Source organism: Streptomyces sp. NPDC057623 (assembly GCF_042800355.1).
Classification (GTDB): domain Bacteria; phylum Actinomycetota; class Actinomycetes; order Streptomycetales; family Streptomycetaceae; genus Streptomyces.
The window spans coordinates 1-49,266 of record NZ_JBHVGZ010000073.1; the positions used below are offsets into that span (position 1 = coordinate 1).

Consider the following 49,266-nt stretch of genomic DNA (forward strand, 5'->3'; position numbering starts at 1 on the left):
GAGCCCGGCGCTCTTCAGCCCTGCGACGGCGGTCTTGGCGAGCGCGTCGAGGTCGTCGGTGGTCAGGGTGCGGTCGCCGCCGCCGACGAGGGTGAGCGTGCCGTCGCCGTAGACGACCTTCGTGGTGAGCCGGTGGTCCGGGCCGAGCACGGTCAGCGCGGCGGTGGAGGTGGCGAGCTTGGTGTTGGAGGCGGCCATCAGCGCGGTGTCCGCGTCGTGTCCCCACACCACCTTGTCGGACTTGGCGTCGATGACGACCCCGCTGAGGGTGCTGCCGAGACGGGTGTCCTGGCTGCGGGTGTTCAGGTTGTCCGCGATCTTCTGCTCGGCGGCGTCGAGTTCGGTGACACCGGCCTTCGCGGTGGCCTTGCCGGCGGCGAACGCGGACGGGCCGGACAGGACCGCTCCGGCGACAGGTGCGGTCACCGCGAGCACGGCCGCCCGGCGCAGCGCCGGGTTCGGCGTGCGGGCCTTGCGATGACGACCACTGCTGCGGACTGCGGAGGGGAGATGCATGAGGTGCCTCGATACGTGTGTCATGTCGGGTGGGGTGACGGGGTGATGACGCCAGTGAGTTCGACTCGGCGGTTCGCCGTACGGACGGCGCCAGTTGACGCCGCTCGGCCTACTCGCGGTAGTAGGCGTCGTAGATCGAGATCACCGATGTGTTGCCCTTCTTGTCGGTGACCTCGGCCCGCAGTGAGACGGACTTCCCCCGGGCCGGGTTCTTCACGGTGACCTTGCCGTGGGTGACCGTGGCCTTCTTCCAGATGCGGCCGTGGTCGTACGACGCCCACACCACGAGGGACTTGAGGTTGCGGCCCTTGGCGGGCCCCTCGACGGTGACCGGGAAGGTGGCGGCCTTGCCGGTCACCCTGCCGTCCAGGCCGGTGGCCGGGCTGAAGCGGACCGTGGAGGCCGGGAGCCGGACGCCGTCGGCGCCGGTCTTCTTCGAGCGGAACGTCCAGGTGGCGTCGGTGCGGGTGGAGACCGCCGACAGCCGGGCGCTGCGCCTGACCGAGGTGGTCAGCCGGTAGGCGGCCTCGCCCGCCGGGACCTTGAAGGTGGTGCCGGTGACGAGCGGGGCGCGGCGGGTGGCGAGCTTCTTTCCGTCGCGGTAGAGCGTCGTCGTCGCGGAGGTGGTGTCCGAGTCGCCGGAGTGGCCCGCGCCGTCGGTGAACGGGGGCAGCACGCCCGCGATGGTGTTGCCGTCGCGGCGGACACCGCTGTCGCTGCCGGACGGCATCCGCGGGCCGAACACCGCCGTGTTGAAGCGGAACCGGTACGTGCGGCCCGCCTCGGGCGTCAGATAGTCGTCGACCGAGGAGACCACCTCGGGGACCGGGTTGCCCTCGGAGTCCTTCTTCCCGGAGTACTGGGAGAAGTCGGGCCGCCACTGGGCGCCCTCGACGGCCGACACGTGGTAGGTGCGGGTGCCGGGCAGCTTCTGCGGGACCGCGTCGGCGAAGCCGGACCGGTAGCCGAAGCCGTCGGGCACCGAGGCGGTGAGGGAGACCGCGCCGGTCTTCCCCGGCACCGAGGAGCCCATGCCGACCTTCAGGGTGGCGAACTCGCCCGCCGTGTAGTGGTGGACGTACGCGCCCTTGATCTCCTTCACCGGTGCGGCGGCCACGATGTCGTACTCGGTGTTCTTGGCGGTGGTCCACTGCCCGGACCAGTTCTGCGACAGGCTGTCGACCTTCGGGCCGATGTGCGCGAGCCGGATGTCGGCGAAGGAGCGCAGCATGATGCCGGTGCCGTTCTGCCCGCTCGGACCCCCGTAGTTCTTGTACGACACCCACGCGTTGAGCGGCCTGGCCTTGGGGTCGGGCACGGTGATGTCGGGTGACTTCGCCTTGTTCAGGTCCAGCGTGAGCGTCATGTCCCTGGTGACGGTCAGCCTGGGCGCCACCAGCCAGTCGAGGCCGCCCTCGTAGGTCGCGAGGTTCCTGGAGCTGGCCGACTCCAGCATGTACGTGCCCGGCGCCACCCGGAGGGTGGTGGTGTCGTCGGTGTGCTCGGGAGTGAGGGTCGCACTCTGTTCCGGGCTGTCGACCGACAGCAGGTAGGCGACGTGCGCGGAGGTTTGCCCGGGGCGGTCGACGTACCTGAGCGTGAGGTCGTAGTGCTCGGTCTCGCGGATGACGCCCAGCGGTGTGGTGACGCTCTGGCCGTCGCCCGTGGCCGTGACCCGCGCCGACCAGCCGCCGTCGAGCTTGCCGCCCGGCCGGGTGTTCACGGTGACGTCGACCGACGCGCTGCCGTCGGCCGGCACGGTGACCTTGCCCGCGCCGAGGGTGAGGAAGGCCGCCGGGGCCGCCTTGCCCTTGGGGTCGCGGGCGGCTCCGGAGAGGCTCAGCGTGATGTCCTTCGTCCCGCTGTTGCGGTAGGTCAGGCGCCGGGTGACCGGGGTGTCGTCGGTGTGCGGCCACTGCTGGAGGGGGAGGTCCAGCGAGGCCGGCTCGGCGACCACCGTCCCCGTGACGGCCCGACCGACGCGGATCCGGCCCGCGCCGCCCTGGAACGCCGTGTACGAGCCGCCCTGCGCGGAGGAGACGAGCGCGGTCTTCAGCTCGGCGGACGTCCAGTCGGGGTGCTGCTGCTTGAGCAGGGCGGCGGCGCCCGCGACCTGCGGGGTCGCCATCGACGTCCCCGAGAGCGTCACATAGCCGGCGGGCTTCTCGCCGACATCCCTGGCGACCTCACTGCCCCTGGCCGAAGCCGCGGTGATCTGTACGCCGGGTGCGGTGACGTCCGGCTTGAGCCTGCCGTCGACGGTCGGGCCCCGGCTGGAGAAGTAGGCCAGCTTTCCCTTGCCGTCGACCGCGCCGACGGTGAGCGCGTCGGCCGCGCTGCCCGGGGAGTCGACGGTCGAGTCGCCGGCCTCGCCCTCGTTGCCGGCGGCGATGGCGAAGAGGATGCCCTTCTCCTCGGACAGCTTGTTCACCATGGCTTCCAGCGGGTCCACCCCGGGAGTGTCCTCGCCGCCCAGGCTGAGGTTGACGATGTCGGCGCCCTGCGCGGCGGCCCACTCCATCCCGGCGAGGATCGAGGAGTCGTCGCCGCCCTCGTCGCCCAGCACCTTCGCGTTGAGCAGCTTCGCGCCCGGCGCGACTCCCTGGTACTTCCCGTTGGATCCGGCGCCCGTGCCGGCCACGATCGACGCGACATGCGTGCCGTGTCCGACGCGGTCGGCGGTGTCCTTGGAACCGGTGAAGTCCCTGGCCGCGATCACCTGGTTCTTCAGGTCCGGGTGGGTCGTGTCGATGCCGGTGTCGAGCACGGCGACCTTCACGCCCTTGCCGTCCAGGCCCTTCGCATGCGCGGCCGGGGCGCCGATCCCCGACACGGACGTGTCGAGGGCCGCCTTGCGGATGCCGTCCAGCCAGACGTGGGAGACACCGGGGGCGAGGGTGTCGCCCCGGGTGACCGCGCCACCGTTGGTGACGGCGTCCCACAGCTCCGGCGTGTCCTGCCGGGGCGTGCGGACGGCGTCCGCGTTGAGGGTCCGGAAGGCCGAACGCAGCGTTCCGGTGTCCCGGACGTCGGCCTTGGCCGTCCTCGCCGTGCCCTGGTAGCCGACGATGACCTTCAGGCCGTTCTGTCGGCTCCCGCGGCCGGCCACGTCGCTCAGCTCGGTGACGTCGAACAGCCGCTGGTCCAGTTTGCCGTTCGCCACCAGCCGGGCCGCGTCCATCGGCACGACCAGGGTGTGACCGCCGACGGTCCGCACCTGCACGGGCACGCGCTCGCGCCCCTTGGCCCGCTCCACGCCGACGACCTGGTTCCGAGTGTCGAGGATCACACGGTCGCCGGTGATGAGGGGGATACGGCGGGAGCCGCCGCCGGCCGGGTTCCCGGCAGTGCCTTCGGCGGCCTTCCGGGCGGTCGGTACGGCGGCGGATCCGGTGGTAGTACCGGCCGGCGCCGCCTGGGCCGCGGCGGCCGGGCCCGCGACGGTCAGACCGGTGCTGAGCGCCACCGTCGCCGCCGTGGCCGCGACAGCGGCGTATCTCACGCGCTGGTGCAAGGCTCCCCCTCTTGGAGCATGTCGATCGATCTGCTGGGATGTGCTGGGCGGCGGAGATCCGCAGGGTCCTCCGGGTCTTCCGGGCCCCCTGGGATCCGCCGACGACACCGAGGCTGGCAAGCGGAACGTTGATGCACAGCCCCCTCCACCAGGTGAAACAACTCGGAACCCGTCGTACTGGTCGGCCTCAACCCGGGTGAGCCGTCCACAGGAAGAGGTTGACCCTTGGCACGTCCCGAGAGACCGCTCGACCCGGAGTCCGGGCCCGTGCAGCGGCTCGCGCACGGCCTCCGTGAACTGCGCCGTGCCGCGGGCAGCCCGTCGTACCAGGTCATGGCCAGGACGGCCGGCTGCTCGGCGACAACGCTGTCCCGGGCCGCGGGTGGCGCGCGGCTGCCGTCGTTCGACGTCCTGCGCGGCTACGTACGGGCCTGCGGCGCCATCGAGGAGCTCGCGGAGTGGGAGACACGCTGGAAGGAGGCCGAGGCGGCCACCACAACCGCGGTACCGGCGGCTGCCGAGGAGGCCACGAGCGCGCCGTACCGGGGGCTCGCCCGCTTCGAACCCGCCGACCGGCATCTGTTCTTCGGGCGCGACCGGGCGGTGGGGGAGTTGAGCGGGCTGGTCCGCGACCACCGGCTGGCGGTGCTGTTCGGGGCGTCGGGGAGCGGGAAGTCGTCGCTGCTGCGGGCCGGGCTGATTCCCGTACTGCAGGAGAGGGCCGGGCGTCACAACAGCGACGGTGGGCCGCCGGTGGCGCTGCGGATCCTCGCGCCGGGGGCGCGGCCCGCCGTCACCCACGGTCATCTGCTGGCGCCCGCCGAGGGCGAGCCGGAAAGCTGGGTGGTGGTCGACCAGTTCGAAGAGGTGTTCACACTCTGCCAGGACCAGGCCGAACGAGCCCGGTTCATCGACCTGCTGCTGGCGGCGCGGGACCCGGACAGCCGGCTGCGGGTACTGATCGCCGTCCGTGCGGACTTCTACCCCCGCTGCCTGGAACACCGTGGCCTCGCCGACGCGCTGCGCGGCGCCGCGCTCGCCCTCGGCCCGATGACGGCCGACGAACTGCGCGAAGCCGTCGTCAAGCCGGCCGCGACCGCCGGTCTGCTGGTGGAGCGGGAGCTGACCGCTCACCTCGTCGACAAGATCCTCGACGAACCGGGCGCGCTGCCGATGCTCTCCCACGCCCTGCTGGAGACCTGGCGGCGCCGTCGCAGCCGGATGCTGAGTCTGGCCGCGTACGAGGCGGCCGGTGGGGTCCGCGGTGCGATCGCGGCGACAGCCGAGGAGGTCTACGGCGGCCTCGACCCCGACGAGCAGGCCGCCGCGCGTCGGCTGCTGCTGCGGATGGTGGAGCCCGGGGGAGAGCCCGCCGGTCCCCATGGCCGGGAGTCCGGCGGAACCACCGCCGACACCCGGCGCCCGCTGAGCGCCACCGAGCTCGCCGAGTGGGCCGACCCCGAGGTGCCCGGCGTCGTCGAGCGGCTGGCCGGGGCACGGCTGCTCACCGTCGACGAGGACGGCGTCCAGCTCGCCCACGAGGCGCTGATCAGCTGCTGGCCGAGGCTGGCCGGGTGGCTGGCGGAGGACCGGGAGCGACTACGCCATCACCGGCGGCTGGCGGAGGCGGCCCGCGCCTGGCTGGAGGCCGACCGGGACCCCGGCGCCCTCTGGCGCGGCACCCGGCTCGACCTCGCCCGCGAGGAGTTCACGCACGACGACACGCTCACCGCGGCCGAGCGGGGCTTCCTCACCGCCGCCCTGGAGGCCCGCGACGCGGAACACCGTACGGCCGTCCGGGCCGCGCGCCGCTCCCGGCTGCTGCTCACCACGTTGTCCGCCGTTGTCGCGGTGGCCATGGCCGTCGGCCTGGTCGCGGTGACACAGGCCCGCGCGGGCGAGCGGCAGCGCACGGAGGCCGCCGCCCGCCGGGCCTCCGCGGTCGCCGACTCCCTGCGGACGACCGAACCGCGCACCGCGATGGGGCTGAGCGCCGCCGCCTGGCGGCTTGCCGAGCTGCCCGAGTCGCGCCGCGCCCTGCTCGGCGCCCTCGCCCAGCCCGAAGTGGACACCTTCACCGCCCCCGAGCCGGGCGCCAGGTCCGCGCACTACCTCGTCGACGCGGGCCGGTCCCTGCTCGGTGTGGAGGGCCGGAACTGGCGCACCTGGGACGTGGCCACACACCGCCGCACCGCCTCCGGAACCCTGCCGGCCGACGCCGAGGTGTTCGCCACCGGCCCCGACGCCCGCACGCTCGCGCTCACCGTGGACGACGGCATCCGGCTGTGGGACACCGCACGGGACCGCTGGGTGGGCGAGCCCCGGCCGCGGCCGAGCGGCACTACGTATCTCGCCCTCGGCGGCAGCGGACGCGGCTATGTGGTGGGCGACGTCCGGGCCGACGGCGCCGACGGGGTCGACGGGCAGGTGCAGCTGCGTTCCGTCGCCGACGGTCGGCTGCTGTTCGCCACGCAGGTGCCCGGCGGTGCCCAGGTCGTCCCGAGCCCCGACGACCGGTACATGGCCGTCTGCCCCGCCGGGAAGGCGCCACGGCTCTGGGACACCCGGGACGGCCGGGAGATCAGCGGGGCCTGGCAGCAGGCGGACGGACTGTGCGGCGACGGCGTACGGCTGCTGTTCGGCGGCGGGGCCCGCGGTACCGCCCAGCGGTTCGCCGCCGTCGACGCGAACGGTGTGAGCGTCTGGGACACCGGGACCCGGGGCGAGGTCGCCACCCTCTCCGACCCGGAGGTGACCTCCGCCGTGTTCAGCGCGGACGGGGCGTTCCTGGCGACGGTCAACGGCACCGGGATCACGGTCTGGCGGGCGGCGTCCCCCGACGCGCCGGTGTTCCACCAGCCCCTCGACGAACAGCAGGACTACGGCACCCTCGCCTGGGATCCGGACCACAGCACGCTGCGCTACCTGGACGTCGACACCGTCCACTCCTACGACACCACGACCGCCACCACGGCGGCGTGGCGCGAGGAGGCCCTGGCCGACGCGCTGCTCGCCCCTGACGGCGGCACGGTGGCCACCGCACGGCTCACCGGCGGCGGCTACCGCTTCGAGCTGCGGGGGACCGCCGAGGACACCGGTGCCGGTGCCGGGGACGGCACGCGCCGCGGCTCCGGCACCCAGGCCCTGCCCGCCGTGCCGCTGCCCGGCCCGGCCGACCCCGAACGGCCCGTCGTGGCGGGGGAGACGGCGCCGTTGATGGCGTTCAGCCCGGACGGCGAGATGTTCGCGTACGGGGTCTCGGCCCTCGCGCAGGACCCCGCCGAACAGCGGATCACCGTCTGGGACGTGGCCCGCGGCCGGGTCCTGGCCACCCTGGGGACGGCCCCGGCGCGGCAGTCCGCCGACAGCGTGCTCTCGATCGCGCTCGGCCCCGGCGGCCACATCCTGTACACGGCCCGCCAGAACGCCGAGGGCGGTGTGGTGAACGAGGTGTGGGACGTGACCCGGGGCCGCCGGACGGGCACGGTGGCGAAGCCGGCGGGCTCCCTGCTCGCGGTCCGCCCCGACGGCTGGCTGCTCGTCGGCGACAGCCGTGCCGTCCGCGTCCCCTCCGGCCGGCCCACGGAACTGGGCCCGGCCCCGGACGACGGGATCACCGCGCTCGCCTTCACCGCCGACGGCACCCGTCTCGCCGCGGGCGACCGCACCCGCCGCGTCACCCTCTGGGACGGCGACCTCGGCGACCACGCGGACATCCTGCGCGACGTCTTCCCCGACTCCCCGGCCGACAGCCCGGAGGAGATCGGCGCCGTCGCCCTGAGCCCCGACGGCCGCACCCTCGCCGTCGGCGGCGACGAGGGCACCCTGCAACTCTGGGACACGGACGCCCGCCAGCCCCTGGGCGGGCCCCTGCCCACCCCCGGCGAGGCGATCACCTCCCTCGCCTTCACCCCCGACGGCCACACCCTGTACGCGAGCGGCACCCACGTCCCCGTCCAGCCCTACGACCTCGACCCGGCCCACGCGCTGCGACGCGTCTGCGCCCGCGCGGGGGACCGGGGCCTGACCCGGACCACCTGGCGGACGTACCTGCCGGACGCCACGTACCGGAAGGTGTGCGACGACCACTAGCCCCTCACCAAGTCAGACGCCCTGTCGGAGCTGATCCCGTGGACGCGCCCTGGAAGAGGCTGCCCAGCGCGGTCGTCCCGCGTGTGGTCGATGCCGAGCCGCTCTCCGGCGGCTGACCGTAGGGGCCCTCGTCGCATCCGGTCTCGCCTTGTCCCGCGGGTGCGGGTCGGTGGCGCCGCCGTGCGGTGCGTTCGGTCATCTGAACGGTGGCCTTCGACCGCGGGGCGGGAGGGGGCGTCAGGAGTGCGGCAGCCAGGGGGTGAGTGCCGTGTCGACGGCGTTCGCCACCATGTCGCTGTCCAGGTGCACACTGAGCACGAACCGTTGGAAGAGCAGAGGGCCGACCGGCCTGGGCGAGGAGCTCCCGGGCATGTTCGACGACTCCGGGCCGGAGTTCCCCGCGTGCGACCGCCGCCGCGAGCGCGTCACCGAAGTGTGCGTCGGCGCGGCCGAACGTCTCCTCGCGGATGCGGCGTAGCGTGGGACGGTCGGCAGCGACTTCGTCTACGGGCAGAGCGGTGACACGGTCTACGCCAGCGTGAGTTGCCACATCCCGGACTGAGTTCCACGGGCGCAGCCATGGCCGGCCGAACAGTGTCTGTCGGACAGCTTCACCGGCCATGGCTGCGCGTGCAGGAGGGCCTCCCGGGTCGCCTCTTCCTGGACAGCCAATCTTCGAGACAGATTGACTCACACGCTCACTCTAATACATGCTGTCTCATAGATCGGGCGGGCAGCCACCCGAGCTGGTCGGGACTGCCACGTTCCTCGACGATGACGATCCAAGGAGAGAGCCCATGACTGCGCGTATGCAGGAAAACGTCGTTGTCCTCCGCTTCGCCGACCGGGACGCCGCCTACCACGCCCTCGCCGGCCTCAGCTTGCTCGACTCTGCCGCGGTCAAGGTTCGGGGCGCCGTCCTGATGGAGCGCATGGAGGACGGCACGATCCGTGTTCCCGTGGCCATGGAAACCGGCGTGCGGGGCGACGCGGTCAACGGTGGGCTGACCGGTGCGCTCCTCGGCGTCCTCGGCGGCCCTCTGGGGATGTCGCTGGGGTGGGGTATCGGCGCGATCATCGCCTCGGGTCATGACTGCACGCGGAGCGGGGCTACGGCCATTCTCGCCGAGGTCGGGGAGGCCGACACCGATGCCCTGGACCTGCTGGCCATGGGCCACGACGCGATTCTTGAGCGCTCCCCGGCCGGTGTCGTACGAACCGAGCTGAAGACCATGGAGGAGGCGGCCGACCGGATCAGGAAGGGCACGGCGGCAAGCGACCTCGGCAGCGCGTATGCCGTGGTCGGACAGTCGGCCGAGGGCTCTCTCCCGTGACGCGACAGCATAGGCTTGCCGCGTGAGGGATCCGAAGGTCCCGGACGCCGCCTGGTGATCGGACGGGATTCTTCGACTGCTATTGCCCAAGACCGGGAAATGCGGCGGCGCGGCTGCCTCCCCGCCGGGGAGTGCCGATGCGTGGCGCGGTCTGGTCTGGGCGGAGGTACCTGACACACCCCCACCCCCCACCGGGTGTGCTCCCTCCTCCGCGGGATCTGTCCCGTGTGCGCGGAGTCGTGCGCGCGTACGGCAGGCGGATTCGACGGCGGGAGGGTCTGCAATAGCCCTCTTTCGCGGGCGGTCTGAAAAGCCCGTTCGCCCCAACTGGAGATCCGGCACCGTGATTCAGCCCCCCACCCTCGGAATCATCGGCTGCGGAAGGGCCGGCAGCGCGCTTGCCCGGCTCGCTGTCGCCGCCGACCTGAACGTCGTGGTCAGTAATTCGCGTGACCCTGGGTCGCTCGCCGCCCTCGTGGCGGAACTTGGCGCACATGCCTGTGCCGCAACGTCGTGCCAGGCCGCCCGTTTCGGCGACATGGTCGCCCTTGCTGTTCCTCTGAACGCCTACGATCGGCTCCCCGCTCCGGAATTGCGGGGAAAAACCGTTGTCGACCTCATGAACTACTACCCGGAGCGACACGGCAGGATCGCCGAACTGGACTCGGGAGAAGAAGCGACGTCCAGTCGTCTCGTCCAGAACCATCTGGTCGACTCCCGCGTGGTGAGAGTGTTCAGCGACATCGACTTCCGTCTCCTGCAGCCCGATCCGAGACGGGGCCCCGCGGACCGGAGCACTCTGCCGATCGCCGGCGATGATGCGGAGGCCAAGGCCGAGGTGACCCGGTTGCTCGACCTCCTCGGCTACCACGCGTTGGACGTCGGGACCTTTGAGAGCAGCCGAGCCCTCACAGTCCTGGCGATCGCCACCGAACAGGCCAGGGCTGTGACCCGGGTGATGGCCGAGAGGCTGGATGTCATTGCCCCGGGCGCTCCCGGATACGTGAACTGGCCCGCCGCTTCCTGGTCCGCCTCCACAAGGATCTGCCTGGCACCTCAAGAGCAGCGGATCATGGCGCTGGCGGCCGCAGGTCGGTCGGTGACGGAGATGGCCCGGGAGATGTACCTGTCGGAGAAGACGGTCAGGAACTATCTGAGCCGCATCTACAGAAAGCTTGGGGTGCGAACCCGAACCGAGGCGGTTCTCCGATGGCTTGGGCGCACCGATTCCCCTACGGCCGTCGCACCCGCACGAATGTGTGGGTGAGCGGACTGTCTGACAGGTGGAACGTGACCGGGGCATGCGGATCAGTCGAGGCCGCGTCCGCTCCTGGTCAGGGTGCGGGCGAGCCGGTCCAGATAGGCGCGGTGGGCGCCGAGGATGTCCCGCTGGCGGTCGGAATGATCGAGCGCAGCCGGGCCACGCCCTGCGCGCGGTCCTGGTACTCGATCGGTTCCGTGGTGAAGCCGCTGGAGATGTGGGTCGGCCCGTTCTTCAGGTGCGCGACGACGAGCCCCCCGCCAGGGCCGAAGTGGAAGCCCTGCTGAAGGTCCAGCCCGTCGCCGTGCACCATCCAGCGCAGGCTCATCCCGCCCACGTAGCGGGGCTGGTAGCGCTCGCCGAACACGTGCCGACGGACGGTCGAGCGGATGCCGTCGGCGCCGACGACCAGGCCGTAGTGCGCTTTGCCGCCGTCGGTGAAGGTCATTTCCACACCGGAGGGACCGTTGGCCAGCGCGGTGACCGTGAGCCCGAGGGGCAGCAGGTTGACACCCTCGCGGCGCGCGGCATCCGCCGGCACGCCTGCCAGCTCCGGCCGGTAGAGCACCATGCCGGCTGGCCGCAGACCCGACGAAGGGCCCTGGGAGGTCTGTGGACGCGGGCGCGCCCGGCGCGGGGAGGGTGTCGGGCGCGCCCGTGGGCGGGCGGCGTCAGGTGTGCCGCGGGTCAGGTCGGCTGATGAGGATGCCGCCGTGTCTGCGGGGCACGCCCGCCATGCGGAGTGGGCAGCGCGTTCCTGGGCTGCCGAGCATCGCCCGGCGTGAGCGCGCGGCAGGCCGACGACTCGGTCCGGCGCGGCGACGAAGCAGCGGAGGCGGGACGGAGGGGCGCGCGTCGATCGGCCTCGCGGTCCTGTCGGCAGACGTGACGAGGCAGTGGGACTGCGCTACGGGCTGGTGGGGATGCCTGGACCCGGTTGGGCGTCGCTCCCCGCCGCGAGCACGTGCGAACGGCGACCGCCACGGCAGCGGCGCGGCGCGCTGACAGCCCACGCAGGTTGGCGTCGCCCGGCCGTCCATGACGGAAGGAGGTGAACGGTCGGCTGTTCTGAGTCGTCGAGAGCAACCAGAACGCTCACGGACCTCCGCGGCCGCGCCGGCCGAGGAGGTCCGTGAGTCGCGGAGAGAGGGCTCCGGGCGTACGCGGCCGGGGACCTCTCAACGCCTGCAGTCGTATGTGCTGCCGCTGCTGACCAGTTGGGAACCGCCGTCGGCGAAGCACTGCCCTTCCAGAACCGTCCGCACTCCAGAGCGGTCGCGCCACACAAAGGCGCCGTCCCCCCGTCCGGCGAACGCGGAACCGGCCCCCGCGATCTGGAGGCCCACCAGGACGGCTGCCGCGGCGGGTACGGTCCAACGGGCGCGACGGCTGCGCTTCGACACGATTTCAGGCATGGTCTGTCTCTCTCTTTGGTTCATCCGTACCGCACTTGCCGATTCTCGGAGCGGTGCAATTGACTTCCCCGTTGCGTCTGGACCGGCAGCGCGGAATCTCCGACTGGGGCCCTTGCGCTCTGCACAGGCGTACCAGCTGTCGCCTGACTCGATTTTCGCAGTGACTGTCGGGTGGCGCGTAGAGGCAAATGTCCTCAGTTCCGGTGCGGAGGTGCCATCTTCGACGCGCCGACCCAAATGAATGCAGGACCATCACGGAATCTCCTCGCAATTGTTCACCGGGCGCTGTTGGCCTGCAGAATCATCGAGATGTGACTGCCGTAACTCGTAGCAGACGAGCGTCACTTGAACGGTGCTCGGCATTCACTCGGCGGCACTTCCCGAAACGGAGCGGTCATGTCGGGCCTGCTCTCGGCCCACGGTCGTGCCCTCGTTCCTTTCTCGACAGCAAGGATTTCCATGCCCACCATCACCCCCCACAACGGCCCGATACCGGGCGTGAGACGAGTGGCCCGCGCGACCGCGGCCGTCGCGCTGACCGCCGCGCTCTGCGCGTTCGGTGCGCCGTCCTCCGCGTTCGCCACCGACGGTTCGTCCCACGACGCCCCGGCTGAAGGCACCCCCAAGTCATCGGCGGACAAGCTCGGTTCTGCCGACGCCGCGCTGCTCGCCGAGGCGAAGGCCACCGGCGAGAAGTACGTCACGATGATGATCGCCACCGCACCCGGTCGGACCGAGCAGGTCGCCAAGAAGTTGGACGCCGTCAAGGGTGGTTCCGTCGGCCGCGCTTACGACAGGCTCGGCTACGTACGGGCCACCGTGCCCACCTCCGGGGCGGACGCGGCCATCACGGCCGCCGCGAAGCTCTCCTCCGTGCACGCCGTCGATCTGCGGCACGAGATGCGCGTCGACGACCCGCGGCAGGGCGTCGGCGCCGCCGGGCGCGATGGGGCGCAAGCGAGTTCGGACCCCTATCCCGGGCCAGGGAAGGACACTCCGGCCGTCAACCCGTACAACCCGTCCTTCGAGACGGGCGCCGTCGCCTTCGTGAGGGACCACCCGAAGGCGGACGGCCGCGGCATCACCGTCGGTGTCCTGGACACCGGTGTCGACGTCGACCACCCCGCGCTGCGGAAGACCACGACCGGCGAACGCAAGATCGTCGACTGGGTGACCGCCACCGACCCGGTCATCGACGGCGACGCCACCTGGCGCTCCATGAGGACCGAAGTGTCAGGACCGGACTTCACATATGACGGAAAGAGCTGGAAGGCACCGGCGGGCTCGTACCGCGTCAACGTCTTCCGCGAGTCCGCGACGGAGGTCGGCAAGGTCGAGGACGGCCTCCCTGACGGCGACGTGAACCGCGACGGTGACACCACGGACGACTGGGGCGTGCTGTACGACTCGGCGGCCGGCACGGTCACCGTCGATGTCGACGACGACGGCGACTTCACCGACGACACGCCGATGAAGCCGTACAAGGACGGCTTCCAGGTAGGGTACCTCGGCACGGACGACCCCGGGACCGGGATCGCCGAGCGCCAGCCGTTCGTCGTGGAGATCCGCGAGGACGTCCCGTTGGACCCGCTGGGCGGCTCCGACGTCGGCAAGAAGGCGGACTTCGTCAACATCGGCGTCGTCTCGGAGTCCCATGGCACCCACGTCGCCGGAATCGCCGCGGGGAACGGGCTGTTCGGCGGCGAGATGGACGGCGCGGCCCCCGGTGCGAAGATCGTGTCGTCCCGCGCCTGCGCGTTCGGGCCCACCAGCTGCACCAACATCGCCCTCACCGAGGGCATGATCGACCTCGTGGTCAACCGCGGCGTCGACATCGTCAACATGTCCATCGGTGGGCTGCCGGCGCTGAACGACGGCAACGACGCCACCTCCGAGCTGTACACGCGGCTCATCGACACCTACGGTGTCCAGCTCGTCATCTCGGCCGGCAACTCCGGCCCCGGCGCGAACACCATCGAGAATCCGGGCCTGGCCGACAAGGTGATCTCCGTCGGCGCGGGAGTCTCCAGGGAGACCTGGGCCGCCAACTACGGCTCCGAGGTGGCCGACGAGTACGGGCTGTTCACCTTCTCCTCGCGCGGTCCGCGCGAGGACGGAGGGTTCACGCCGACACTGGTCGCACCCGGCTCGGCGGTCTCCACCATCCCGTCCTGGATGCCCGGCAGCCAGTTCTACGGGGAGTACGCGGGCTGGAACCTGCCCGCCGGCTACGCCATGTACCAGGGCACGTCGATGGCCTCCCCCCAGGCCGCGGGTGCGAGCGCGCTGCTGCTGTCCGCCGCGAAGCAGCAGGGCGCCGACCTCAGCCCGGTGCAGCTGCGCACCGCACTCACCTCCACCGCCGTCCACATCAAGGGAGTTCAGGCATACGAGGAAGGCGCGGGCCGTATCGACATCCCCGCCGCGTGGAAGGCGGTCGAGAAGGGCGCGAGTGCCCACGACTACACCGTCCGGGCGCCGGTGGACACCGTCCTGGACCAGCAGCTGGAGATGCCGGGCTTCGGTACGGGCGTCTACGACCGCGAGGGCGGGCTGAAGGCCGGCCAGAAGAAGACGTACGACGTCACCGTCACCCGCACCTCCGGCCCCGACGGCCCCGTCCGCCACGAACTGCGGCTGGAGAACAACCAGGCCGACACCTTCGCGATCCTCGGCTCCCCGACGGCCGAACTGCCGCTGAACGAGCCGGTGACCGTCCAGATCCAGGCCGCGCCCGCCTCCGCGGGCATCAAGAGCGCCCGCCTCGAAGTCGACGACCCGGCCACCGAGGGCGTCGACCGGCAGATCCTGACGACCGTCGTGGTCTCCACCCCGGCCGAGTACACCTACTCCGTCCCGGGCTCGGTACAGCGCAACAGCGCGAACAGCTACTTCGTGACGGTCCCGGAAGGCGCCAGGACACTGGAGGTCAGGCTCGGCGGCCTGAAGGACGGCAGCTGGACGACCGCCGACGCACTCCAGCCGTCCGGGCTCCCCGCCGATGACGACGACCCCACGACGTCGGAGGTCGCCACGTACCCGAACCCGCAGGCCGGAGTCTGGGAAATCGTGGTCGAGTCGTACTACGCCACGGAGCCGCTCGACAATCCGTACACCCTCGACGTCGCCGTCTACGGCGCGTCCTTCGACCCGGACCCCGTGACCGTGCCGGAGGCCGAGGCGGGCACCCCGGCCGCCGTCTCCTGGACCGCGACGAACGGATACGCGGCCGTGGACGGGACGCTCAAGGGAGGCACACTCGGTTCCTCGAAGACCGCCCGCCCGACCATTGCCGACGGTGCGACACAGACCACCACGGTCGAGGTCCCCGAAGGCGCCACATCGCTGGACGTGGCCATCGGCTCGCCCGCGGACAACGCCGCCGACCTGGATCTCATGGTGTACGACGCCAAGGGGGACCTGGTCGGCTCGGACGCGGACGCCGATGCCGAGGAATCCGTCTCCGTCGCCGACCCGGCCGCCGGTACGTACACGATCGAGGTGCTGGCCTACGACGTGCCGTCCGGTTCGACCGCCTTCGACTACCGCGATGTCTTCTTCTCGACCGCGCTCGGCTCGGTCACGCCGGACGGCTCGGGGTCGGTGAGGCTCGGCACGGGCGCCGCGACGACCGTGTCCGCACACGTCACAGCCACGGCGACCGTACCGGAGGGCCGCGACCTGTTCGGCGAGGTACACCTCGTGAACGACCGCGGGACGGCCGTGGGCGAGGGCACCGTGACCATCGGAAAGGTCACGCAGTAACCGCAGGCCCGGGCCACCGCCATCTGCCCATGCGGTGGTGGCCCGAGCAGACCTGATCCCGGTGGCCCACGTGACGGCGGGCCGACAGCCGTGTCTCCGGCCGGACTCGGGTGCGCCGCGACTCCGGGTCTCAACGGTCCGCGAGCCCGAGGCGCCGCTCGCGGGTCGAGGCAAGCCGAACGGCCCGCCGGAAGTCCGGCGGGCCGTAGTCGGAGCAGGGGATCCTCGTGAATCGGGCCGTGAGGCAGTGATGTCACATGCGGACCGCGGGAGCGGCCTCGGAGTCCTGCTGCGGTGCGCCGCACCAATAGAGGACCAGGCTGATGACCAGGCCGACGACGAAGAGGGCGGCGGACCACCAGTAGGCGGTGGCGTAGGCCTCGTCGAGGCCGGCCTGGACCTGGACGGCCGGGTCCCTGGGGTCCTTGCCGACGAGGTAGTCGGTGGCGGCGCCGGTGGCGAGGGTGTTGAGCAGGGCCGTACCGATCGAGCCGCCGACCTGCTGCATGGTGTTGACGGTGGCGGAGGCGACGCCGGCGTCTGCCGGTCACCGTCGGAGAAGCCCAGGTCCTGCTGGGCCGAGGGGAGTGCGATGTTCACGATGGTGCCGTCCAGCACCACCATGAGCTGGGCCAGGCCGACGTCGCCTGGTCGCCCAATCCTTGGCCGAGTCGCGAGCCGAGTCCGATGCTCGCCACCCGGTCCATTCATGGCCTCAGGTCAGCAGCATCCCCAGGGCTGTGCATGGTGAACCTCGCCTTGGCTGTCTGATGAGCGACCTGTGCTGGTCATCCCGCTCAGCTCAGCGTCAGGTGCACGAGATCGATCTCCTGGCCCCGGGCTCGTGCGAAGCACCGGCTGAGCCCGGTCACCATGAACCCGCATTTCTCCAGTACACGGATGGATCCGGCATTGTCAGCAGCGGCGTCGGCGTGCAGCGGCCGAGTCCTCTCCAACTTGATCAGCTGAGCAAGTGCCTGGCTGGCAATCCCTTGCCCCCAGTGGGGTCGCCCGACGACATAGGTGACTTCACGCTCGGAGCGCGGGCCGAATATCGCGCCATGCCCCACGACCAGGCCGTTAGCCAGGACAGTTCGCAAGATCACTGCTGGATCGGACCGGACCTTCGCCCAGTGCTGGTCGAAGTGGCCCCGGTCGTAGTGATATTTCCTGGTCACAGCCGCCATCTGCTGCAGTTCCGGATCGGTCAACTGCTCCCAGAAGACCAGCAGGTCGCTGTCCTGAAGTTCGCGCAGGTATATTTTCATGGGCTCGGTGCCAGCCTCCGCGAGATCGTTGTCGAAGTGATCGGCTCAGCCTAGGGCCAGCTCACACCTACGGAACAACCTTTATGGAGGCCAGCTGTGATCGTCAGTCAGCAGCCTGCTCGGCCCTGGCCCGGGTCTGAGCGAGGCGGTAGGAGTCCGTGCCGGTCTCGATGATGTTCCCGCCGAAGGTGAGACGGTCGACGATGGCCGCGCAGAGCCGGGGGTCGGTAAACGTTCTTGCCCCCCCTCCGAACCTTCGTTGGAGGCGATGGCGACGCTGTTCTTTTCCACCCTTTCGGTTAGTACCTGGAACAGTAACTCTGCGCCGTGTTTGTCGAGTTCCATGTAGCCCAGCTCGTCGATCGCGAGGAGATCGGCGCGTCCGTAGCGGGCGGTCGTCTTGGTCAGCTGCTTCTCGTCGGCGGCCTTGACCAGCTCGTTGACCAGCTTGGTTGCCAGGACGTACTTCACCCGGTAGCCGACCGTAGCGGCTTCGGTGCCCAGCGCGATCAGCAGGTGGGATTTTCCTGTTCCGGAGTCTCCTATGAGGCAGAGCGGGAGTCCCTTTTTCACCAATTCGCAGGATGCGAGGGTGTGGATCACGGCCGGGTCGATGTTCAGGTCGGCGTCGAAATCGAATTGCCGCAGGGACTTTTCCCGGGGGAATGAGGCGGCCTTGATCCGGCGCTCGGAGCGTCGGCGGGCCCCGTCGTCGCACTCGGCCAGCAGCAGTTCCGCGAGGAACCCGCGGTAGGTCATCTGGCCTTTGGCCGCGTCGGTGGCGATGTCGGCGAACTGGCTCCGGATCGTGGGCAGTCGCAGGGCCCTGCAGGATGCTTCGATGGCCGCGTGTCGGCGTACACCCGTATCTACTCGGGGCGGTACAGCCGAAGGTGCTCAGCCTCGTCAGCCGTGACGGGGATGCTCGGCGTAATCGGGAGGCGATGCGGGCGGTCCTGGAGGTACGCACAGTTGACGGTCTCGACCTCTGGCCTGTCGCTGAGGTCGAGCCGTTCAGCTTCCTGCCTCTCAGCGGGGAGCTGTCATCCGCTGAGGTGGGGACGGTGGTGATGCGCATCGCCGACTACAACAACGTCGACTCCGATGGCGAGCAGGCGCCACAGCCAGCCAACGCACTCGGCTCTTTCTCGCACGGACTGCTCAGACTTGAGGACGATATCGTCGCTCCCGGCGGTCTGGGAGTCATCGATACCTCCACCAGCGTCACCTTCCTGCCCGGCTGCTGTGACGGGCTGGAGAGCCGGCGCGACTGGCATCGGTTCGTCGACGACGGCGATCTGCTCGGGTTCGGCCACGATCCCGTGTCACCCGTTGCGGAGCGCTTCGGAGACATCGTCAGGCACCGACTGGACATCCGAGCACGTGCCTGACTACCGCACTCCCGTCACAGCTGCTCTCGCCTGTGTTCTCGACCTGCCCGATCCGGCCGTGAGACCGGAGCCATAGGGCGATCGGCTCGGCTCTTCCAGCAGCCAAGGTGGGGCCGGGCAAAGCCATCGTGCGTGACGTAGTGACCATGTTCGCCCGTACCTGCCCGGGTACTTCGATGTGCACGCCGACACGGAACGCGGTCCACCGTTCGGTCTCCACCCGGGCCCGGTCGAAGCCAAGCACCTGGGCGACAGCCGAGTTGAGGTTGTCGCAGCGGACCCTGCCGGTGGGCACACCTGCGAGCACGCTGAAAGCGTGGACGTGCCCTTCGAAAAAGGCCTCCTGGCCGCCGGAGGCGGAGACCCGGTGCACCGCCTTGCCGGAGTACGACAGGCGGAAGGAGAACAGGCTGCACTTGACCTGCTGGCCGGCCAGACGGATGGTCACGTCCCCGAAGCCGACCTCCGCTTCGGCGCCCGGACGGTGGGACTGCGGCACGAATGCCTTCGCGATGCCCCGGCCCGCAGCGATCCGGATCTCGTCACGACGTTCCGCGACGTAGGCGCGGACGATCCCGTATGCAAGGTCGACAGCGCCGTACTCGGCGACCAGCCGGTCGAAGACCCGCTTGGCCGTGTGCTGTTGCTTCCGCGGAGCGGTGGGGTCCGCCCGCAGCATCTGATCGACCAGACCCTTGTAGGGGTCCAGGCGGGTCTTGCGCACCGTCCGGAAACCCACCCCGTACTTGTGCTGCAGAGCACGGTTCGACAGCCCGGCCCGAGAATCACGGCGGAGCGCCGCGTGCAGATCGACCTTGGACATCGGCGGCATACACGCCCCCTCATCACCTGGAGCACTTCGATGCTCCCACCGCAAGCACCCCGCTGGTGGTAAAACTCAGCGATACCGATCCCAGACGAGACCGGGTGCTGTCGCCGCTGACCGACAGGCGGTGCCACCACTCACCCGCACAGCCAGTCGAGCGATGCGTGAACAAGTGGAAGCAGTTCCGAGCCGTGGCCAAGCGGTATGACAAGCGCGCCTACATCTTCAACGGCACCCTCACCGTCACAGCGATCGTCATCCTGCTCCGCGACACCGTCCAAGAGCCATCAGAAACGGCCTAGTACTGCAACGGTTCTTGTTCTGAGTGCTGGGCAGTTTTCAGGGGCTGTGTCCGCGTTGTTTGTAGTGGCTGGTGCGGGGACATCACTGTGACGCCGCTCGCCCGGTACCCGTCGGTGATCGGCTGGCTCCCATGGCCGGTCGGGTCGCGGTGATGCGGGAGATGGCATCGAGGGTCAAGTCATACGGGTGCGGTTCGGTGGCCAGGGCACGGTGCAGCGTCAAGCCCTCGATGAGAGCGTCGAGTTGGCGGGCTGTGTCCGGGTCGAAGTGCTTCTCAAGATGGACTCGGCTGCGGCGCATCCACTCGTGGGTGAGGTGCCGGTAGATCGGCTGGCGAGCGGCGAGCGTGTACAGCTCCTGGGTGAGTACAAGATTGCGTCGGCTGCCCTCGGACAGAGCGTGCACGAGGTCCGCCACGGCCACACGGGCCTGGTCGCGGTCGGCCGCGGCGGCGAGGTGGGCATCGAAGACCGCGACGATGTGATCGGCGAAGTGACTGAAGGCATCCTGGAGCAACTGGTCGATCCCGCTGAAGTGGTACGTCATCGATCCCAGGGGCACGCCGGCCCGTGCGGCGATCTTCCGGTGCGAGACCTGCGCGATGCCCTCTTCGGCGATGAGGTCGAGCGTCGCGGCGATGATGCGTTCACGTCGCTTCGGGTCCGTGTGTCCGGTTGCCATGGTGTCAGGATCACAGGTTCCGGACGGGTCGCGCGGGGTTGCCCACGGCGACGACATCGGCCGGTACGTCCCGGGTGACGACGGCACCGGCGCCGATGGCGGAGTTGTCTCCGATGGTCACGCCCGGCAGGACGACGGCCCCGCCCCCCAGCCAGACGTTGTTGCCGATGGTGATCGGTTTGGCGGCTTCGAGTTTGTCGCGGCGAGGTTGAGGAGCCACGGGATGGGTGGGGGTGAGCAACTGGACGCCGGGCCCGATCTGGCAGTCGTCGCCGATGGTGATCGCCGCGACGTCCAGCGCGGTCAGGTTGTAGTTGACGAAGGTGCGGGCACCGATCGTGATGTTGCTGCCGTAATCGACGAACAGCGGTGGCCTCACATGCGTCCCGTCTCCCACGGAACCGAGGAGTTCGGAGAGGATGGCCTGGGCGGCAGCGGCGTCCTCGATGTAGGCAGCCTGGTAGCGGGCCGCCAGCAGCCCGGCCCGCCGCAGCTTACGGGCGATCTCGGGGTCGTCGGCGATATAGAGGTCGCCCGCCACCATGCGTTCCAGATTCGTGCGCGGGTCCAGCGCGAAGTATTCCTCCGACATGTACGCAACATACAGCCCAAGCGTACGAACGTACATCCCGGGCTGTCACGGGACCCGGCAAACGAGGTCCGCCGGCCTGGGGACTCATGCGCGCCGGGTCTGCAGAACTCCCGCGAGCAGCATCACGAGCAGTCCGGCGAGTGGTATCACCAACAGCCCGGTCCGAAGGCCGGCCGCATCGGCGACGAGCCCGACGACCGGCGGGGAGAACAGGAAGCCCAGACGCATGAGCCAGGAAATGATCGTGAGCCCTGATCCTGGCTTGAGACCGGGGAGTTCGTCGGCTGCCTGAAGTGTGGCAGGCACCAGGGTCGCCACTCCGAATCCGGCCGCGGCGAAACCGAGGACCGTCCCGGGGACGGTAGGCACGGCGAGGGCCAGGCCCATGCCTGCCGCGGCGACGAAGCCGCCGACACGGGCCACGGAGCGCTGGCCGAACCGGTCGACGAGCCGGTCGCCGATGAGGCGGCCGACGAACTGAGCACCGACCAGGGCGATGTAGCCCCAGGCCGCCTGCGCCGCCGTCGTACGCAGGGAGTCGGCGAGATAGACGGCGGCCCAGGAACTGCCGGCCTCCTCGACGAGTGTGCCGGCCACGGCGATGAGGACGAGCGCGGCCAGCACGAGACGGGGGTGCGTGCCCGTCGCGGCTCGCCGTGTCCGCTGTGGTGGGCGGGCTTCGGCGTCAGGGTCCGCGGCCGGCTCGGTTTCGGGACCGGGCAGGCAGAACCGCAGGGCGACACAGGCCACGGTTGCGCACAGCGTCGCCGAGATCAGCAGGTGCTGTCCCCGGGAGAGTCCGAGCGCGATCGCGCCGGCCCCCATGGATCCACCGACTACGGCTCCGATGGACCAGACGGCGTGGAAGGAGTTGATGATCGAGCGTCCGTAGCGGCGCTGTACACGCAGGCCTTGGGCGTTCTGCGCGACATCGGTGATCGCGTCCGTCGCTCCGGCCAGGAGCAACGCTCCCGCGAACACCATCACCGAGTCCGCCATGCCGGCGGCGAGTATTCCCATGCCCGTCAGCGTGGTACCGATGACCGCCACTCGTGCCGAGCCCATCCTGCGGATGAGGATCGAGGCTGCCATCCCGGCCGCGATGGCGCCTGCCGGGAAGGCCACCACTGCCAGTCCGTAGGCCGCGTTGCCGATGCCGAGATCCTCCTTGATCTGCGGATACCTCGGCAGAAGATTGGCGAGCAGGGCCCCGTTGGTGAAGAACAGCACGGCAACGGCCACACGGGCCTGCCGTGCGGCCTGGGCAGGTCCGCGCAGTGCGTCAACAGTCATGCGGGGACCTTACAAGCAGAGCGTACGAACGTACACTCTGCCTCTGCCCGGAGCCCGGGGAGGAGGGGGAGTGCCCGGTGCCCTGCCGTTTCTTCGGCAGGGCGTCGACGAGGTCGGCTACCGGCTGCCGGCTACCGGCTGCCGCGCCTGGCCGAGGCCGTCCGGTGCGGCGAGGCGCGCTTCACGGTCGGGCGCCGAGGGACGAGCCGTGGTGCGACGTCGGCCTCGGTGAGAGCCACCAGGGCGGCGTGGTCGGGGGAGAGGGAACAGGCCGGGTCGGTGCGGGTGGCATCCCCCGTCAGGGCGTGGGCCTGGCACCGGCAGCCGCCGAAGTCCTCGGTGCGGCGCTCGCAGGAACGGCAGGGAGAGGGCATCCAGTCGGTACCGCGGTAGGCGTTGAAGGCCGGTGACTCCTCCCAGATCCAGCGCAGCGACCGGTCGGCGACGTTCGGCGGGTCCAGGCCGGGCAGCGACGCCGCGGCCGGGCAGGGCAGGGCCGTGCCGTCGGGCGTGACGGTGAGCGATACGGCACCCCAGCCGCCCATGCACGGCTTGGGCGTGCCGGAGAAGTAGTCGGGCACCACCCAGGTGATGTCCAGGGTGCCGTCCAGACGCTTCCGTTCGCGCTCCACCACCTCGCCGGCCGCCCGGAGTTGTTCCCGGCTCGGCATGAGCGCGGCCCGGTTGAGCAGGCCCCAGCCGTAGAACTGGGTGTTGGCGAGTTCGACGCGGTCCGCCCGCCAGTCGACGGCCAGGGCGATCAGGTCGGCCACGGCGTCGAGGTTGTGGCGGTGCAGGACCACGTTGACGCCGAGCGGGAGGCACCGCTCCTTCACGAGCCGGGCCGCCGCCAGCTTGGCGTCGAAGGACCGACGGCCGGCGATCTCGTCGGAGCGGCCGGGATCGGCGTGCTGGACGGACAACTGCACACTGTGCAGACCGGCGTCGACCAAGGAGTCGATCCGTTCCGCGGACAGACCGTCGCCGCTGGTCACCAGCTGGGTGTACAGCCCGGCGTCCACCGCGGACCGGGTGATCTCCTCCAGGTCCCGGCGCAACAGGGGTTCGCCGCCGGAGAGATGGGTGTGCAGTACGCCGAGCTCCGCTGCCTGCCGGAAGACGTCGGCCCACTGTGACGTGCCCAGTTCCTGTGAACGTCGGGTCAGTTCCAGTGGGTTGGAGCAGTATCCGCACCGGAGCGGGCAGGCGTGGGTCAGTTCGGAGAGCAGGGCCCAGGGCGGAGCGGGAACGGTCATCGCAGACAGCCTTCCGTGCGCAGCCGGTGCAGGAACGAAGTGACCTCATGGCGTACGCGGGACTCGCCGCCAGCGCCAGCGCCAGCGCCAATGTCGGTGTCGGCCGAGAGGCGTGCGGCGATCTCGTCGACGGTCCGGCTGCCGTCGCACAGTTCGAGGACGGCCCGCCCGGAGCCGTGCAGGACGACGACCCGTTCGGGGAGCAGCAGGACATCGGCCCCCCGCACCCGGTCGTGGCGCAGCACCGCCGCCGGGAGGACACGGGGCCGCCAGAGCTGTGGCTCGCCCATCACGGTGTCTCCCGCCGCTCCGCCCCCTGCACGCTGTCGAGCAGGCTCCACAGCACGTCGCACTTGAACGAGAGGGCCGCGAGCGCGCGGTCCTGCTGGTCGCGACTCACCGCCCACTCCTTCACCCAGGCCAGTGCCTCGCTTCCGTCGCGGCGTCCCTGGGGGACACGGCCGCGGAAGTAGGACAGACCGGCGGAATCGATCCAGGGGTAGTGCAGCGGAAACGTCTCCAGACGGGTCAGCATGATCGATGGTGCGCACAGTTCGGTCAGGGACGAGGCAACGGCTTCGAGTCTGTCGTTGTTGCGGCAGAAGTTGACATAGCCGTCGACGGCCAGCCGGACACCGGGCAGCAGATGCCGGTGAGTCAGCAGTTCATGTCGGGCGAGACCCACCGCCTCGCCCAACCGGAGCCACTTCTCCAGTCCTCCGTCCTGGTCGGTGAGCCCGTCGTGGTCCTGGATGCGCCGGAGCCAGGAGCGACGCTGGGCGGGCAGGTGGAGCTTGGCCAGGATGTGGGCGTCCTTGATGGGGATGTTGCACTGGTAGTAGAAGCGGTTCGCCACCCAGAGCCGTAGTTCGGCGGGGCTCAGTTCGCCTTGGTGCATACGCCGGTTGAAGGGGTGGCGGTCGTGGTAGCGGGCCGTGGCCAGCTCGCGCAGCCGGGCCTCCAGTTGCTCCTCGTCCCACGCGCCGAGGCCCGGGCTGCCCGGGTCGGCCCCGCCCGGCTCCGGCCGTGTGGCGAGGGCGGTCTCGAAGCCGGTCGTGGTCACAGGGACACCACCATCCTGTCCTCGGCCACGCGCAGGCCCAGGCCGGCGAGCCGTTCGTGTGCGGGGTCGCCGGGGTCGACCAGCGGGTTCGTGTTGTTGAGATGGGTGTAGTAGACCCGCGCGCCGACCCGGCTCAGGCGTCCGGCGGTGCCTTCGGGACCCTCGATGGGCAGATGCCCCATCCCCGAGGCGGTGCGTCGGGAGATGCCGAGGCGGCGCGGCTCGTCCTCGTCGAGGAAGGTGCCGTCGAGCAGCACGCAGTCGGTTCCGGCGATCTCGTCGCCGACGGCGTCGCTCCAGGCGGCGAGGGCCGGCGCGTACAGCGCGCTCCTGCCCGTTTCCGGGTCGTGCACGTTGAGTGCCGTGCTCCAGGCGGGGTGGGCCGGTTCGTCCGCCGCGTAGCGCGGTCGTTTGTCCGACAGGGGCAGGGCGCTCACCCGCAGTCCCGCGATCTCGGCCGGTTCGCCGACGCCGGTCAGTGGGAGTTCGTGCCAGGTGAGGGTGGTGTAGGGGGAGAGGATGTCGGTGAGCGGCAGCCGTGCGGTCAGGGCCTTGTGTACGGGTTCCGTGCACCAGACATCGATCCGCGCGGCCTCGCGCAGCCGCAGCAGCCCGAGGGTGTGGTCCAGTTCCGCGTCGGTGAGGACGACCCGGATCACGGGGGTGCGTTCCTGTCCGGCCCCGGGCCGCAGCGAGGGGTGGCCTTCCAGCTGTTCGGCGACGTCCGGTGTGGCGTTGGCGAGGAACCAGGCGCCCGGGTCGGCCGCGTGCACGGCCAGGCCGTCATGGAGCCGGCGGCGGGAGGGGTGCCGGCGTGCCCCGGCGCAGCCGGGGCACGCACAGTTCCACTGGGGTAGGCCGCCACCGGCTGCTGTCCCGAGAACGCGCAGCAGCACGGCCGGCGCCTACTTCTCGCGCAGCGAGTAGGCGGTGACCTCCAGGGCGGTGTCGACCACCGTGAAGTCGGGGGTCTGCCAGTCGGCGGACGGCTGCCCGGACGGCTGGGGCTGCTGGTGGAGCTGGGGCTGCGGTTCGTTGTGCATGACGACCTGCCTTTCGAGTGGGTGACGTAGGTGTGGCGGTTGAGATGGATGTGGTGGGTGTGGAACGGATCGCGGGTCCCGGGACCCGCGATGCCCGGTGGCCGCCGCCCGCCGACGGCGGCCACACGTCATGTGCAGAACGGCTTCTTGCCCATGGCCGACTCGATGCCGCCGAGGATCAGCTTCTGGAACTCGGCGGCTCCCGGGAAGGATCCGTCGGTGCTGAAGGCCTTGGCGTCGTGTCCGAGCGTGGTGAGCCAGGCGCGACCGCCGTCGTAGTACTGGCACCAGGCGACCGCGTGGTCGTCCCCGTGCCCGGGGTGGTGGTAGTTGCCCTTGACGCCCCTGGCGAGGGTGGTCTCGTCGACCTCGGCGAGGACACGGACCCGGGTCGGGGCGGGTACGAGGTTGTACCACTCGTCGGAGAACTCCCACCTGCGCGGCAGCGACTTGGTGGAGGCGTCCTTGCTGTTGACGGTGCGGACCGTGCCGGGCTGCGCGGGACCGTGGTCGTAGAAGTTCGCGTTCCCGAGCAGACCCTCGTACCAGGGCCAGTTGTACTCGGTGCCGAAGGCGTTGTGCACCCCGACGAAGCCACCGCCCCCGCGGATGTACTGTCGCAGCGACGTCTGCGCCGCGTCGTCGAGCGTGTCGCGGCTGGTCGAGAAGAAGATGACGGCGTTGTACTTGAACAGGGCCGCGGCCGAGGCGAGTTGGGTGACGTCCTCGGTGTAGTCGACCTGGAAGCCGTTGTCGGACCCCATCCTCAGCAAGGCCTTCTGCACGACGTTGGCGTCGCTCACCGGAGGGTTCAGCCCGGTGCCCAGGGCGGGGCCGAGGTTGGCGTGCCGGGGGCCGGCGGTACGGGTGTACAGCAGGACCTTGAACCCCTTGGAGGTGTCGAAGTTGCCCCAGTCGTGGTAGCAGCGCACGTCCACACCGCGGCACACGCCGTAGTCGGGGTCGCCTAGTTGCCGGGCCCCCCGGTCGCCGCCGCCCTGAGCGACGCTGAGTGTGCCGGTCGCCACCAGCGCGACCGTGATGCCGAGGGTTCCGGCGACACTGGTGAGAGCGGCGGTGAGAGGTCGGATACGGCGTCTCGGTCTGGCGGTTGTCGTCATGCGGTGGTCCTCACGGTGTCTGGTGGCGGGTGAGGTGGTGCCGGGCAGCGGTGCGCTACTTCACGACGACCTTGCCGGTGCTCTGCGGCGCGGCCGGGTCGTTGTAGAAGTACTCGCCGGGGGTGTCGAACGTGTACGTGTAGGACTGGCCCGGCATGAGCAGGCCGGTGTCGAACTCGGCGTCGAAGAAGGCGACCGCGCCGTGCGCGGACCTGTTGTCGGCCGGGTTGACGAAGGTGACGGCGGTGCCCTTGGCGATGCTCAGGTGCTGCGGCGACATGGCGTTCTGGACCACGAGGTTCTCGGTGGTGCCGGGGGCGTTCTTGGCGCTGTCCCAGACGCGGCCCAGGGTGATCGTGTTCTGGGCGGTCTCGCCGGTGACGGCGGCGGTCCGGATCTGGTTGCGCCTGGACGGCGGTGTGGGTGCCGCCGCGGGCTCCACGCTCCCCCCTATCTTGAACGCCCACAGATGGTCGCCCTTGGGGATGTCCGGGTAGGGCAGGCCGTTGCCTCCGGCGAGTACGGCGACGTACTGCTCACCGTCGATCTCGTACGTCAGCGGACTGGTGTGGACGCCCGCTCCGCACTGCCAGGTCCACAGTTCGCTGCCGTCACGGTCGTCGAGGGCGGTGAGCACACCGTCGGGCCGGCCCTGGAAGAGGACACCGCCGGCCGTACTGAGGATGCTGTTGCCGTGTGCCAGGGACCAGTCGCCCTCCTGCCGCCAGGCGACCGTGTTGGTGCGTGGGTCGACGGCGACGAGGCCGCCGGCGAAGTACTCGCCGAGCGGGCGCGCGGTGTTGACCCGGCCGCCGTGCGTGTTGGAGTAGGCGGAGTTGATCAGGCCGTAGCCGACATAGACCAGGCCGGTGCGGTGGCTGAAGGAGGGGAAGGACCAGTCGGCGGCGCCGCCCGCGCCGGGGAACAGGATCGTGGCCCGGTCCCAGTGGACCTCGAACAGGCCGCCGGTGGGGTAGAAGGGCACCGGCCGGGTGGCCTTGTCGAAGCGCGGTGCGGTGTCGACGAAGGGCTCGCCGCCCGGGAAGGGCTGGGTGGGTGAGGTTTTCTGCGCCTTGTGCTGGGGCACCGGCCGTTCCTCCATGCCGTGCACGGGTTCGCCCGTCGCGCGGTCGAGGATGTAGTACATGCCGGTCTTGCTGCCGTAGACGACGACCCGGTGCTTCTTTCCCTTGATCAGGATGTCGGCGAGCACCGGGGACATGACCCCGTCGTAGTCCCAGATGTCGTGGTGGACGGACTGGAAGTGCCAGCGGCGCTCGCCGGTCTTGGCGTCGATGGCGACCAGACTGTTGGCGAAGAGGTTGTCGCCGCCCCGGGTGGAACCGTCGGTGCGGGGATAGGGGTTGCCGAACGTCCAGTAGACGATGCCCAGTTCGGGGTCGACCGCGGGATGGATCCAGCACACCGCGCCGCCGGTCTTCCAGGTGTCGCCCTCCCAGGTGTCGTGACCGTACTCGCCGGGACCGGGGGCGCCCCAGAAGACCCAGGCGACCTCGCCGGTGGAGGCGTCCAGCGCGTACGCGCGGCCCCGCGCGCCGCCGGTGCTGCCCTGGGTGCCGATGTACACCAGCCCGTCCCAGTACACGGCGGCTCCGGCCAGACTGCCCCTGCCGCTGCCGTCCTCGGTCATGAGTTCGCGGGACCAGACGACCGCACCGGTCTTCTGGTCGAGGGCGTGCACCTTGTTGTCGCCGGAGATGGTGAAGGCCAGGCCCTTGCCGAGGGCGAGACCTCTCATGTTGGTGGTTCTGGTACCGACCTTCGTCTTCCACTTCACGTCGCCCGTGCGACCGTCGACGGCGAAGACGTTCTGCTGGGTGGTGGCGAGGTAGAGGACACCGTCCTGGGCGATGACGGCGCACTGCTGGTGGTTCGAGGTGGAGCCGCCCTCCAGGTTCACATGCCAGGCGCCGCCCAGCTTGCCGACGTTCCCGGCGTTGATCTTCTTCAGCGAGGAGTGGTTCTGGTTGCCGAGGTTGCCGCCGGCCTTGGGAAAGTTCCTGCCGGTGGCGGCGTGGGACTGGGTGGGCACCGGGCGGCCCAACTTGTCCGGTGCGGCCGCCTCGGCGGTGCCGTTGTTGAGGAGGGCGACGGTGGTCGCCGTCCCGGCGGCTGTCGAGGTGAGGAAACTACGTCTGTCCATGGTCCCTCTTTCATGGCGGGTGCCTGGCGGGCGCTGACGGACACGTCGGTGACGGTGCCGATGTGTCTCAGCTGGGGAGGGAGGAGCGAGGAGCGAAGCGGATCATGGTCCGCTGTACGGTTCGAGCGATCCGTACCGTGGTTGCCGATGGGCGGAAAGCTACGTTAGGGATGTGCCACGGGTGTGACAAGGGGGGGCGACGTGGATTGTCACGGGTCTTTCGGCTGAGGCAGCCGGGCCGGCAGCACGTTGCGCGGAAGGGGGCCCTTGTTGCGGCGGCCCTGTCCGCTCTCCTCCCAGGCGTGGGCGAGGATCCCCACGGAACGGCTGAGCACGAACAGGCCCCGGGCGAGCGGCGCGGCGAAGCCCAGCTCGGCGTAGATGACGGCCGTCGCGCCGTCGATGTTCATCGGGACCGGCCGGGCTCCGGCCCTGCGGCGGCGCAGGGCCTCCTCGACGGCGAGGGCGCCGTCCAGGAAGTCTCCGCCGACGACGCCGTCGGCGACCGCCTGCCGCACCAGGCCGAGCAGGGGGCCGCTGCGGGGGTCGACGGGGTGGAAGCGGTGCCCGAACCCGGGGAGATAGCGGGAACGGCTCTGCCATGCGGCCATGACCTCACGGGCGGCGTCGTCCCAGCCGAGGCCGGAGGTGTGCAGGGTACGGATGTCGGTGAGCATCTCCACACACTGCTGACCCGCTCCGCCGTGCGCGTCCCCCAGCATGTTGACTCCGGTCGCGACGGCGTTGTTGAGCCCGATCCCGCAGGTCGCCGCCATCCGGGCGGCGGCGATGGAGGGGGCCTGGGGGCCGTGGTCCACGCCCGCGACCAACGCCGCTTCGAGCAGGGCGGATTCCGGCGGTGAGGGCGTCGTGCCCCGCAGCATCAGCCAGATGACGTCCACCAGGCTCGCCCTGCCGATGAGATCCTGGACCGGTCGGTCGCGCAGTTCGATGCTGCCGGGCTCGATATGGCTGACCGCCGTGGCCCACCACAGGGCGGCCTCGTCCGGGGAACTCGTCATGAGGCGGCGGCCTCTCCGGCGGACGCGGTGGCCCCGGCCACCGGGGTGGACCAGCGTCGTGCCAGCTTCCGTCCCTCGGTGTTGTGCTGGCCCAGCAAGGGTGGCGGAGCGGGCGGACCGAACGACTCCCCGTCGACGAGCACACCGCTTCCCACCACCCGGAGCGGCTGCCCCGCGCGTCCCGGGTGACTCAGCTCGGTGACGAAGCCGCGGTACGCCAGTTGGGGCTGCTCCAGGGCCTCGGGCACGGTCAGGACACGAGCCGCGGGCACACCGGCGGCGTTCAGCTCGCGTTCCCAGTCGGCGGCCGGGCGTGCGGCCAGGGCCCGGTTCAGCGCGGTGTTGAGCTCGGCCCGGTGGCTCTTGCGCCCTTCGCGCTCGCTGAAGCGGACGTCGGTGATCAGCTCGGGGACGCCCGCGAGACGGCACAGGGTCTCGAACTGCTGTTGCTGGTTGGCGGCGATGTTGAGCGGGCCGTCCAGGGCGTGGAAGGTGCCGGAGGGAGCGGCGGTCGGATTCTGGTCGCCCAGCGGCTGTGGCGGGACGCCGCTGACGAGGTAGTTGGAGACGGCCCAGCCCATCGCGGACAGCGACGCCTCCAGCATGGAGACATCGAGTCTGCTGCCGGCACCGGTGCGCTCGCGGCGCAGCAGCGCGGCACTGATCGCGAACGCCGCCATCAGCCCTCCCGTGGTGTCGCAGACCGGGAAGCCGATGCGCTGCGGGGCGGTGTCCTCGGTCCCGGTGACGCTCATCATTCCGGTCAGGCCCTGGACGATCTGGTCGTAGGCGGGAGCGTCACTCAGCGGGCCGGTGTGCCCGAAGCCGGAGATGGAGCAGTAGACGAGGCGTTCGTTGAGCTGGGCGAGGCGTTCGGCGCCGTAGCCCATCCTCTCCAGCACGCCCGCCCGGAAGTTCTCCAGCAGCACGTCCGTACCGGTGAGGAGTTCCTCGAAGAGGGCCCGGTCCGCCGTGTCCTTCAGATCGAGTTCGAGCGACTTCTTGCCCGCGTTCTGAGCGAGGAACGAGGCCCCGACTCCGTCACGGTTGAGCGAGGGATCGGGGCCGAGGCTGCGGGCGAGATCTCCCTGCCCGGGGCGTTCGATCTTGACGACCTCGGCACCCATGAGCATCAGCTGATAGCTGCAGTAGGGCCCGGCGAGTACGTTCGTCAGGTCCAGAACGCGTACTCCGTCAAGTGGGCGAACGTGCATACAGCGTCTCCTTCCAGCGGTACCGCGCGCGGCTCCGCTGTCGGCGTACTGGCTAGGTTCGCGGCCCCAGGGGATGCTGGAAGCCCTGCGAGGCGATGCGGGCGGCCGTCTCCAGCAGATCGCCCGCGAAGTCCTCGGTGGCTCCCGCCGGGATACGCGCGCTGGGGCCGCTGAGCGAGAGTGAGGCGACGACCACCCCCGACTGGCTGCGGATCGGTACGGCGACGGCCGTGAGGCCGACATCGCGCTCACCGTGGCTGACCGCGTAACCGTGGGTCGCCGACTCCTGCGCCCACAGCCGCAACTGCTCGACGTGCGGCACTCCGTGGGGCGAGTCGGCGGCGATCCGTTGCAGAAGGCCGTCGGTGGCACCGATGAGCAGCACCTTGGAGGAGGCGCCGGCCCACAGGGGCAGTTCGTCGCCCACGCGCACCACATGCCGCAGGGGCTGCGGGCTCTCCTGCTGGGCGACGCAGACACGATGGATGTCGCGGCGGATCATGAGATTCGCCGTCTCGCCCCGTCGCTCGACCAGCTCGCGCAGCAACTTCTGTGTGTCGGGCGGCAGTTCCCAGCTGGTGTGTGCCAGATGGGCCCAGCGCCACAGGCCGGGGCCGGCCGCGTAACCGCCCGGTGTGGCCCAGAGCAGTCCGTACTGCTCCAGGGTCTGCACCAGGCGTACCACGGTGGTCTTGGGCAGACCGGTGGCGTCGACCATGTTCTTCAGAGGGACGGTGGGCTGATCCTCGGTCAGCAGCGACAGAATGTCCAGAGCGCGGCGCACGCTGCGTACACCGCCGCCCGGTCCTTGCTCCGCGTCCACGTTCTCTCCTTCGCGAGTGGGGGACCGCCGCTGCCCGGTGAACGGGCGCGACGTCTGGAGCGACAGCTTCCATCAGGGGAGCCGTCTTCGGAAATCCCGGGTCCCAACTTCCTGGCGCCGACCTATTGCCACGGTCTCCTGGTGCCCGTACGTTACACGCCAGTCCATAGAGCAGTCCACGAAAACCATCAGATGGTTTTTTGGGGAGACGTGATGCTGCAAGACCTGCTCAAGGCCGCCGACCAGAACGAGGTGGTCGAGGCCCTTCCCTATCTGTCCGGATCGTGGGGTGGTGAGGGTCCACCCCTGGAACGCACCGGTCCCTACCTGCGGCGCACGGTCAGTCGCGTACCCACCGCGACGGCCGGTGACATCGACACCGCCGTGACCCTGGCCGGCCGCTACGCCCGGCAGATGGCCGATCTCGCCCCCGCCGCGCGGGCCGACATCCTGGAGGCCGCCGCACGCGGCGCCACCGCCCAGCGCGACCGGCTCGCCCGCCTCCTCGCCCTGGAACTGGGCAAACCGCTGAAGGACAGTCGCACCGAGATCGACCGGGTGGCCTCCACGTTCGCCGTCTGCGCGGCCGAGGCCCGCCGCGTCGACGGCGAGAACCTGCCCGTGGCCGGCTGGAACACCGGCATCGGCAACACTGCCCTCACCTACCGGGCACCGGCCGGCGTGGCCCTGGCGATCACCCCGTTCAACGCGCCCGCCAACCTGCTCGCGCACAAGCTGGGCGCCTCCTTCGCCGCGGGCAACACCACCCTGGTCAAGGCTCCGCCCCAGGCCCCGGCCACCTCCGCCGCCGTCGTCGCCCTGCTCCTCGACAGCGGCATGCCCCACCAGGCGGTCCAGTTGCTGCACGGCGGGGGAGAGGTGGGCGCCGCCCTGTGCGGCGCCGACGCGGTGAGCGTCATCAGCTTCACCGGCAGCGCCGAGACCGGGGCGGCGGTGGCCCGTGCCGCCGGCGCCAAACGGCTGGCCCTCGAACTCGGCGGGAACGCCGCGACCGTCGTCTGCGAGGACGCCGACACCGCCGCCGCGGCGAAGGTCTGCGCGCGCACCGGCTACAGCAACTCCGGCCAGAGCTGTATCTCCGTACAGCGGGTGTACGTTCACCGCGGCCGCTACGAGGAGTTCCTCGACGCCTTCACGGCGGCGGTCGACGACCTCGTCATCGGTGATCCCCTGCTGGAGACCACCGACATCGGCTCCATGGTCGACGAGAACGCGGCCGAACGCGTGGTGGCCTGGTCGGAGGAGGCCCGGCGACTGGGCGCGCGCGTGATCCGGGGCGGCACCCGCGACGGCGCCACCGCCGCACCGACGATCGTCGCCGACCCGCCCCCGCACGCCTCGGTGGTCGTGCACGAGGTGTTCGGCGCGCTGGTCTCCGTACTGCCCTACGACGACTTCGACACCGTGATCGAGCAGTGCAACACCAGCCGGTACGGACTCCAGGCCGGCCTCTTCACCCACGACATCACCCGTATCCTCACCGCCTGGCGGCGACTGGAGGTCGGCGGACTGATCGTCAACGGCTCCTCCAACTTCCGCCTCGACCACGTGCCCTTCGGCGGTGTGAAGGACTCCGGCTTCGGCCGCGAGGCCCCCCGCTGGCTGATCGACGACTACACCGTCGTCAAGACCCTCATGCTGCGCGGCCTGTCCGTCTGGGGCGACAGCCGCGAGCTGCCCAAGGAGAACCCGTGACCACCGTGACCGCCGCCGAGGCCCTCGTCGCCCAGCTCGAGTCGTACGGCGTCGAATACGTCTTCGGTACCTGTGGACACACCAACATCGCCCTCCTCGACGCCCTCGGACCGAGTGCGATCGAATTCGTCATCGCCCGTCACGAACAGGCCGCCGCGCACGCCGCCGACGGCTACGCACGCGCCACCGGCCGCCCCGGTGTCCTGCTCACCCACGTCGGCCCCGGCATGATGAACGCCGTCACCGGCGTCGCCACCGCCGCCCTGGACTCCGTCCCGCTGGTCGTCATCACCGGCGACATCCCCTCCTACTACCACGGCCGCCATCCCCACCAGGAGGTCAACCTCCACGCCGACGCCGACCAGAGCGCCATCTACCGGCCGTTCTGCAAGCGCACCTGGGCGGTGCAGCGCGTGCGGGACCTGCCGCGCGTCACCGAGCGGGCCTTCTTCACGGCCGCCAGCGGACGCCCCGGCGCCGTCCTGATCAACATCCCCATGGACCTCTTCAACCGGCAGGTCTCGCCCTACGCCGACGGCCACCCGCTCCCCGGCCACCTCGGCAGGCCCGGACTGGACGAGCAGACCGCCGGCCGGATCGCCGACGCGCTGCTCGGGGCGGAGCGCCCGCTGATCTACTTCGGCGGCGGCTTACGCGGTCCCGCCGCCCGCGCCGAACTGCTCACCCTGGCCGAGCACCTCGACATCCCCCTCGCCCACTCCCTCATGGGCAAGGGCGTCATCTCCGACCGGCACCCCCTGCTCCTGGGCATGCCCGGCTTCTGGGGGCTGGAGACCACCCACGAACACACCAGGGGCGCCGACGTCGTGCTCGCGCTCGCCACCCGCTTCGCCGAGACGGACGCCAGCTCCTGGGACGCCGTCCACACCTGGAACTTCCCGCCGAGCCGACTCATCCAGATCGACATCGACCCCGCCGAGATCGGCCGCAACTACCCGGTGCACATCGGTGCCGTCGCCGACGTGGAGCTCGCCCTGGGCGAGATCGTCGCGGCGGTCAGGGCCCGGCAGACCACCGCCCTCACCCGTCCGGGCCTGCGGGACACGATCACCGCCGCGCGCGGCGCCGTCTTCGACGCGGCCCGGGAGGCCGGACGCGGCGACGACTTCCCGCTGCGCCCCCAGCGCATCCTGGCGGACCTGCGCGACGCCCTGCCCGACGACGCCGTCCTCGTCACCGACGTCGGCTGGAACAAGAACGGCGTCGCCCAGTGCTACGAACTGCCCGACCAGGGACGCTTCATCACCCCGGGCGGCGCCTCCACCATGGGCTTCGGCCCCGCCGCCGCGGTGGGCGTGCAGATCGCCCGGCCCGAGCAGGTCGTGGTCGCCCTCATCGGTGACGGCGGCATGAGCGCCCAGCTGCCCGCGGTGCCGATGGCCGTCGAACAGGGCGCGCCCGTCATCTTCGTGGTGATGAACAACCGCGCCCACGGCACCATCGCCGATCTACAGGCCTCGTCCTTCGGACGGTCCTACGGATGCGAGTTCACCGACGCCGAGGGCCGGCCTTACAGCCCCGACTTCGCGCGGTACGGCGAGTCCTGCGGCGCCGACGGCTACACCGTCACCGCGCCCGGCGAGCTGCGCAAGGCACTGGAGGCCGCCGTCGCCCGCCGCCGTCCCGCCGTGCTGGACGTGCCCATGGTCAACGAACCGGTCCCCACCCCCGGCCACTGGAACATCAAGGACATCTACGCCGGCCGCTTTCCGGCCGACGCCGTCTGACCGGAGCCACCGCGCAGGCCCGCACCGACTTCGCCGACCGGACCACGGCGGGCAGGCGGGGACGCGTCGCCTCCCCCCACACACAGCCACTGTCCATCCCACGTCTTGCACGAGGTGACTCCTATGCCCCGCTCATCCCGCCCCTCCGCTCCGCGTACCGCACTCGCCGCGGCGATCGCCCTGGCCGCGGCCCTGACAGCATGCAGCGCCCCGGGCGAGTCCGACAGTGACACCGGGTCCGGCTCGGGCCCCATCAAGATCGCAGTCGTCAACGCCCGCAGTGGACAGCTCTCCTCGTTGGGGGACTGGGAGTACAAGGGCGCCAAGCTCGCCATCGACGAATGGAACGACAAGGGCGGCATCAACGGCCGCAAGATCGAGCTGAAGTCGTTCGACGACCAGGGCGACCCGACCGCGGGCACCAACCTGGCACGCAAGATCGACAGTGAGAACTACATCGCGATGATCGGCACCGCCGAGAGCGCGGTCACCATCGCCATGGCGCCGGTGCTGCGGCAGGCCGAGATACCGAACATCACCTCCGGCCAGTCGGACGGCCTCGTCGCCCTGAAGAGCCCGTTCCTGTTCCTGAACGGCCCCACCAGCACCACCTACGACACCACCCTGGCCAAGTACCTGATCCAGGACAAGGGTTACAAGAAGATCGCGATGATCACCAACAACGGCTCCTTCGGCAAGGGCGAGCACGACGCCTTCGCCAAGGCGGCCAAGGACCTCGGTGTCACCCCGGTCACCGACCAGGTGGTCACCACCGACCAGAAGGAGTTCAGCGCCGCCCTCACCGCGATCCGCTCCAAGAAGCCCGAGGTCGTCTTCATCGGCTCCGAGGAGGTCGAGGCCGGCCTCATCGTCAAGCAGGCCCGGGAGCTGGGCATCACCGTCCCGTTCGCCGGCGCGGCCCCCCAGGGCACCCCCGTGTTCATCGACACCGCGGGCAAGGAAGCCGCCGAGGGGACCATCGTCAGCTCCCCCTATCTGAGCAACGACATCAGCCCCGCGGCGCAGAAGTTCGCCGCCGCGTACGAGGCGGCCTACGACGAGGAGGCGGAGCTGCACGGCGCGAAGGCCTACGACGGCGCCACCATCCTGCTCACCGCCCTGAAGAACAGCGATGTCGCCACCGGCAAGAAGCTCGCCGACGCCATCCGAGCGACCCACCACGACGGACTGCTCGGCCAGTTCCGCTACGGACCCGACGGCGTCGGCATCACCAGGACGACCATCGGCGTCATCCAGGACGGCAAGCTCGTCGAGCAGAAGTGAGATGAGAACGACGTGCAGGACACCCTTCAGACCCTTGTCGGCGGCCTGAGCCTCGGTGCCGTCTACGCCCTGGTGGCGATGGGCTTCTCCCTCGTCTACCGCACCATGGGACTGGTCAACTTCGCCCACGCCGACATCGCCATGATCGGCGCCTACGCCGCCTCCACCTTCTACCTCACCTCCCAACTCCCCTTCGCCGTCTCGATGGTGGTGGCCATCGTCATCACCGGGGTCATCGGCCTGGTCATCGAGCGGGTCCTGCGCCCGCTGGAGAACAAGGACTTCGACCTGATGCTGATCGGCACGATCGGCTTCGGCATCGTCCTCCAGGCCCTGGCCATCATCATCTGGGGCACCACCGGCCGCGCGGTGCCCTCACCACTGGACTCCGCGCCGCTGGACGTCTTCGGCATCCGGGTACGCACCTACGACCTGCTGGTCATGGCCGTCGCCGCGCTCGCCGTGGTCTCCCTCGCCTACTTCCTCTCCCGCACCAAACGCGGCGCGGCCATGCAGGCCGTGGCCATGGACCACGAGGCGGCCACCGCCGTCGGCATCGACGTCGGCCGCAGCAACGCCCTCGCCTTCGCCATCGGAGCGGGTCTGGCCGCCCTCGCCGGCGGCCTGGTCGGCCCCATGCTCTACGTCGACGCCTCCCTCGGCGGTGCCCTCGGCATCAAGGGCTTCGCCGCGGCGATGCTCGGTGGCTTCGGCTCCATCCCCGGAGCCGTGGTCGGCGGGATCGCCATCGGCGTCCTCGACTCCTACGCCGCCGGCCACTTCCAGGGCTACTCGGTACTGGTCACCTTCCTCGTCTTCACGGTGGCGATCATGGTCCGGCCCATGGGCATCTTCGGCGAAAGGACGGTCAGCCGCGCATGAGGTCCCGCCTGATCACCACCGGCGTCGTCGTCCTCGCCGCCTGGGCACTCCCGTACGGCCTGGGCGGCTACACCATCCATGTCGTCAACATCGCCCTCATCTACGCCCTGCTCGCGATCGGCATGGGCCTGGCCATGGGGGTCTCCGGCCAGATCAACCTCGCCCAGGTCGCGTTCTTCGGTGTGGGCGCCTACACCGTGGCCATCCTCACCACCCACTACGGCCACGGATTCTGGGTCTCGGCACTGCTCGCCGTCCTGGCCACCGTCGTCGTCGGCCTCTTCGTGGGCATCCCCGCCCTGCGGATGCAGTCCCACTACCTGGGCATCGTCACCCTCGGCCTCGCCCTGGGCTTCATCAACTGGATCACCAACGCCGAGATCAGCGGCGGCGCCGACGGCATCTCGGGAATCCCTCTCCCCCCGCTGCCCGGAGTGGACCTCTCCAGCGAATACCTCTACTACTACCTGGAAGCCGTCGTCTTCGGCCTCGCCCTGCTCTTCGGGCTGTTCGTCGTCCACACCTCGCTCGGCCGCCGACTGCGCGCCATGCGGGACGACGCGCTGGCCGCCGGGGCCATGGGCGCCGAGATCCCGTTCCTGCGCATGACCGCGTTCCTGCTCGCCAGCCTCTACGGCGGCCTGGCCGGCGTCCTCTACGCCGGCCTCATCCGCTACGTGGCCCCCGAGACCTTCTCCATCGGAAACATGTTCATCCTGCTGGCCATGGTCGTCATCGGCGGCCGGCGCTCCCTGGTGGGCTGTGTCGTCGGCGCCGTCGGCCTGACCCTCGTACGGGAATGGCTCTCGGACTTCTCCACCTACGCCCAGCTCGGATACGGCGTGGTCGTCGTCCTGATGGTCGTCTTCGCGCCGACCGGCCTGGCAGGCGTCCCCACCCGGCTGCGCGCGCTGTACCTGCGCCGTCGTGCCCAGCGGACCACCCGCGCGGAGCTGCGCCCCTTCATTCCCTACGCCGTCGCGGAGGACTCCGCCGACTCCGCCGACACCGGCGTCCTGCTGTCCGTGGAAGCCGTCAGCAAGCAGTTCCGGGGGCTTCGGGCGCTGGACGAGGTGACGCTCACCGTGCACCACGGCGAGATCCGTGGGGTCGTCGGCCCGAACGGATCCGGCAAGACCACCCTCTTCAACGTCATCAGCGGCTTCTACCGCGCGACGGCGGGTTCCGTGAGCTTCGCCGGCTCCGACACCACCACGGCCCGCCCCTACACACTGTCCCTGGCGGGCCTCGCGCGCACCTTCCAGAACCTGCGCCTGTTCGGCCAGCTCACCGTCCGCGAGAACATCCTCGTGGCACTCGACCGCACCCGCGCGCACACCATCTGGCAGTACGCCGTCTGGCAGCCCGGAGTCCTCGCACGCGAACGCGGGCTGCGCGCCCAGGCCGACGAGATCCTCGAACGGTACGGCCTCGTCGACTTCGCGGAAGCCGACCCCTCCTCCCTCCCCTACGGCATCCAGCGCCGCATCGAGATCGCCCGCGCCATGGCGGCCCGGCCACGGCTGCTGCTTCTCGACGAGCCGGCGGCGGGGCTCAACGGCGAGGAGGTCCAGCAGCTCATCCGTATCGTCCGCTCCATCCGCGACAGCGGAACCACCGTGGTCCTCATCGAACACAACATGGGACTGGTCATGTCCCTCTGCGAGAAGATCACCGTCCTGTCCAGCGGAAGGGTCATCGCGGAAGGCACGCCCCAGGAGGTCGTGTCCGCACCGGAGGTCATCGAGGCCTACCTCGGCGACTCCGAACTCGCCGAACTCGACCTCGGAACACCCCGGTCCGCCGCACCACCGGACCGTGCGAAGGAGGCCACCTCATGAAGGTCGGCGGAGCCGAAAAGGTCCAGCGTCTGACCGTGGAGGACCTGAGTGTGCACTACGGCGGTGTCTGCGCCGTGAGTTCCATCGGGTTCACCGTCGAGCCGGGAGAGTCCGTCGGCATCATCGGCGCCAACGGGGCCGGGAAGACCTCCACCCTCAAGGCGCTCATGGGCCTCGTCCCCCGCAGCAGCGGCCGGATCCGTCTGGGCGACCGCGACCTGACCGGCGTCAAGGCCCGCGACATGGTGCGCCACGGCATCGGCTACGTCCCGGAAGGACGGCATGTCTTCCCTGGTCTGTCCGTGGAGAAGAACCTGCTCCTCGGAGCGTACTCACGGCCCTGGGACAAGGAGACCGACCGCCAACTGGACGAGATCTACGCCCTGTTCCCCGTCCTGAGGGAGATGCGGGAACGGCTCGCGGGCGCCCTGTCCGGAGGGCAGCAGCAGATGCTGGCCATCGGCCGGGCCCTGATGACCCGGCCACGTCTGCTCGTCCTGGACGAACCGTCCATGGGCCTGTCGCCCAAGCTGGTCGGCAGCATCCTCGACGTCCTGCTCCGACTGCGCGAGGACGGGCTGAGCCTGCTGCTGGTGGAACAGAACGCCAAACTCACCTTCGGCGCGACCAACCACTGCGTCGTCATGGAGAACGGAGAGGTCGCCATGAGCGGCACCTCCGCCGAACTCAGCCACGATCCCAGGGTCAGAGAGGTGTATCTGGGGCTATGAGCGGGGGCGACGCGGGACGCGTCGCCCCCCCACGTCGGCGCTCTTCCCGTGGCACGGATCTCCTGATACTTATAACGAACTGGTTCGTACATAACGTGGGTGGAGTCGCCGTGGCCCAGTTCTCGTACCTCGTCGGGTTCATCGGATCGGGCATCGGCCGCTCACTGGGCCCCGAACTGCACGAGCGGGAGGCGCAACGGCACGGCGGGCTGCGCTACCTCTGCCGACGAGTGAACGCCGACGCACCCGCCTTCCGCGGCCGGAGCACGGGTGAACTCCTGCGCACCTGCCGGAACTTCGGCTTCTCCGGCCTCGACATCGCCCATCCGTTCCGTACTCGCGTCGTGCCCTTCGTCAACGAACTGTCCGAGACCGCGGCGCGCGTGGGATCCGTCGATTTCATCGTCTTCGCTCCGGACGGTCGAGCGATCGGGCACAACACGGACGTCGCCGGTTGTGTGGCCTCTTTCGTCAGAGGTCTGCCCGAAGTCCCGCTCGACCGTGTGGTGCAGATCGGAGCGGGCGCTGCCGGCATCGCCGCCGCGCACGCGCTGCGTGAGCGAGGAGCGCGGCACATCTCCGTCACGGATCCGACCCCCTCCCGCGCCGAAGCACTGGCCGAGCGGCTCAACCAGGGAACCGGCCCCGACTGGGCCGAGGCGTTCCCGGTCGACGCGCTGGCCTCGCGGCTGAAGCAGGCCGACGGTCTCGTCCACACCCTGACCCCGGGAAGCCGGGGATTCCGGGACACCGCGCTGTGCGAGAGCCTGCACCCAGGTCTATGGATCTTCGACGCCCATCAGCACCACGCGATCAGTACCCCGCTGCTGCGCGCGGGCAGCGAACTGGGTTGCCGCGTCCTGCACGGCGGCGGAGTGCTGGTGCACGAGACGGCCGCCGCCTTTCGGCTCGTCACGGGGCTGGCCCCGCACACTTCCCGTATGTTCGGCGACTTCGCGGACCTGACCGCCGGGCCCCTGGCACACACCTGACAGCCCGCTGATCCACGCTCGGCCGGCGAGACGGTCCCGCGCCCTGATCCTGATCCTGATCCCGGTCGACCGGGTGGCGCGGATTCACGCTCCCGATCCTGACCGCGGCCCACCGGGTGCCGCGGATTCACAGCGTCCTCTCGGCCGTTTCCCTGCCTGCTGACCTCGGCTTCCCAGGGTCCATGACGAAGATCGGCGACATCCCCCCTGCTCACCGGCAGCGGGTGGATCCATATCCGACTCCCCGTCAGTTCCCTGCCTTCTCCCCGCGTATCCCCTGCGAAGCCGGTCAGAGTCGACCGCGTGCACGGCCGATGCGCCGGTGCGCACGGGACGCCCCACATCCCCCCACACCCGAGGAATCCATGACGCACACGAGCAGTGGTCTGCACGCCCCTCGGCGCTTTCAGTCGCCGAGGGGCGCCGACACCTTTGGTACGAACACGTCACACGCGCCGACCGTCGAGATCGTCATCCCCGTCTACAACGAGGAACGGGCCCTGCCCGGCTGCATCCGTACCCTGCACGCCCGTCTGTGTGACGAACTGCCCTACCCCTGGCGGATCACCGTGGCGGACAACGCCAGTGTCGACCGCACCCTGACTGTGGCCCGGGACCTCTGCGAGGAACTGCCCGGTGTCGGCATGGTCCACCTGGGACGCAAGGGGCGCGGTCTCGCCCTGCGTACCGTCTGGGGTTCGAGCGACGCCGACATCGTCGTCTACATGGACGTCGACCTGTCCACGGGCCTGGACGGACTGCTGCCGCTGATCGCCCCGCTGGCCAGCGGTCACTCCGATCTCGCCATCGGCAGCCGGCTGGCACCCGGCGCGCGCACCGTGCGCGGTCCTCGCCGTGAACTGATCTCACGCTGCTACAACGCGTTGATCAGAGTCACCCATGGTGCTCGCTTCAGCGACGCCCAGTGCGGGTTCAAGGCGGCCCGTACCGAGGTACTGCGCCCCCTGCTGGACCGGACCCGGGACGACGCCTGGTTCTTCGACACGGAGCTGCTGCTGCTCGCCGAGCACAACGGACTGCGTATCCACGAGGTCCCCGTCGACTGGGTGGAGGACGTCGACACCCGGGTTCACGTCGTCGGCACCGCCACCGACGATCTCAAGGGTCTGTGGCGCATGGCGCGCCTCAAGGCGTCAGGCGCCGCGCGAGTCCCGCTTCCGCGCCGCCCGCAACCCGCTGCCGAACATCCCGACGCGGTCCTCGCCTCGGACGCGGCCCGCTCCCAACTCGCCTGGCAGGTCGGCTGCTTCGTTGCCATCGGCATCGCGTCGACGGTCGGACAGGCCCTCCTGTACTGGCTGCTGCGCGGCTGGTGGCAGCCTGCCGTGGCCAACTTCGTCTCCCTGCTCGTGCTCACCCTCCTCAACACCGAGGCAAATCGAAGGCTCACCTTCCGCCACTCCGCGGACGGCATCGGTGCCGGGCGGGCGCACGCGGGCGCCGGAGCGCTGTTCGTCGTCGGCTACCTGGTCACCTCGGGCGCGGTGCTGCTCTTCCGCCACGCGGTACCGGACGCCTCGGCCGCGGCCGAGGCCCTCGTCCTCGCCGCCTCCTCGGTCCTGGTGACCGGCATCCGCTTCCTGGTGCTGCGGCTGGCCGTCTTCCGCCGCCGTACGCCCTGATCCCCTCACGACTCCCCTGAGAGCGAATCCATCATGACGCACACCGCCGAGGCGCCACCCAGTACGGTCACGCTTCTGCCCGGAACACGGCGCGCCCTGCCCAGCTGGGCGGCCCCGGCCGCCCTGGGAGCGATCCTTCTCCTCTCCGCCCTGCTGTACGGCTGGGCCCTCGGCTCGCTCGGCTGGGGCAACTCCTACTACTCGGCCGCCGTGAAGTCGATGGGCCGGAACTGGACGAACTTCCTCTTCGGTTCCTTCGACCCGGCCGGAGTCGTCACGGTCGACAAACCGCCGGCCGCGCTGTGGCCGCAGGTCGTCAGCAGCAAGATCTTCGGCATGCACGGGTGGGCGCTGATCCTGCCGCAGGTGGTGGAGGGCGTCGCCGCCGTCCTCGTGCTGCACCGCACGGTCCGCCGCTGGGCGGGCGAGGGCGCGGCGCTGCTCGCGGCCCTGGTGATGACGCTGACCCCGATCACCGTGGCGATCAACCGGGACAACAACCCCGACACGCTGCTGGTGCTGTTCCTGGTCGCCGCCGCCTACGCGCTGACCCGGGCCCTGCAAGCCGGCTCGGATCGGCACGCCACGTGGTGGCTGTGCGCCAGCGGATTCCTGATCGGCTGCGGATTCCTCACGAAGATGATGGCGGCCTGGATGGTGCTTCCCGCCCTTGCCGCGGCCTGGCTGGTCGGTGCGAGCGGCACCTGGCTGGTGCGCGGGGGACGGCTCCTGATCGCCGGAGCGGTGTGCGCCGTCTCGTCACTGTGGTGGGTCGCGGTGGTCGCCTGGTGGCCCGGGGAGCGTCCGTACATCGGTGGCAGCACCGACGGCGGCGCCTGGGACCTGGTGACCGGCTACAACGGATTCGGCCGGATCTTCGGCGAGAGCGCGGGCCCTGGCGGCGGCCTGGGCGCCCTCGGCGGTGGATTCGGCGGCGAGGCCGGACTGCTGCGGCTCTTCAACGACCAGGTGGGCGGGCAGATCAGCTGGCTGCTGCCGGCGAGTGCCGTGGCACTGGCCCTCGCGGTCGCCGGGGCGGTTCTGCGCCGGCGGGGGAGCGGCTCGGCGGGGGAGGCCCTGGCGGGCTCCGGGTGGGTGCTGTGGGGGACCTGGCTGGTGGTGTGCGGGTTGGTGTTCTCCACCCAGGAGGGGATCTTCCACCCGTACTACACGACCCAACTCGCCCCCGCCGTGGCCGCGTTGACCGCCGGTCTGGTGACGGCACTGGTCCGCGCGCACCGGGCCGGGGCGCGCTGGGCGCTGCCCCTCGGTGCCGGGACCGTGCTGGTCACCGTGGTCTGGGCGGCCGTGGTGATCCGCCGGGTGCCGTCCTGGCACGGGTGGCTGGCCTGGGTCGTGCTGGTGGTGGGTCTGGTCGCCGTCGGACTGCTGGTCGCCGCGTCGCGGACGGTGCGGCTGGCTCCGGTCGCGCTGGGCGGCGCGCTGCTGGCGGCCCTGTTCGCGCCGGCCGCGTGGGCGGTGAGCGTGCCGGGCGGCTCGGGCTCGGCGATGGGCGGCAGCAACCCGACAGCCGGCCCGGCGACGATGCCCTTCGCGGCGGGGAGCCTGCCCGGCGCCGGTGGTGGCACCTTCGACCTTCCGCGGGGATTCGGCACCGGCGGCTCGGGCGCGCCCGGCGGATCCTCGGACGAGCTGCCCCAGGGGATGCCCTCGGAGATGCCTTCCGGGATGCCTTCCGGAATGCCCGGGTTCCCCGGCGCGGGCGGTGGCAACGGCTCGGGCTCTGGCGGTGGCAACGGATCGGGCTCGGGCTCGGGCTCCAGCGGATCGCTTCCCTCGTTCCCCGGCTTCGGCGGCGGCAGCGGCTCAGGAGGAGCGCGCGGCGGCTTCGGCGGTCCGGGCGACGACACCGAGCTCAGCTCCGACCAGCGCAAGATCCTCACCTACGTGACCGAGCACTCCGGCGACGCCCGCATCACCCTCGCGGTCGAGGGCGGATCCCAGGGCGCGGCCGGGTTCATCCTCAACAGCGACGAGACGGTCATCGGCATGGGCGGCTTCGCGGGCTCGGACGACGCGCCCTCGGTCGCTCAGCTGCGGAAGTGGACCACGAGCGGCGAACTGCGCTACATCCTCGGTTCCGACTCCTCGGGCGGCATGGCCGCCATGCTGGGCGGAGAGAACGGCGCGGCCTCCCAGCGGTCGACGTGGATCAAGGACCACTGCGCCAAGGTGTCCCCCAAGGCGTACGGCGGCAGTAGCAGCAGTGGCTCAGGCGACGGCTCGGCCGCGGGCGGCATGATGGGTCGTACCGGTACCACCTTGTACGACTGCGCCGCCGACAGCTCGGCCAAGTAGCGGAAGCGGCAGAACGGACGACACCGCACCATGCCCGAACCGCCCGCTGTCCCGGCCCGGCACCGCCTCCTCGTGGTGGAGGACGACCCCGGAATCCGCCTGTTGCTGGAGTCGGCGCTGCGGCTGTCCGGATACGAGGTCGCCGGCGCGGCCACCGGACTGGACGCCCTGCGGGACGTGGAGGGCTTCCGCCCCGACCTCGTCCTGCTGGACGTCATGCTGCCCGACCTCGACGGACTGGCGGTCACCCGGAGTCTGCGGGCGGCGGGAGTGCGGACACCGGTGCTGTTCCTCACGGCCCGCGATGCGGTCGTCGACCGCATCGCGGGCCTGACCGCGGGCGGCGACGACTACGTGACCAAGCCGTTCAGCATCGAGGAGGTGCTGCTGCGCATTCGCGCCATCCTGCGCCGTACCGACCCTGACCACCTCGCCGAGGCCGAGGGCGCCGACAGCGGGATCCTGCGCTTCGCCGACCTGGAACTGGACGAGAACGCCCATGAAGTGCACCGGGCGGGCGAGTACATTCCGCTGTCCCCGACCGAGTTCAACCTGCTTACCTATCTGCTGGAGAACGCGGGCCGGGTACTGAGCAAGGCCAAGATCCTCAACCATGTGTGGGGCTACGACTTCGCGGGTGACGGCCGCATCGTGGAAACGTACGTCAAGTACCTGCGACGCAAGATCGACCGCTTCGACCCGCCCCTGCTGCACACCGTCCGTGGCGTGGGCTACTGCCTGCGCCTGCCCCGCCCGGGGACGGACCGGTGATCCGCCGCCGCCCCCGGTCGTTGCGTGGCCGACTGGTGTGGGGGACGACCCTGCTGGCCACTGTCGTGGTTCTCACCGCGCAGGCCATCGGGGTTCTGGTTCTGCATTCCTGGCTGCTGAACCGGGTGGACCAGCAGCTGACGGAGTTCATGCTCCCGGACCGTGCCTTCGTGGAAGGCGCGGGTCTGCCGCCCACCGGACCCAGCCCGGACGACATGACGCTGCCCTCGGACTTCCGGGTCACCCTCTACGACTCCTCGCGCGCCAAGCGGGGAACCATCGGGGGCGGTGAGAAGCCGGGGCCCGAGCTTCCCCGGTCCATCGAAGAGCCTCACTGGGCCAAGGGCCGTCCCGTCTCGATCCCGGCCGAGGCCGGCGACGGCCGCTGGCGCGTGCTGTGGAAGGACGGAAAGTCCGAGGGCAACACGTTCGTGGTCGCCCTGCCCCTTGACACGGTGGAGGGCGCCATGTCGAAGCTGCTGGCCCTCAACGCGGCCGTCCTTGCCGCGGCCGTGGTCGGGCTGATCGCCGTCGGCCGGTGGGTGGTCCGCCTCGGTCTCCTTCCCCTGACCCGGATGGAGCACACGGCTCAGGACATCACTGCGGGGGACCTCACCACACGGTTGTCCGACACCGATCCGCACAGCGAGACCGGCCGACTGGGCACCGTACTCAACAGCATGCTCGATCGCCTCCAACAGGCCTTGCGGCAAAGGGAGTTCTCGGAAGTCCGGCTGCGCCGCTTCGTCGCTGACGCCGGGCACGAGCTGCGTACGCCGCTCACCTCCATCCAGGGCTTCGCCGAACTCGCCCTGCGTCATCCCGACCGCCCCGCCGCCGAGCGCCGGGAGGCCGACGAGCAGGTCGCGAGAAACGCCGAGCGCATGAATCTGCTCGTCAACGACCTGCTTCTGCTCGCCAAGCTCGACCTGGAGCCCGAAAACCGGGTTGTCCCGGTCGACCTGCTGTCCCTCGCGGCCGACGCGGTGAGCGCCGCAGCCGTGCGCGAGGGGGGCGCGCACAGGGTGTCGCTCAGCCCGCTCGACCGGACAGTCCCACACCCGGAGTTCGAGGTCGTGGAAGCGCTGGGGGATCCCGACCGACTGCTCCAAGTGGTCAGCAACCTCCTGTCCAACGCGCTCGTCCACACACCCTTGAGCACCCCGGTCGATGTCCGCGTGGGCACCGCGTCGGCGGGGGCGGCCACGGGTGGCACCGACCGCCCGGGACGCACCAGCGGCTCGCCTCCGCTGGCCGAGGGCACGCCGATCTGCGTGATCGAAGTCGCCGATCAGGGACCGGGTCTGCCACCGGAGGAGGCCGAGCGGGTCTTCGAACGCTTCTACCGTGTCGACCCGTCCCGCTCCCGTGACCAGGGCGGCAGCGGCCTCGGTCTCGCCATCGCCATGGCGATCGCCCAAGGCCAGGGAGGCCGGATCGAACTCGACACGCGGGTCGGCCGCGGATGCACCTTCCGCCTGGTTCTGCCTGCTCGTGGGTGAGTCGTGCCTTGCGGGGGTCGATCGCCGATGTCGTCGCGCGGCACCTCGGCGATCACTCCGAGCGCAGGGCGCGTCAAGGGCAGGGCGCGTCGAGGGCGCCGGGACCGGCGTCCTGCCGTGGACCGTGCCCTTGCCGGGGCGGAGGTGACGGACGCACCGCCCGTGGGCTGACGCGCGGCCACCGACTGGGGCCGCCGTATCTGCTGGTGGCCCGGCCGTCACGACTTGGCGAGTCCTTCGGCCGGCTGTCCGCGTTCACGCACGGATCCACCGTGGCGGAGCCCGCGAGCCCGAGGCCGGGAAAGCCGAAGTCCCGCGATCGTCGGGAGGGGTGCGTAGAGCTGGATGTCGCCACTGGCCGTCGGTGACGTGAGCTGCCTCGCCGAAGGTGCCCGGACGGTCCTTTCGGCTCGACCGACTCGGTTCCGCCGGACTCCCGACGGCGTCCCGCTCGGTCTGTCGAGAGAGGACATTCGTCCCTACTCCAGAGGAGGTCGGGGCTGGGACAGTGGGTACGTACCGTCAGGAACTTGAGATGAGGACATATGCGTGCTTCGACGTCGGTGAAGAAGAGGGTTGTCTCGGTGCTGGTCGCGGGTGGTCTCTCGCTGGGAGCCCTGGTGGGGACCGCCGGTGCCGCCCAGGCCGCGGTGTGCGCCGACACGCCCTGTTACTCGGTCACCGGTACCGGGAAGTCCCTGCAGGCGGCACAGAACGATGCCATCAACAAGGCGAAATCCCGGTGCGGCAGCCGTACGGTGCTCGACCAGAACCAGAGCCTCGCGCAGCAGCGCAGCGACGGCACCGTGGTGTACACGATGTACTTCGCCTGCCGGTAGGCGGCGGATCTCGGCGAGAGCGGGTGACCTCGGTGGCCCGCTTGTAGGCCGTCGGCCTGGACGGTTTCGGCGCCGCCGCGGCCAACCGAGGGCGAGTTTCGGGGCGCAGGTCGCCAACTGGGACATGTTCCGCGTGGCCGACCGCCGCATCGTCGAGCATGGGGACGACATCGTCCCCGTGCCAGCCGAACTGCCGCACTCCAACGGCCTGTTCCGAGGGTGAGGCATGCACGATGAGCGACCTGACCTACGCGGGCAAGACCTTCCCCTTCAGTGTCGACAACGGTGCCGTCTTCCACGACACCTATGCGTCCGACGGAACCACACCGCACTACGCGACCGTAGCCGGACTACGATGCGCTCAGCCTCTGGCAGACGCGCCCTGGCCTCCTCGTCCCTGCGACACCACCGTGCAGCGATGAGGCCCGAGGCCGGCGGCGGAGAGAAGGCGCCGACCCTCTCTCCGCGACCTGCCCGACCCGGGTCAGAGAACCGGTGCCGAGAACAGCTGCCGGATCTCGCCGATGCCGGAGACACGGCTGACCAGTTCGTCGCCCTCGGTCAGATAGCACGGCCCGGCACTCGTTCGGGCCAATTTTGGGGTGCGGCGACCGCACCGCCCAGCGAATCTCTACGCCGAGAACCTCACCCTGAGAAAGCGCCTCGGACGCGGACGCGTGGCGCGCTTGCGCACCCAAGATCACGAGTAGCCCGATCTCGCCTTCCTGCGGCCGGGGCCGGGCCATGGAGTCCGCGTTCGGACACCAGGGAGCAAGTGACTGGCTGGTAGCTTTCAGGTCTTCATGGCCGTGGCCCGGTTGCCTGCCTACTCGGCTTCATCGGACTCTCCGGCCCGGAATCGCTGGGCCTGTTCGTTGTTCCTGTTCACAGCTGCCTTGATCTGCTGATCAGTCAGTCCGGTCTCACGTCGCAGCTGCTTGGGCTTGTGACGGCGGCCAGTGGATACTCCCCGTAGGCGGCCGTTTATCTAGCACTCTGTGGCCGCGAGCTTCCCCACTGGCGGCCGGATACCTCCCCGGA

38 protein-coding genes and 2 pseudogenes are annotated in these 49,266 nt (G+C 70.3%); 18 read left to right on the top strand and 22 right to left on the bottom strand.

What is annotated here, in order from left to right:
- Positions 1–516, bottom strand: a 516-nt coding sequence (locus tag ACFU95_RS42065) for a D-alanyl-D-alanine carboxypeptidase (RefSeq protein ID WP_383840122.1), incomplete at its 3' end; no start/stop codon positions are given.
- 109 nt (positions 517–625) lie between these two features.
- Positions 626–4,018 (bottom strand): S8 family serine peptidase, encoded by a 3,393-nt coding sequence (locus tag ACFU95_RS42070; protein ID WP_383840125.1) that lies wholly within the window; start codon positions 4,016–4,018, stop codon positions 626–628.
- Between the two features lie 237 nt (positions 4,019–4,255).
- Between ACFU95_RS42070 and ACFU95_RS42075 the strand changes: the two genes are divergently transcribed.
- Entirely contained in the window at positions 4,256–8,122 is a 3,867-nt protein-coding gene (locus tag ACFU95_RS42075) for a hypothetical protein (protein ID WP_383840128.1), read from the top strand.
- A 237-nt stretch (positions 8,123–8,359) separates the two neighbouring features.
- Here ACFU95_RS42075 and ACFU95_RS42080 read toward each other — a convergent pair whose 3' ends face one another.
- Positions 8,360–8,494, bottom strand: a complete 135-nt coding sequence (locus ACFU95_RS42080) for a hypothetical protein (protein ID WP_383840131.1) — start codon at positions 8,492–8,494, stop codon at positions 8,360–8,362.
- Between the two features lie 425 nt (positions 8,495–8,919).
- Between ACFU95_RS42080 and ACFU95_RS42085 the strand changes: the two genes are divergently transcribed.
- Both ACFU95_RS42085 and ACFU95_RS42090 read left to right on the top strand, forming a co-directional pair.
- Positions 8,920–9,456: a hypothetical protein gene (locus tag ACFU95_RS42085; RefSeq protein ID WP_383840134.1), complete on the top strand. Its 537-nt coding sequence runs from the start codon at positions 8,920–8,922 to the stop codon at positions 9,454–9,456.
- 343 nt (positions 9,457–9,799) lie between these two features.
- A complete protein-coding gene (locus tag ACFU95_RS42090) occupies positions 9,800–10,723 on the top strand; it encodes an NAD(P)-binding domain-containing protein (RefSeq protein ID WP_383840136.1) in 924 nt (307 codons plus the stop codon).
- A gap of 67 nt (positions 10,724–10,790) precedes the next feature.
- On the opposite strand, the gene ACFU95_RS42095 is transcribed toward ACFU95_RS42090, so the two are convergent.
- Entirely contained in the window at positions 10,791–11,288 is a 498-nt protein-coding gene (locus tag ACFU95_RS42095) for a hypothetical protein (protein ID WP_383840139.1), read from the bottom strand.
- A 607-nt stretch (positions 11,289–11,895) separates the two neighbouring features.
- Positions 11,896–12,132 (bottom strand): hypothetical protein, encoded by a 237-nt coding sequence (locus ACFU95_RS42100; protein ID WP_383840142.1) that lies wholly within the window; start codon positions 12,130–12,132, stop codon positions 11,896–11,898.
- A 459-nt stretch (positions 12,133–12,591) separates the two neighbouring features.
- On the opposite strand from ACFU95_RS42100, the gene ACFU95_RS42105 reads away from it, so the two are divergent.
- Positions 12,592–15,897: a S8 family serine peptidase gene (locus ACFU95_RS42105; protein WP_383840145.1), complete on the top strand. Its 3,306-nt coding sequence runs from the start codon at positions 12,592–12,594 to the stop codon at positions 15,895–15,897.
- Positions 15,898–16,150: 253 nt separating this feature from the next.
- Here the strand turns inward: ACFU95_RS42105 and ACFU95_RS42110 are convergent.
- The 3 genes and pseudogenes from ACFU95_RS42110 to istB all read right to left on the bottom strand — a co-directional run.
- A pseudogene (locus ACFU95_RS42110) lies at positions 16,151–16,438 on the bottom strand (MFS transporter); the annotation flags it as partial.
- Between the two features lie 256 nt (positions 16,439–16,694).
- Positions 16,695–17,165, bottom strand: coding sequence for a GNAT family N-acetyltransferase (locus tag ACFU95_RS42115; RefSeq protein WP_383840148.1), 471 nt, complete (start codon positions 17,163–17,165; stop codon positions 16,695–16,697).
- Between the two features lie 103 nt (positions 17,166–17,268).
- Positions 17,269–18,008 (bottom strand): annotated as a pseudogene (istB, locus tag ACFU95_RS42120) (IS21-like element helper ATPase IstB).
- A 221-nt stretch (positions 18,009–18,229) separates the two neighbouring features.
- Here istB and ACFU95_RS42125 point away from each other — a divergent pair.
- The gene (locus tag ACFU95_RS42125) at positions 18,230–18,556 is read left to right on the top strand and encodes a hypothetical protein (protein ID WP_383840151.1); all 327 of its coding nucleotides are present in this window, start codon (positions 18,230–18,232) and stop codon (positions 18,554–18,556) included.
- Here ACFU95_RS42125 and ACFU95_RS42130 read toward each other — a convergent pair.
- Positions 18,522–19,388: a hypothetical protein gene (locus ACFU95_RS42130; RefSeq protein ID WP_383840154.1), complete on the bottom strand. Its 867-nt coding sequence runs from the start codon at positions 19,386–19,388 to the stop codon at positions 18,522–18,524. The two genes, ACFU95_RS42125 and ACFU95_RS42130, sit on opposite strands and share 35 nt — an antisense overlap.
- 158 nt (positions 19,389–19,546) lie before the next feature.
- Between ACFU95_RS42130 and ACFU95_RS42135 the strand changes: the two genes are divergently transcribed.
- Entirely contained in the window at positions 19,547–19,684 is a 138-nt protein-coding gene (locus ACFU95_RS42135) for a hypothetical protein (protein WP_383840157.1), read from the top strand.
- An 82-nt stretch (positions 19,685–19,766) separates the two neighbouring features.
- On the opposite strand, the gene ACFU95_RS42140 is transcribed toward ACFU95_RS42135, so the two are convergent.
- The 13 genes from ACFU95_RS42140 to ACFU95_RS42200 all read right to left on the bottom strand — a co-directional run bounded on the left by ACFU95_RS42140 (position 19,767) and on the right by ACFU95_RS42200 (position 31,957).
- Positions 19,767–20,366: a TetR/AcrR family transcriptional regulator gene (locus ACFU95_RS42140; RefSeq protein ID WP_383840159.1), complete on the bottom strand. Its 600-nt coding sequence runs from the start codon at positions 20,364–20,366 to the stop codon at positions 19,767–19,769.
- A gap of 10 nt (positions 20,367–20,376) precedes the next feature.
- The gene (locus tag ACFU95_RS42145) at positions 20,377–20,958 is read right to left on the bottom strand and encodes a sugar O-acetyltransferase (RefSeq protein ID WP_383840162.1); all 582 of its coding nucleotides are present in this window, start codon (positions 20,956–20,958) and stop codon (positions 20,377–20,379) included.
- An 84-nt stretch (positions 20,959–21,042) separates the two neighbouring features.
- The gene (locus ACFU95_RS42150; protein WP_383840165.1) at positions 21,043–22,251 is read right to left on the bottom strand and encodes an MFS transporter; all 1,209 of its coding nucleotides are present in this window, start codon (positions 22,249–22,251) and stop codon (positions 21,043–21,045) included.
- Positions 22,252–22,382: 131 nt separating this feature from the next.
- On the bottom strand, positions 22,383–23,507 hold the full coding sequence (pqqE, locus tag ACFU95_RS42155) for a pyrroloquinoline quinone biosynthesis protein PqqE (RefSeq protein WP_152172916.1): 1,125 nt from the start codon (positions 23,505–23,507) through the stop codon (positions 22,383–22,385).
- Positions 23,504–23,797 carry a pyrroloquinoline quinone biosynthesis peptide chaperone PqqD gene (gene pqqD / locus ACFU95_RS42160; RefSeq protein WP_383840167.1) on the bottom strand — a complete coding sequence of 98 codons (294 nt, stop codon included), beginning with the start codon at positions 23,795–23,797 and terminating at the stop codon, positions 23,504–23,506. Before pqqD ends, pqqE begins: the two co-directional genes overlap by 4 nt.
- Positions 23,797–24,570, bottom strand: a complete 774-nt coding sequence (gene pqqC / locus ACFU95_RS42165; protein WP_152172918.1) for a pyrroloquinoline-quinone synthase PqqC — start codon at positions 24,568–24,570, stop codon at positions 23,797–23,799. The genes pqqD and pqqC overlap by 1 nt, the downstream gene beginning before the upstream one ends.
- Positions 24,567–25,466 carry a pyrroloquinoline quinone biosynthesis protein PqqB gene (pqqB, locus tag ACFU95_RS42170; RefSeq protein ID WP_383840170.1) on the bottom strand — a complete coding sequence of 300 codons (900 nt, stop codon included), beginning with the start codon at positions 25,464–25,466 and terminating at the stop codon, positions 24,567–24,569. The genes pqqC and pqqB overlap by 4 nt, the downstream gene beginning before the upstream one ends.
- A 9-nt stretch (positions 25,467–25,475) precedes the next feature.
- Positions 25,476–25,613 (bottom strand): pyrroloquinoline quinone precursor peptide PqqA, encoded by a 138-nt coding sequence (gene pqqA, locus ACFU95_RS42175; protein ID WP_383840173.1) that lies wholly within the window; start codon positions 25,611–25,613, stop codon positions 25,476–25,478.
- A gap of 128 nt (positions 25,614–25,741) precedes the next feature.
- A complete protein-coding gene (locus ACFU95_RS42180; RefSeq protein ID WP_152172921.1) occupies positions 25,742–26,734 on the bottom strand; it encodes a ThuA domain-containing protein in 993 nt (330 codons plus the stop codon).
- 55 nt (positions 26,735–26,789) lie between these two features.
- Complete coding sequence (locus ACFU95_RS42185; protein ID WP_152172922.1) at positions 26,790–28,898, bottom strand: PQQ-binding-like beta-propeller repeat protein; 2,109 nt, start codon at positions 28,896–28,898, stop codon at positions 26,790–26,792.
- 209 nt (positions 28,899–29,107) lie between these two features.
- The gene (locus ACFU95_RS42190) at positions 29,108–29,920 is read right to left on the bottom strand and encodes a citryl-CoA lyase (RefSeq protein WP_383840177.1); all 813 of its coding nucleotides are present in this window, start codon (positions 29,918–29,920) and stop codon (positions 29,108–29,110) included.
- Entirely contained in the window at positions 29,917–31,134 is a 1,218-nt protein-coding gene (locus ACFU95_RS42195) for a CaiB/BaiF CoA-transferase family protein (RefSeq protein WP_152172924.1), read from the bottom strand. The genes ACFU95_RS42190 and ACFU95_RS42195 overlap by 4 nt, the downstream gene beginning before the upstream one ends.
- Positions 31,135–31,186: 52 nt before the next feature.
- Positions 31,187–31,957, bottom strand: coding sequence for an IclR family transcriptional regulator (locus tag ACFU95_RS42200; RefSeq protein WP_152172925.1), 771 nt, complete (start codon positions 31,955–31,957; stop codon positions 31,187–31,189).
- 213 nt (positions 31,958–32,170) lie between these two features.
- Between ACFU95_RS42200 and ACFU95_RS42205 the strand changes: the two genes are divergently transcribed.
- The 12 genes from ACFU95_RS42205 to ACFU95_RS42260 all read left to right on the top strand — a co-directional run bounded on the left by ACFU95_RS42205 (position 32,171) and on the right by ACFU95_RS42260 (position 48,225).
- Positions 32,171–33,673, top strand: coding sequence for an aldehyde dehydrogenase family protein (locus ACFU95_RS42205; RefSeq protein ID WP_193241866.1), 1,503 nt, complete (start codon positions 32,171–32,173; stop codon positions 33,671–33,673).
- On the top strand, positions 33,670–35,421 hold the full coding sequence (locus ACFU95_RS42210) for a thiamine pyrophosphate-binding protein (protein ID WP_383840183.1): 1,752 nt from the start codon (positions 33,670–33,672) through the stop codon (positions 35,419–35,421). The genes ACFU95_RS42205 and ACFU95_RS42210 overlap by 4 nt, the downstream gene beginning before the upstream one ends.
- A 123-nt stretch (positions 35,422–35,544) precedes the next feature.
- A complete protein-coding gene (locus ACFU95_RS42215) occupies positions 35,545–36,705 on the top strand; it encodes an ABC transporter substrate-binding protein (RefSeq protein ID WP_383840185.1) in 1,161 nt (386 codons plus the stop codon).
- Positions 36,706–36,717: 12 nt separating this feature from the next.
- Positions 36,718–37,587 carry a branched-chain amino acid ABC transporter permease gene (locus ACFU95_RS42220; RefSeq protein WP_152172928.1) on the top strand — a complete coding sequence of 290 codons (870 nt, stop codon included), beginning with the start codon at positions 36,718–36,720 and terminating at the stop codon, positions 37,585–37,587.
- Entirely contained in the window at positions 37,584–39,428 is a 1,845-nt protein-coding gene (locus ACFU95_RS42225) for an ATP-binding cassette domain-containing protein (protein ID WP_152172929.1), read from the top strand. Before ACFU95_RS42220 ends, ACFU95_RS42225 begins: the two co-directional genes overlap by 4 nt.
- Entirely contained in the window at positions 39,425–40,159 is a 735-nt protein-coding gene (locus ACFU95_RS42230; protein ID WP_152172930.1) for an ABC transporter ATP-binding protein, read from the top strand. Before ACFU95_RS42225 ends, ACFU95_RS42230 begins: the two co-directional genes overlap by 4 nt.
- Positions 40,160–40,269: 110 nt before the next feature.
- Entirely contained in the window at positions 40,270–41,151 is an 882-nt protein-coding gene (locus ACFU95_RS42235; RefSeq protein WP_383840190.1) for a shikimate dehydrogenase, read from the top strand.
- Positions 41,152–41,516: 365 nt separating this feature from the next.
- Entirely contained in the window at positions 41,517–42,794 is a 1,278-nt protein-coding gene (locus ACFU95_RS42240; protein WP_152172932.1) for a bifunctional glycosyltransferase family 2/GtrA family protein, read from the top strand.
- A 33-nt stretch (positions 42,795–42,827) separates the two neighbouring features.
- Entirely contained in the window at positions 42,828–45,113 is a 2,286-nt protein-coding gene (locus tag ACFU95_RS42245) for an ArnT family glycosyltransferase (protein WP_383840193.1), read from the top strand.
- Positions 45,114–45,143: 30 nt separating this feature from the next.
- Positions 45,144–45,884: a response regulator transcription factor gene (locus ACFU95_RS42250; protein ID WP_383840196.1), complete on the top strand. Its 741-nt coding sequence runs from the start codon at positions 45,144–45,146 to the stop codon at positions 45,882–45,884.
- Entirely contained in the window at positions 45,881–47,386 is a 1,506-nt protein-coding gene (locus ACFU95_RS42255) for a sensor histidine kinase (RefSeq protein ID WP_383840199.1), read from the top strand. The genes ACFU95_RS42250 and ACFU95_RS42255 overlap by 4 nt, the downstream gene beginning before the upstream one ends.
- 545 nt (positions 47,387–47,931) lie before the next feature.
- On the top strand, positions 47,932–48,225 hold the full coding sequence (locus ACFU95_RS42260; RefSeq protein WP_383840202.1) for a hypothetical protein: 294 nt from the start codon (positions 47,932–47,934) through the stop codon (positions 48,223–48,225).
- Positions 48,226–49,266: the final 1,041 nt, after the last annotated feature.

Coding starts and splice junctions, on each gene's coding strand:
- ACFU95_RS42080 (WP_383840131.1), bottom strand. CDS start 8,494: ATGCCCGGGAGCTCCTCGCCCAGGCCGGTCGGCCCTCTGCTCTTCCAA.
- ACFU95_RS42085 (WP_383840134.1), top strand. CDS start 8,920: ATGACTGCGCGTATGCAGGAAAACGTCGTTGTCCTCCGCTTCGCCGAC.
- ACFU95_RS42095 (WP_383840139.1), bottom strand. CDS start 11,288: ATGGTGCTCTACCGGCCGGAGCTGGCAGGCGTGCCGGCGGATGCCGCG.
- ACFU95_RS42100 (WP_383840142.1), bottom strand. CDS start 12,132: ATGCCTGAAATCGTGTCGAAGCGCAGCCGTCGCGCCCGTTGGACCGTA.
- ACFU95_RS42105 (WP_383840145.1), top strand. CDS start 12,592: ATGCCCACCATCACCCCCCACAACGGCCCGATACCGGGCGTGAGACGA.
- ACFU95_RS42115 (WP_383840148.1), bottom strand. CDS start 17,165: ATGAAAATATACCTGCGCGAACTTCAGGACAGCGACCTGCTGGTCTTC.
- ACFU95_RS42130 (WP_383840154.1), bottom strand. CDS start 19,388: ATGCCGCCGATGTCCAAGGTCGATCTGCACGCGGCGCTCCGCCGTGAT.
- ACFU95_RS42140 (WP_383840159.1), bottom strand. CDS start 20,366: ATGGCAACCGGACACACGGACCCGAAGCGACGTGAACGCATCATCGCC.
- ACFU95_RS42145 (WP_383840162.1), bottom strand. CDS start 20,958: ATGTCGGAGGAATACTTCGCGCTGGACCCGCGCACGAATCTGGAACGC.
- ACFU95_RS42150 (WP_383840165.1), bottom strand. CDS start 22,251: ATGACTGTTGACGCACTGCGCGGACCTGCCCAGGCCGCACGGCAGGCC.
- pqqE (WP_152172916.1), bottom strand. CDS start 23,507: ATGACCGTTCCCGCTCCGCCCTGGGCCCTGCTCTCCGAACTGACCCAC.
- pqqD (WP_383840167.1), bottom strand. CDS start 23,797: ATGGGCGAGCCACAGCTCTGGCGGCCCCGTGTCCTCCCGGCGGCGGTG.
- pqqA (WP_383840173.1), bottom strand. CDS start 25,613: ATGCACAACGAACCGCAGCCCCAGCTCCACCAGCAGCCCCAGCCGTCC.
- ACFU95_RS42180 (WP_152172921.1), bottom strand. CDS start 26,734: ATGACGACAACCGCCAGACCGAGACGCCGTATCCGACCTCTCACCGCC.
- ACFU95_RS42185 (WP_152172922.1), bottom strand. CDS start 28,898: ATGGACAGACGTAGTTTCCTCACCTCGACAGCCGCCGGGACGGCGACC.
- ACFU95_RS42190 (WP_383840177.1), bottom strand. CDS start 29,920: ATGACGAGTTCCCCGGACGAGGCCGCCCTGTGGTGGGCCACGGCGGTC.
- ACFU95_RS42195 (WP_152172924.1), bottom strand. CDS start 31,134: ATGCACGTTCGCCCACTTGACGGAGTACGCGTTCTGGACCTGACGAAC.
- ACFU95_RS42205 (WP_193241866.1), top strand. CDS start 32,171: ATGCTGCAAGACCTGCTCAAGGCCGCCGACCAGAACGAGGTGGTCGAG.
- ACFU95_RS42215 (WP_383840185.1), top strand. CDS start 35,545: ATGCCCCGCTCATCCCGCCCCTCCGCTCCGCGTACCGCACTCGCCGCG.
- ACFU95_RS42225 (WP_152172929.1), top strand. CDS start 37,584: ATGAGGTCCCGCCTGATCACCACCGGCGTCGTCGTCCTCGCCGCCTGG.
- ACFU95_RS42230 (WP_152172930.1), top strand. CDS start 39,425: ATGAAGGTCGGCGGAGCCGAAAAGGTCCAGCGTCTGACCGTGGAGGAC.
- ACFU95_RS42240 (WP_152172932.1), top strand. CDS start 41,517: ATGACGCACACGAGCAGTGGTCTGCACGCCCCTCGGCGCTTTCAGTCG.
- ACFU95_RS42245 (WP_383840193.1), top strand. CDS start 42,828: ATGACGCACACCGCCGAGGCGCCACCCAGTACGGTCACGCTTCTGCCC.
- ACFU95_RS42250 (WP_383840196.1), top strand. CDS start 45,144: ATGCCCGAACCGCCCGCTGTCCCGGCCCGGCACCGCCTCCTCGTGGTG.
- ACFU95_RS42260 (WP_383840202.1), top strand. CDS start 47,932: ATGCGTGCTTCGACGTCGGTGAAGAAGAGGGTTGTCTCGGTGCTGGTC.